Origin of the sequence: Comamonas sp. CMM02, from assembly GCF_014851485.1 — a bacterium.
In the GTDB taxonomy this organism is placed as follows: domain Bacteria; phylum Pseudomonadota; class Gammaproteobacteria; order Burkholderiales; family Burkholderiaceae_C; genus Comamonas; species Comamonas avium.
On record NZ_JACUZW010000001.1, the window covers coordinates 1 to 56277 of the forward strand.

Annotated in this window: 53 protein-coding genes, 1 tRNA gene and 1 rRNA gene (1 of these 55 only partly in view); 34 read left to right on the plus strand and 21 right to left on the minus strand. The window is 58.8% G+C overall.

Annotated elements, in window-relative coordinates:
- Positions 1 to 10: 10 nt before the first annotated feature.
- A 5S ribosomal RNA gene (gene rrf, locus IB213_RS00005) occupies positions 11 to 123 on the plus strand.
- 186 nt (positions 124 to 309) lie between these two features.
- On the opposite strand, the gene IB213_RS00010 is transcribed toward rrf, so the two are convergent.
- The 8 genes from IB213_RS00010 to IB213_RS00045 all read right to left on the minus strand — a co-directional run bounded on the left by IB213_RS00010 (position 310) and on the right by IB213_RS00045 (position 8074).
- Complete coding sequence (locus IB213_RS00010) at positions 310 to 1095, minus strand: class II glutamine amidotransferase (RefSeq protein ID WP_191722312.1); 786 nt, start codon at positions 1093 to 1095, stop codon at positions 310 to 312.
- A 77-nt stretch (positions 1096 to 1172) separates the two neighbouring features.
- Positions 1173 to 2636, minus strand: coding sequence for a DHA2 family efflux MFS transporter permease subunit (locus IB213_RS00015; protein WP_192405002.1), 1464 nt, complete (start codon positions 2634 to 2636; stop codon positions 1173 to 1175).
- A gap of 54 nt (positions 2637 to 2690) precedes the next feature.
- A complete protein-coding gene (locus tag IB213_RS00020) occupies positions 2691 to 2903 on the minus strand; it encodes a cysteine-rich CWC family protein (RefSeq protein WP_191722314.1) in 213 nt (70 codons plus the stop codon).
- Positions 2904 to 3005: 102 nt separating this feature from the next.
- Positions 3006 to 3851, minus strand: coding sequence for a ChaN family lipoprotein (locus tag IB213_RS00025; protein ID WP_192405003.1), 846 nt, complete (start codon positions 3849 to 3851; stop codon positions 3006 to 3008).
- 138 nt (positions 3852 to 3989) lie between these two features.
- On the minus strand, positions 3990 to 4667 hold the full coding sequence (locus IB213_RS00030) for a DUF799 domain-containing protein (RefSeq protein WP_191722316.1): 678 nt from the start codon (positions 4665 to 4667) through the stop codon (positions 3990 to 3992).
- Positions 4667 to 5029 (minus strand): DUF4810 domain-containing protein, encoded by a 363-nt coding sequence (locus IB213_RS00035; protein ID WP_192405004.1) that lies wholly within the window; start codon positions 5027 to 5029, stop codon positions 4667 to 4669. Before IB213_RS00035 ends, IB213_RS00030 begins: the two co-directional genes overlap by 1 nt.
- A gap of 11 nt (positions 5030 to 5040) precedes the next feature.
- On the minus strand, positions 5041 to 5712 hold the full coding sequence (locus IB213_RS00040) for a CsgG/HfaB family protein (protein ID WP_191722318.1): 672 nt from the start codon (positions 5710 to 5712) through the stop codon (positions 5041 to 5043).
- Positions 5713 to 5881: 169 nt separating this feature from the next.
- Entirely contained in the window at positions 5882 to 8074 is a 2193-nt protein-coding gene (locus IB213_RS00045) for a malate synthase G (protein ID WP_192405005.1), read from the minus strand.
- Between the two features lie 242 nt (positions 8075 to 8316).
- On the opposite strand from IB213_RS00045, the gene IB213_RS00050 reads away from it, so the two are divergent.
- From IB213_RS00050 to IB213_RS00120, 15 genes are all read left to right on the plus strand, one after another.
- On the plus strand, positions 8317 to 9249 hold the full coding sequence (locus tag IB213_RS00050) for a LysR family transcriptional regulator (protein WP_191722320.1): 933 nt from the start codon (positions 8317 to 8319) through the stop codon (positions 9247 to 9249).
- Positions 9246 to 9692, plus strand: coding sequence for a DUF2214 family protein (locus IB213_RS00055; protein ID WP_191722321.1), 447 nt, complete (start codon positions 9246 to 9248; stop codon positions 9690 to 9692). The genes IB213_RS00050 and IB213_RS00055 overlap by 4 nt, the downstream gene beginning before the upstream one ends.
- 333 nt (positions 9693 to 10025) lie before the next feature.
- On the plus strand, positions 10026 to 11735 hold the full coding sequence (argS, locus tag IB213_RS00060; protein ID WP_192405006.1) for an arginine--tRNA ligase: 1710 nt from the start codon (positions 10026 to 10028) through the stop codon (positions 11733 to 11735).
- Positions 11736 to 11767: 32 nt separating this feature from the next.
- Entirely contained in the window at positions 11768 to 12406 is a 639-nt protein-coding gene (locus tag IB213_RS00065; protein ID WP_191722323.1) for an SPOR domain-containing protein, read from the plus strand.
- A 55-nt stretch (positions 12407 to 12461) separates the two neighbouring features.
- The gene (locus IB213_RS00070; RefSeq protein ID WP_192405007.1) at positions 12462 to 13109 is read left to right on the plus strand and encodes a thiol:disulfide interchange protein DsbA/DsbL; all 648 of its coding nucleotides are present in this window, start codon (positions 12462 to 12464) and stop codon (positions 13107 to 13109) included.
- 116 nt (positions 13110 to 13225) lie between these two features.
- A complete protein-coding gene (gene lptA, locus IB213_RS00075; RefSeq protein WP_191722325.1) occupies positions 13226 to 13867 on the plus strand; it encodes a lipopolysaccharide transport periplasmic protein LptA in 642 nt (213 codons plus the stop codon).
- Positions 13867 to 14637 carry an LPS export ABC transporter ATP-binding protein gene (gene lptB / locus IB213_RS00080; RefSeq protein ID WP_192405008.1) on the plus strand — a complete coding sequence of 257 codons (771 nt, stop codon included), beginning with the start codon at positions 13867 to 13869 and terminating at the stop codon, positions 14635 to 14637. Before lptA ends, lptB begins: the two co-directional genes overlap by 1 nt.
- Before the next feature lie 54 nt (positions 14638 to 14691).
- A complete protein-coding gene (locus IB213_RS00085) occupies positions 14692 to 16269 on the plus strand; it encodes an RNA polymerase factor sigma-54 (protein WP_192405009.1) in 1578 nt (525 codons plus the stop codon).
- Between the two features lie 174 nt (positions 16270 to 16443).
- Entirely contained in the window at positions 16444 to 17388 is a 945-nt protein-coding gene (locus IB213_RS00090; RefSeq protein ID WP_191722328.1) for a sugar ABC transporter substrate-binding protein, read from the plus strand.
- An 11-nt stretch (positions 17389 to 17399) separates the two neighbouring features.
- On the plus strand, positions 17400 to 18971 hold the full coding sequence (locus IB213_RS00095) for a sugar ABC transporter ATP-binding protein (protein WP_192405010.1): 1572 nt from the start codon (positions 17400 to 17402) through the stop codon (positions 18969 to 18971).
- Positions 18972 to 18991: 20 nt separating this feature from the next.
- Positions 18992 to 19981: an ABC transporter permease gene (locus IB213_RS00100; RefSeq protein WP_192405011.1), complete on the plus strand. Its 990-nt coding sequence runs from the start codon at positions 18992 to 18994 to the stop codon at positions 19979 to 19981.
- 25 nt (positions 19982 to 20006) lie between these two features.
- The gene (gene rbsK, locus IB213_RS00105; RefSeq protein ID WP_191722331.1) at positions 20007 to 20921 is read left to right on the plus strand and encodes a ribokinase; all 915 of its coding nucleotides are present in this window, start codon (positions 20007 to 20009) and stop codon (positions 20919 to 20921) included.
- A complete protein-coding gene (rbsD, locus tag IB213_RS00110) occupies positions 20918 to 21316 on the plus strand; it encodes a D-ribose pyranase (RefSeq protein WP_192405012.1) in 399 nt (132 codons plus the stop codon). The genes rbsK and rbsD overlap by 4 nt, the downstream gene beginning before the upstream one ends.
- 120 nt (positions 21317 to 21436) lie before the next feature.
- Complete coding sequence (locus tag IB213_RS00115) at positions 21437 to 22717, plus strand: class I SAM-dependent RNA methyltransferase (RefSeq protein WP_191722333.1); 1281 nt, start codon at positions 21437 to 21439, stop codon at positions 22715 to 22717.
- Positions 22714 to 23208, plus strand: a complete 495-nt coding sequence (locus IB213_RS00120) for a putative toxin-antitoxin system toxin component, PIN family (protein WP_192405013.1) — start codon at positions 22714 to 22716, stop codon at positions 23206 to 23208. The genes IB213_RS00115 and IB213_RS00120 overlap by 4 nt, the downstream gene beginning before the upstream one ends.
- A 41-nt stretch (positions 23209 to 23249) precedes the next feature.
- Here the strand turns inward: IB213_RS00120 and fos are convergent, their stop codons facing one another.
- Positions 23250 to 23705 (minus strand): fosfomycin resistance glutathione transferase, encoded by a 456-nt coding sequence (gene fos, locus IB213_RS00125; protein ID WP_192405014.1) that lies wholly within the window; start codon positions 23703 to 23705, stop codon positions 23250 to 23252.
- 370 nt (positions 23706 to 24075) lie between these two features.
- On the opposite strand from fos, the gene IB213_RS00130 reads away from it, so the two are divergent.
- Entirely contained in the window at positions 24076 to 25185 is a 1110-nt protein-coding gene (locus tag IB213_RS00130; RefSeq protein ID WP_192405015.1) for a 3-deoxy-7-phosphoheptulonate synthase, read from the plus strand.
- An 85-nt stretch (positions 25186 to 25270) separates the two neighbouring features.
- Here the strand turns inward: IB213_RS00130 and IB213_RS00135 are convergent, their stop codons facing one another.
- Together IB213_RS00135 and IB213_RS00140 are read right to left on the minus strand one after the other, a co-directional pair.
- Positions 25271 to 25930, minus strand: a complete 660-nt coding sequence (locus IB213_RS00135; RefSeq protein WP_192405016.1) for a hemerythrin domain-containing protein — start codon at positions 25928 to 25930, stop codon at positions 25271 to 25273.
- 120 nt (positions 25931 to 26050) lie between these two features.
- Positions 26051 to 27055: an isopenicillin N synthase family oxygenase gene (locus IB213_RS00140; protein WP_225214013.1), complete on the minus strand. Its 1005-nt coding sequence runs from the start codon at positions 27053 to 27055 to the stop codon at positions 26051 to 26053.
- A 423-nt stretch (positions 27056 to 27478) separates the two neighbouring features.
- Between IB213_RS00140 and IB213_RS00145 the strand changes: the two genes are divergently transcribed.
- The 3 genes from IB213_RS00145 (at position 27479) to sugE (ending at position 29549) form a co-directional block, all read left to right on the plus strand.
- Complete coding sequence (locus IB213_RS00145) at positions 27479 to 28513, plus strand: ABC transporter substrate-binding protein (RefSeq protein WP_191722338.1); 1035 nt, start codon at positions 27479 to 27481, stop codon at positions 28511 to 28513.
- A complete protein-coding gene (locus IB213_RS00150; RefSeq protein ID WP_191722339.1) occupies positions 28510 to 29031 on the plus strand; it encodes a nucleoside deaminase in 522 nt (173 codons plus the stop codon). The genes IB213_RS00145 and IB213_RS00150 overlap by 4 nt, the downstream gene beginning before the upstream one ends.
- A gap of 197 nt (positions 29032 to 29228) precedes the next feature.
- A complete protein-coding gene (gene sugE, locus IB213_RS00155) occupies positions 29229 to 29549 on the plus strand; it encodes a quaternary ammonium compound efflux SMR transporter SugE (RefSeq protein ID WP_191722340.1) in 321 nt (106 codons plus the stop codon).
- A gap of 41 nt (positions 29550 to 29590) precedes the next feature.
- On the opposite strand, the gene IB213_RS00160 is transcribed toward sugE, so the two are convergent.
- Positions 29591 to 29911, minus strand: a complete 321-nt coding sequence (locus IB213_RS00160; protein ID WP_191722341.1) for a heavy metal-binding domain-containing protein — start codon at positions 29909 to 29911, stop codon at positions 29591 to 29593.
- 727 nt (positions 29912 to 30638) lie between these two features.
- Here IB213_RS00160 and IB213_RS00165 point away from each other — a divergent pair.
- Together IB213_RS00165 and IB213_RS00170 are read left to right on the plus strand one after the other, a co-directional pair.
- Positions 30639 to 31277, plus strand: a complete 639-nt coding sequence (locus IB213_RS00165) for a response regulator transcription factor (protein ID WP_191722342.1) — start codon at positions 30639 to 30641, stop codon at positions 31275 to 31277.
- Positions 31278 to 31435: 158 nt separating this feature from the next.
- Positions 31436 to 31750, plus strand: coding sequence for a cupin (locus tag IB213_RS00170; RefSeq protein ID WP_192405017.1), 315 nt, complete (start codon positions 31436 to 31438; stop codon positions 31748 to 31750).
- Between the two features lie 7 nt (positions 31751 to 31757).
- Here the strand turns inward: IB213_RS00170 and IB213_RS00175 are convergent, their stop codons facing one another.
- Positions 31758 to 32864 carry an acyltransferase gene (locus IB213_RS00175; protein WP_192405018.1) on the minus strand — a complete coding sequence of 369 codons (1107 nt, stop codon included), beginning with the start codon at positions 32862 to 32864 and terminating at the stop codon, positions 31758 to 31760.
- Between the two features lie 169 nt (positions 32865 to 33033).
- On the opposite strand from IB213_RS00175, the gene IB213_RS00180 reads away from it, so the two are divergent.
- Positions 33034 to 33468, plus strand: coding sequence for a VOC family protein (locus tag IB213_RS00180; protein ID WP_191722345.1), 435 nt, complete (start codon positions 33034 to 33036; stop codon positions 33466 to 33468).
- Positions 33469 to 33564: 96 nt separating this feature from the next.
- Here IB213_RS00180 and IB213_RS00185 read toward each other — a convergent pair whose 3' ends face one another.
- Positions 33565 to 34788 (minus strand): MFS transporter, encoded by a 1224-nt coding sequence (locus IB213_RS00185; protein WP_191722346.1) that lies wholly within the window; start codon positions 34786 to 34788, stop codon positions 33565 to 33567.
- Between the two features lie 83 nt (positions 34789 to 34871).
- On the opposite strand from IB213_RS00185, the gene IB213_RS00190 reads away from it, so the two are divergent.
- A complete protein-coding gene (locus IB213_RS00190; protein ID WP_191722347.1) occupies positions 34872 to 35306 on the plus strand; it encodes a helix-turn-helix domain-containing protein in 435 nt (144 codons plus the stop codon).
- A 207-nt stretch (positions 35307 to 35513) separates the two neighbouring features.
- Here the strand turns inward: IB213_RS00190 and IB213_RS00195 are convergent, their stop codons facing one another.
- A complete protein-coding gene (locus IB213_RS00195; RefSeq protein WP_225560907.1) occupies positions 35514 to 38165 on the minus strand; it encodes a PAS-domain containing protein in 2652 nt (883 codons plus the stop codon).
- Between the two features lie 216 nt (positions 38166 to 38381).
- Between IB213_RS00195 and IB213_RS00200 the strand changes: the two genes are divergently transcribed.
- Positions 38382 to 39716, plus strand: a complete 1335-nt coding sequence (locus IB213_RS00200; protein WP_304515595.1) for a dicarboxylate/amino acid:cation symporter — start codon at positions 38382 to 38384, stop codon at positions 39714 to 39716.
- Between the two features lie 134 nt (positions 39717 to 39850).
- Here IB213_RS00200 and IB213_RS00205 read toward each other — a convergent pair.
- The 4 genes from IB213_RS00205 to IB213_RS00220 form a co-directional block, all read right to left on the minus strand.
- Positions 39851 to 39927 (minus strand) — tRNA-Met (locus IB213_RS00205).
- Positions 39928 to 40260: 333 nt separating this feature from the next.
- The gene (locus tag IB213_RS00210) at positions 40261 to 41301 is read right to left on the minus strand and encodes a sensor domain-containing diguanylate cyclase (protein WP_192405019.1); all 1041 of its coding nucleotides are present in this window, start codon (positions 41299 to 41301) and stop codon (positions 40261 to 40263) included.
- A gap of 632 nt (positions 41302 to 41933) precedes the next feature.
- Positions 41934 to 42746, minus strand: coding sequence for a hypothetical protein (locus IB213_RS00215; protein WP_370551121.1), 813 nt, complete (start codon positions 42744 to 42746; stop codon positions 41934 to 41936).
- 51 nt (positions 42747 to 42797) lie between these two features.
- Positions 42798 to 44513: an FMN-binding glutamate synthase family protein gene (locus tag IB213_RS00220; protein ID WP_192405021.1), complete on the minus strand. Its 1716-nt coding sequence runs from the start codon at positions 44511 to 44513 to the stop codon at positions 42798 to 42800.
- Positions 44514 to 44707: 194 nt separating this feature from the next.
- Here IB213_RS00220 and IB213_RS00225 point away from each other — a divergent pair, with 194 nt between their 5' ends.
- Together IB213_RS00225 and IB213_RS00230 are read left to right on the plus strand one after the other, a co-directional pair.
- Complete coding sequence (locus IB213_RS00225; RefSeq protein WP_191722352.1) at positions 44708 to 45532, plus strand: UPF0149 family protein; 825 nt, start codon at positions 44708 to 44710, stop codon at positions 45530 to 45532.
- A gap of 202 nt (positions 45533 to 45734) precedes the next feature.
- Positions 45735 to 47213: a SulP family inorganic anion transporter gene (locus tag IB213_RS00230; RefSeq protein ID WP_192405022.1), complete on the plus strand. Its 1479-nt coding sequence runs from the start codon at positions 45735 to 45737 to the stop codon at positions 47211 to 47213.
- A 115-nt stretch (positions 47214 to 47328) separates the two neighbouring features.
- Here the strand turns inward: IB213_RS00230 and IB213_RS00235 are convergent, their stop codons facing one another.
- Together IB213_RS00235 and IB213_RS00240 are read right to left on the minus strand one after the other, a co-directional pair.
- Entirely contained in the window at positions 47329 to 48543 is a 1215-nt protein-coding gene (locus IB213_RS00235) for a murein L,D-transpeptidase family protein (protein WP_192405023.1), read from the minus strand.
- Positions 48544 to 48602: 59 nt separating this feature from the next.
- Positions 48603 to 49715, minus strand: coding sequence for a tetratricopeptide repeat protein (locus tag IB213_RS00240; RefSeq protein WP_370551122.1), 1113 nt, complete (start codon positions 49713 to 49715; stop codon positions 48603 to 48605).
- Positions 49716 to 50392: 677 nt separating this feature from the next.
- On the opposite strand from IB213_RS00240, the gene IB213_RS00245 reads away from it, so the two are divergent.
- The 7 genes in view from IB213_RS00245 to IB213_RS00275 are tightly spaced (at most 35 nt apart) and all read left to right on the plus strand, a layout consistent with a single transcriptional unit that may run on beyond the window.
- On the plus strand, positions 50393 to 50596 hold the full coding sequence (locus IB213_RS00245; RefSeq protein ID WP_192405025.1) for a Flp family type IVb pilin: 204 nt from the start codon (positions 50393 to 50395) through the stop codon (positions 50594 to 50596).
- A complete protein-coding gene (locus tag IB213_RS00250; protein ID WP_225560956.1) occupies positions 50596 to 51066 on the plus strand; it encodes a prepilin peptidase in 471 nt (156 codons plus the stop codon). The genes IB213_RS00245 and IB213_RS00250 overlap by 1 nt, the downstream gene beginning before the upstream one ends.
- A 1-nt stretch (position 51067) precedes the next feature.
- Entirely contained in the window at positions 51068 to 51556 is a 489-nt protein-coding gene (locus IB213_RS00255; protein ID WP_192405027.1) for a TadE/TadG family type IV pilus assembly protein, read from the plus strand.
- A 21-nt stretch (positions 51557 to 51577) separates the two neighbouring features.
- Positions 51578 to 52549 carry a Flp pilus assembly protein CpaB gene (cpaB, locus tag IB213_RS00260; protein ID WP_192405028.1) on the plus strand — a complete coding sequence of 324 codons (972 nt, stop codon included), beginning with the start codon at positions 51578 to 51580 and terminating at the stop codon, positions 52547 to 52549.
- Positions 52550 to 52584: 35 nt separating this feature from the next.
- Positions 52585 to 53892, plus strand: coding sequence for a type II and III secretion system protein family protein (locus IB213_RS00265; RefSeq protein ID WP_192405029.1), 1308 nt, complete (start codon positions 52585 to 52587; stop codon positions 53890 to 53892).
- Positions 53893 to 53903: 11 nt separating this feature from the next.
- The gene (locus tag IB213_RS00270; protein ID WP_192405030.1) at positions 53904 to 55217 is read left to right on the plus strand and encodes a hypothetical protein; all 1314 of its coding nucleotides are present in this window, start codon (positions 53904 to 53906) and stop codon (positions 55215 to 55217) included.
- On the plus strand, positions 55214 to 56277 hold the 5' portion of the coding sequence (locus tag IB213_RS00275; RefSeq protein WP_191722362.1) for a CpaF family protein. It continues 262 nt past the right edge of the window; the window shows 1064 of its 1326 coding nt (coding positions 1-1064); its start codon is at positions 55214 to 55216; the stop codon falls past the right edge of the window. The genes IB213_RS00270 and IB213_RS00275 overlap by 4 nt, the downstream gene beginning before the upstream one ends.

Sequence of the window (56277 nt, forward strand, 5' to 3'; positions counted from 1 at the left end):
GACAGTTATGCCTGATGACCATAGCAAGTTGGTCCCACGCCTTCCCATCCCGAACAGGACCGTGAAACGACTTTGCGCCGATGATAGTGCGGACTCCCGTGTGAAAGCAGGTCATCGTCAGGCCCTTGCTGTGACAAACCCCTGACCTTGGCAAGAGGCAGGGGTTTTTGTTTTAGCGGTGAGGGAAAGCGTACTTAGTGCTCAAAAGCAAAATCACAAAAAATAAGAGCGCACTGCGTGCGCTCTTATTGAAGTTCAGATAGTTATCTATCTAAAACTAAATGCAGGAGCGCGTAGAGCGCTCCTTTTTTATTTGTTTGCTTGATGCTGCCCCAAGTACAAGCGGCCATCGACAAAGACATTGACGATGCCTTGCTCGAACGCCGTCCAGCATTCGTTCTTGGTTAAAGGTGCAGTGACAATCACAGCGACTTTGTCCTCGGGCGTGGTTTCGCTGGAAAAATCTACACTCAAGTCTTCATCGGCCAGATGGGCTGCTGCAAAGGGGTGGCAGCGCTCGGTAAAGAATAGCTGGGTGGTAGCGTGCGCCCACAGTGCCTCGCCGTTGGAGAGTAGAAAATTGAAGGTGCCGTGTGGAGCGATGCGTCTGGCCAGCTCTTGCAGGGTGATCGTCAGCTCTTCAATGCTGGGCACTCCGGCGTGCGATTTCGACAGTTCTTGCATGATCCAGCAAAAGGCCAATTCACTGTCGGTGGAGCCAATGGGCTGAAAGTGCGTGTGCAGCTTGGGGGCGAAGTGTTTCAGGTCACCGTTGTGGGCAAAAACCCAGTTGCGGCCCCATAGCTCACGCACAAACGGGTGGCAGTTTTGCAGACTGACCACACCCTGGGTGGCTTTGCGAATGTGGGCGATGACGTGTTTGCTTTTGATGGGGTATTGGCGAATCAGTTGAGCGACTGGGGAGTCCACCGCACGTTCGTGGTCGACAAAGAGACGCAGTCCCTTGTCTTCAAAGAATGCGATGCCCCAGCCGTCAGTGTGATCCCCGGTATTGCCCGCGCGTTGTGCAAAGCCACTGAAGCTGAAGCGTACATCAGTGGGGGTGTTGCAGTTCATTCCTAAAAGCTGGCACATGGGCGCGGATTCCGTCTCAAGCAATCAAAGGGATATAGCCTAACGCGCCTTGTGTTGCTTGTGTGCAATGCTGCGGTTTAAGCAGCAGATTTACGGGGCGGTGAACGCAGCTGCGTGGCAGCGACGAAGGCCACTAAACACAGCAAGGTGAGCATGACAAAGCTTTCATGGAATGCCGTGATGCGGCCTTGTGCCTGCGTGATGGCAGGGTTGGCCGCTTGCACTGCCAAGCGCCACTCCAGCACGATGCCGCACAGGCCTACACCTACGGCTCCACCGAGCATCCGGATAAAGCTGATGGTGCTGGAGCCTTGGGCGATGAGTGATTTATCCAGTGGCCGCATGGCGCCCAGATTCAGGCTGGGCAAGATGAAGCCCAGTCCGATTCGACCTACGATGATGAATGCCGCAAGTACCCACAGGGCCATGTCCTGGCCTGTCCACAGCATCAACGCAAACGAAGCGGCCAGCAGCAACATGCCAATGCTCACCAGCCAGTGCGTGGGCTGGGTGTCTGCCATGCGCCCCACCAACGGAATGGTGATGGCCAGCACAATGCCCGCAGGCAGCAGCAAGTTGCCGGCGTAGCTGGCAGAAAGCCCCAGCCCCATTTGCATGAAGACGGGCAGTAAATAGGTGGAGCCAAACATGGCCGTGCCGTAGATGAAGGCCACGATGCAACCCATGACAAAGGGGCGATAGCTAAAGAGGCGTAAATCCATCAGCGGTTTTCGGTTTGTACGCAACAAATGTTTTTGCCATGCCACGAAGCCTGTCAAAGACACGACGGCAACGGCCAGCAACACGCCGGCCTGACTGTGGCTGTGATGAAAAGCGACCAGTGCGTTGAGCAAACTGAGAGAGCCTGCACTGACCAGCGCCAGACCCCACATATCAAGCTTGCCGCTGTCTTGGCCGCTGGTGTTGCCACCGGGGGCTGAGGAGGGCACATATTTCCATGCCAGCCACAGCGACAGCAAGCAAGGTGGAACCACCATGAAAAAGGTGCTGCGCCAGCCCATCCAGTCCACCAGCAAACCGCCTAGCGCTGGCGCAAGCGCGGGGGCCAGTACCACGCCCATGCCAAATACGCCACCAGCCCGCCCTTGTTCATGTGTCAAAAAGGCGTGCAGGATGATCACGGCCGGAATAGGCTGAATGAGGCCAGCGGCAATGCCCTCGGCCACACGCGAAAACAGCAGCACCTCAAACTGCTGGGCCACACCGCCAGCGATACCGCCGACGATCAGCAAACTGATTGCGCCGGCATAGGTGGCGCGATAGCCGAACCGTGCAAGCAGCCAGGGCGTGACCAGCATGGCGACGGTGGAGGCCACCATGAAGGCCGAGGTGATCCATTGCGCACGCTCTTGCCCCAAACCAAAGTACGCACTCATGGCAGGAATTGCCACATTCACACTGGTGGAGGGAATGATGGAGGCGATCGTACCCACCATCACAGCCATCAACAGCAGCCAGCGATAGCGTTCGCCGTAACGGTCTTTGAGGACGTTGGAAGGCGATGGTGCGAACAAGGGCATAGATAGTTCGGCGAATAAGTGAATACAAGAGGCCTGCAGCCTACGCGCCTGGATTCAGCTTGGCGTGCCTGTGGGAGACAGGCCTTGGCCACAGGCCGGGCATACGCACGACTGGCGGCGTTGTGCGGCTGGAATACGCTCCAGAACCTGTGGCGCGATGCGGGTTTGCATGCACCAGCAGTCTTGCGCGGGCAAGCCTGCGGCTACGGCGCATTGGTTAGCTTGACCGCACAGCGGGCAAACAGAAGTGTTGATCTCGGCAGACATGGCACGCAGTGTAAGGGGCACTCCGCCAATGGAGTGCGCCACACAGCGAGCAAAAATTTAGATGAAAAGTGCTTTTAACGCTTTCCAGCTTAGTGTGACAAGCTATTTGTTTGGTGGTGACTGGCCCCATTGAGCGCGCAAATCAGCGCAGTGGTCTTTGTCTGCCAGTGCGGGTGTGCGCACCACGAAATCACTCTCAGCGCGATCAGCTTGGGCCTTGCCACCCGCTTGGCCAATGGCGATCAGGCGTGAAATGTCTGCTGGCAGCCAGGTGGGAATGCCCATGCTGCGCAATACGTGCCCCCGCCCTGCAATCAAGAGCACGGTTTTCCCCGCCTGCACTTGCGGCGCAATGGTTTGGGCCATGCGTGCATCTTTGGCCAATTGAATGCGTGCCATGGGTGTGATTTGGTTCTCGGGTAACAAATCGCAATGACCGCTGCGAATGGCTTGGCGTTGTTGCTCCCAGGCTGCGGGGGGCAAGTGACTGTCCCAAGCGCTGTCCTGCATGACTTGGCGCATGTTTGCGCGTGGCAGGTTGCCGCCAAAGACGGGAATACCTGCGCGTACTGCGGTCATGATCGCCGGGCCATATGCTTGCCAAGGCCAGCCTTTTTCGTTCCATTGCAGTGCTGTCTGTACCTCTTGTTCGGTGGCTGTGCGTGGCAGCTTGCGGGTGTCCTGGCCTTGGTCTGCCATTTCCAGTACAACGGCGGCCAGTTGTTGGCGGGCAATCAGGTTTTGCGCGGTGGCGTGTTGCCACTGCTGGTGTTCGGGTGCATCGTGTTGCTCACCCAAAAGCAGGACTTGGGGTGGCGTCACGCGGTGCAGCACGCTGGGCCATTGGTCGGCATTGATCTCGGACTTAGATGGCAGGCTGGTGCAGCCCAGGGTGAAGCTGGCTAGGCCCGTGACAAGCAGGCTGCGAAGGAAAAAAGAGATGCGCATGGGTCGCTATGCTAGATCAGGTGTGAAGAAAACCATCTGCTTTGCGTGGGATGAGGCATTCATGGCAGTGCGGGGGGCACCAGAACCACGCATGAAAAAGGCACCCGAAGGCGCCTGATGGAAAAGCCCGAAGAGTGTTTAGTTCTTGAGGTATTTCGGAGAGCGTGGGCCGTAGAGCAAGCCATCGCGTCCGCCGACCGCCAGGAGCCGGTTGGTGGCAACGCCTGCCACAGGGTGCGAGACGTCAGAGACGGAGTTGACGATTTGCTTGATCAAGGCTGTGACCAGCATACCGACCAGGCCACCGCCAGAGTTGTTGCCACCTTCGTCGCTCGACGCGTAGGCTTGGCCGGTCCACAGCTTGGTTCCAGTACGCAGATCAACCAGCCGCGCCTCAACACTGACGACCGCGACACTGTTGATGACTTGGTAGCTGACGCCATATTTGTCGACCTTGATGTACAGCGCAGTGTCCGCACCAAAGATTTCATGCAGTTTGGCAGGCGCCACCTCATGGATGTCGCTCGCAATTTCCAGGCCGTTTTGGCGGAAAGTTTCGGTCACCAGCGTCACTGGCATTACGTAGTAGCCGGCTTCTGCCAGGGGCAGTGTGGTGTGCGATAGCACGCTGGCGGTGGCCTGCACGTCCGGGGAATCGTTTAACGGAGGCAGTACCAAGATGGACTGGGGTTTGGCCGCACGGAAGGCAGAATAGTCTTTGCCAGGTGCAGTGGTGGTGGCACAGCCTGTCAGCCAGGCCGCGGTGATGCCCAGCAAAAACCAGCGCAGCGCTAAGGGGAGGGAAAGGCGTGCCATCAGCTTTTGTTCTTCTTCATGTTGTTGATGAGGTAGTCGATGTAGGGCGTGGACTCCGGAAAGTGGGCCTTTTCCTGCGACCAGGCGCTGAGTGCTTCGTCGGTTCGACCAGAGTTCAAGTACATCAGTCCCAAGTGCGCGTAATACCCAGGAGGCAGGGCACGGCCTTTGGCGCTGGCTTCCTGGGCACCTTTTTCCAGGGCCAGTACCTGCTCTTCGGGCGATGCTTCGCTTTTCAGGTAGCTATAGACGTGATCGCTGTAGCCATTCCAGCTGTACAGCGTGGAAGGTGCGCTAGCACATGCAGCCAGCGCGCTGACCAGACCCAGCGCTACGCAGGAGCGCATCAAAAGAGAAGACATGGATGCGCTCCTTAACGATTGCCGAGTGCGCCAGCGTCTACGGCTTCGCCCAGTCGATCAACCGCTTCGCGGATGGCCAGATCCAAGACCTTGCCGTTGAGGGTGGAGTCATAGCTGGCAGTGCCGCCAAAGCCCACAATTTCTCGGTTGGACAGCTGGTACTCACCAGCACCTTGCACCGAACGCACGACTTCCGAAGTACGAATGTTGACGATGTTCAGCGTCACCTTGGCATAGGCAGTTTGTGTCTTGCCACGGCCCAACACACCAAACAGTTGCCTGTCTCCGGTTTCTTTGCGGCCAAACTCTGTCACATCGCCGGTGACAACGTAGTCGGCACCTTTGAGTTGCTGTGCGGTGCCCTGGATGGTGGCTTCTTGCTTGATTTCAGCCATGTTGTCGCGGTCCAGAACGGTGAAGCGATTGGTTTGCTGCAGGTGGCCCATCAAAATGGTTTTGGCCTGGCTGCCCAGACGGTCGACACCATCAGAGAACGCACCGCGCAAATAGCTGGAACGGTTGTCAAACTTTCCCACCGCGATGGGTGTACGGGGGCCTTGGTAGCTGCGTGTGGCCGCTTGTGTTTGCGCAACGCTCAGCGATTGGGAGCTTTCCGTGGCACAGCCAGACAGCAACAGGGGGGCGGAAATCGCCAGGGCGGAGGCAGAAACAAGCAGGCGCATGGGAGGTCAGTGGCGTTGAGACAAAGCTTGAAACTGTAACCACAAATCCCTCGTGCAACTTGCAAATGAAAGTAGTTCTCAATAAAAAAAGACACCCGGAGGTGTCTTTTGTTGTAGGTCAAGCCTGCTGCTGGCACATGTACGGCTGGCGTCAGCAGCTTGGTTGGAGTTAAGCGCCGGCCTTTACTTTCAAGCGCCATGCGTGCAGCAGTGGCTCGGTGTAGCCGGAAGGCTGCTCTTTGCCTTTGAACACCAGATCCAGTGCGGCCTGCATGGCTGCACCGTTGGGGTTGGCGGCCAGACTCTTGTAGCTGGCATCGCCGGCGTTCTGGCCGTCCACCACCTTGGCCATGCGGGCGAAAGTGTCGCGTACCTGCTGTTCGGTGACGATGCTGTGAAGCAGCCAGTTGGCAATGTGCTGGCTGGAGATACGCAGCGTGGCACGGTCTTCCATCAGGCCTACGTTGTGAATGTCCGGCACTTTGGAGCAGCCCACGCCAGCGTCCACCCAGCGCACCACGTAGCCCAGAATGCCTTGCACGTTATTGTCCAGCTCTTGCTGTTTTTCGGCGTCGGTCCACTTGGGGTCTTTGGCAACGGGAATCTGCAGCAGATCCGCCAGGATGTTGGCGCGCTCGGTGTCTGCATTGGTTTTTTCCAACTCCTTTTGCACATCGGCCACATTGACCTGGTGGTAGTGCAGTGCGTGCAGCGTGGCGCCTGTAGGTGAGGGTACCCAGGCTGTATTGGCTCCGGCCTTGGGGTGGGCAATTTTTTGCTCCAGCATGGCCTTCATCAGGTCGGGCATGGCCCACATGCCCTTGCCGATCTGGGCGCGGCCGCGCAGGCCCATGGTCAGGCCGACCAAGACGTTGCTCTTTTCGTAGGCTTGCAGCCAGGCGCTGGTCTTCATGTCGCCCTTTCGCACCATGGGGCCGGCTTGCATGGCGGTATGCATCTCGTCGCCGGTACGGTCCAGGAAACCGGTGTTGATGAACGCCACGCGCGCAGGGGCGGCGGCAATGGCGGCCTTCAGGTTGACGGAGGTGCGGCGCTCTTCGTCCATGATGCCTAGCTTGACGGTGTTTTCTTTCAGGCCCAGCACCTGTTCAACACGGCCAAACAGTTCGTTGGCAAATGCGACCTCGACAGGGCCGTGCATCTTGGGCTTGACGATGTAGACGCTGCCAGTGCGGCTGTTCTTGATGCCGTTGGCACCCAGACCTTTGAGGTCGTGGATAGCGATGGTGGTGGTGACCATGGCATCCAGAATGCCTTCGGGGATTTCTTTGCGTTGCTCGCCCCACAGAACAGCGGGGTTGGTCATCAGATGGCCCACATTGCGCAGGAACATCAGCGAGCGGCCATGCAGCTTGACGCTCTGGCCATCGGCGCCTGTGTAGCTGCGGTCACCGTTCAGGCCACGGGTCAGGGTTTTTCCGCCCTTTTCGAACGATTCGGTCAGCGTGCCCTTCAAAATGCCCAGCCAGTTGCTGTAGCCCAGCACCTTGTCTTCGGCATCCACCGCGGCAACAGAGTCTTCCAGATCCAGAATGGTGGACACGGCGGCTTCCACCACCACATCGGCTACGCCAGCGGCATCGGACTGGCCAATGGGGGTTGCGGGGTTGACGATGATGTCGATGTGCAAGCCGTGGTTCTTGAGCAGTACCGAGGTGGGTGCCGTGGCATCGCCCTGGTAACCGATGAACTTGTCAGCCTCTTTCAGCCCAGTTGCGCTGCCATCTTTCAGAGTGACTACCAGTTTGCCACCGTCGACCTTGTAGCCAGTGGAATCCTTGTGCGAGCCTGTAGCAAGTGGCGCAGCCTGATCCAGGAAGTGGCGCGCAAACTCAATCACTTTGGCGCCGCGCACGGGGTTGTAGCCCTTGCCCTTTTCAGCGCCGCCGTCTTCGCTGATGGCATCGGTGCCGTAGAGCGCGTCATACAAAGAGCCCCAACGGGCGTTCGCTGCGTTCAATGCGTAGCGGGCATTCAAAATTGGCACTACCAGCTGAGGGCCGGCCATGGTGGCCAGCTCGGCGTCGACGTTTTCGGTGGTGGCCTTGGCGTCCTTGGGTTGCTCGACCAGGTAGCCAATTTGCGTCAGAAACTGCTGGTAACCCGCCATGTTGGTGATGGGGCCGGGGTTGGCTTTGTGCCAGGTGTCCAGTTCGCTCTGCAGGCGGTCACGCTCGGCCAGCAGGGCGGCATTCTTGGGGGCCAGATCGGCCACGAGTGCATCAAAGCCCTTCCAGAACGTGGCAGCGTCAACGCCCGTGCCGGGCAGAACCTGTTCGTTGATGAAGGTATGCAGCTCGTTGGCAACTTGCAGTCCATGGACTTGGGTGCGTGCGGTCATGGTGTGGTCCCCTTGGATCATTGAAAAATCGTGGCATCTCAAAGTGATGCAGCCTCGCACACCACTGTATTGCAAAGCTAAGGGTTAATAAATCGCGCAAAAAGCTCTAAACTGATGACTTTTACGCAAAAGTGGGCAACACTGTCATCGATGCGCAACGATGCCGTGCTACATAAAAAATAGCTGCTGACGCTTGTGCAGTAAGTGCCAGCATTTAATTCGATGCATAAATCTTTGGGACTATGGACAAACTCAAAGCTTTCGAATCCTTTGTCTCTGTTGCCACCCGCGGCAGTTTGACGGCCGCCGCCAAGGCAGAAGGTGTGGCCCCGGCGATCATGGGCCGCCGTCTGGATGCGCTGGAAGCTCATCTGGGTGTCAAGCTCATGGTACGCACCACGCGGCGCATCAGCCTGACACACGAAGGCAGTGCCTTTCTGGAAGACTGCCAGCGCTTGCTGGCCGATGTATCGAATGCCGAAGCGAGTGTTTCGGCCGGTGGCATCAAGGCGACGGGGCATTTGCGTCTGACTGCTCCTGCTGGCTTTGGTCGCCGTCATGTGGCATCGCTAGTGCCGTTGTTTCATGATTTGCACCCGGATGTGACCATCTCGCTGAACCTGAGCGACCGTGTGGTGGACCTGGCGGGTGAAGGATATGACTGCGCGGTGCGCGTGGGAGATTTACCCGATTCATCGCTGATCAGCGTGCGCATGGCTGATAACCGGCGTCTGTGTGTGGCCACGCCCGCGTATTTGCAAAGCCATGGCATGCCCAAACACCCGTCTGAGCTGGCACAGCACCGCTGCCTGACGCTGTCCAGCGATGCATCACAGACCCGGGGCTGGGCCTTTCGCCTACCCAGCCGCGATGGCGGCACAGAGGTGGTGCACTTCAAACCTGCGGGGCCACTTGATTGTTCAGATGGGCAGGTACTGCATGATTGGTGCCTCGGTGGCTGGGGTATTGCATGGCGCAGCACGTGGGAAGTGGAGGCTGAAATTGCCGCAGGTCGTTTGGTGGAGGTTTTGGCTGACTTTGCTGCGCCACCCAACGGTATTTACTTGGTGTTTCCACAGCGCAAGCACATGACATTGCGCCTGCGTTTGTGGATGGACTATCTCAAGGGGCAGTATGAACGCCCCGAGTTTTGGAGCAAAGGTGTCGCACGATGACTCTCGAAGCATTTCTGGCCAGCCTGCACATAGTGGCTATTTTGACCCTGGTGGTTTTCCTGTCGAGCGAGGCCGCCTTGTGCCGCTCCGAGTGGATGAATGAGGCGGTGGTGCGCCGCCTGGCCAGGCTGGACATGATTTATGGCATCACGGCGCTGGTGCTGCTGCTCACTGGGATTGCGCGCATTGTCTGGGGTGCCAAGGGTTTGACGTGGTATGTCTCGCAGCCGCTGTTTCACGTCAAGATGACGCTGTTCTTTATCACTGCGCTGATATCGCTGCGGCCCACGTTCACGATTCGTCGTTGGCTCAAAACCCTCAATGCCACGGGTGCGCTGCCTGCTGAGGCCGCCATCAAGTCAGCACGTCAGTGGATCATGGTGCAGGCGCACATCATTCCGGTCATTGCCGTGGTTGCTGTGTATTGGGCGCGGGGCATGTGAGCGCCAAGTCGGCTCTTGTATCAGCTGTGCACAAGCCGGCAGAGGGGCTGGCCTTCACCAGGTTTAGATATGAATAAGCGCGGTCGCTATCCTTCCCCTGGCGTTGATGGGGATGCGATCGTGCAGCTGGTGTGTGGGCATAGACCAGAATTAGGGTGAATTGTTTTTTTAAAAATAATAGCGCTCTATCTAATAAAAATAAGCACCAGAAGTGTTTTCTATATAAATTTTTGACTGTGCAGGCACACTGACTGCAGCACTGGCGCGACAACGCCCATGGCATTGCTTGGCCGGTCTATCTGCACAAAGCGATGTGGCACGTAAAATCGCCCGATGCTTTCCGTCAAACAGGATTTGCTCGCGGCCCTGGCTGCTGAGCTCGAAAAATTGTCGCCCGGCGCTGGTGCGCGCGCTGCGTTTGAAAACCCCAAGGTGGCAGCCCATGGCGACCTCGCCTGTACGGCAGCCATGCAACTGGCCAAGCCCCTGAAGGCCAACCCCCGTGCTTTGGGTGAACAGCTCAAGGCCGCGCTGGAGGCCACCCAGGATTTTCAGAAATGGGTGGATGCGATCGAGATTGCGGGTCCCGGCTTTTTGAACATTCGTCTCAAACCTGCAGCCAAGCAGGAAGTTGTGCGTGAAGTGCTGGGGCAGGCGGACCAATTTGGTCACCAGACGGCCCGTGGTGAGAAGATCGTTGTGGAGTTCGTTTCTGCCAACCCCACCGGGCCGCTGCATGTGGGCCATGGTCGTCAGGCGGCAATTGGCGATGCCATCAGCAACCTGTACACCACCCAAGGCTGGAAGGTGCACCGCGAGTACTACTACAACGACGCGGGCGTACAGATCGACACGCTGACCAAGAGCACGCAATTGCGTGCCAAGGGCTTCAAGCCAGGCGACGACTGCTGGCCCACCGACAGCGAAAATCCGCTGGCCAAGAATTTCTACAACGGCGACTACATCGCTGATATTGCCCAGGCGTTCCTGAACAAGGAAACCGTGAAGGCCGATGACCGCGCGTTCACCGCCAATGGTGATGTTGAGGATTACGACAACATCCGTAACTTTGCGGTTGCCTACCTGCGCAACGAGCAGGACAAGGACTTGCTGGCCTTCAACCTAAAGTTTGATGAGTATTATCTTGAGTCCAGTCTGTACGAAAACGGCCATGTGGACGAAACCGTACAACGCCTGATTGCCAGCGGCCATACCTATGAGCTGGATGGCGCGCTGTGGCTGCGCACCACCGATTTTGGGGATGACAAGGACCGCGTGATGCGCAAGTCCGATGGCACCTATACCTACTTCCTGCCTGATGTGGCCTATCACACGCAAAAGTTCCTGCGTGGCTACGGCAAGGCCGTAAACATTCAGGGGACCGACCACCACGGCACCATTGCCCGCGTACGCGCGGGGCTGCAGGCCGTCAATGTGGGAATTCCAAAGGGCTACCCTGACTATGTACTGCACACCATGGTGCGCGTGGTCAAAGGGGGCGAAGAGGTCAAAATCAGTAAACGTGCGGGTTCGTACGTGACGCTGCGTGACCTGATTGAGTGGACGAGCAAGGATGCTGTGCGCTTTTTCCTGCTGAGCCGCAAGCCCGATACAGAGTACACCTTTGATGTGGACCTGGCCGTGGCGCAGAACAATGACAACCCGGTGTTCTATGTGCAGTACGCGCATGCCCGCATCCAGTCGGTACTGCGTAGCTGGCAGGAAAGCGGTGGCGCTGGTCTGGCCGCTTTGCAAGGCGTGGATTTGTCTGCGCTGCAGGGCTCACAGGCTCAGGCCTTGATGCTGCTGCTGGCCAAGTACCCCGAAATGCTGACGGCAGCTGCCAATGGCAACGCACCGCATGACGTCACTTTCTACCTGCGTGATTTGGCTTCCGCCTACCACAGCTACTACGACGCAGAGCGTATTCTGGTGGACGACGAGTCAGTCAAACTGGCCCGTCTGGCACTGGTCGCTGCTACGGCGCAGGTGCTGCACAATGGCTTGGCTGTGCTGGGTGTGAGCGCACCTGAGCGCATGTGAGAAATACTACAAGTAACGTGACAGGCGGTTTTATGGTTAAGCAGCAGCGAGGTGGAACGATCCTCGGTCTCATCATCGGCCTGATTTTGGGGTTAGGCATTGCGCTGGGCGTGGCGGTGTACGTCACCAAGGTGCCTGTACCTTTCCTCAATAAGGGTGACCAGCGCAATACCGAGGCCAGCGAGAGCGAGCGTAACCGTAACTGGGACCCGAATTCGCCACTGTACGGTAGCACTCCTTCGCGCAACGCGCCGCCAGCACCGGCGACAGAGCCGGGCGCTACCACCGCAGCACCGGTCATCGACCCCGTGGCACAGCCGCCTGCGGCATCAGCAGATCCGCTGGGAGATTTGGCGAAGGCGCAGGTCAAAGCGTCAGAAGCGAAGGTCGCCGCAGAAGCTAAGGCCGCCAGCGCAGCCCCTGCTGCTGCGGATGGCTTTAGTTACTTTGTGCAAGCAGGTGCATTTCGCACACAGGCCGATGCAGATGCCCAGCGTGCCAAATTGGCCATGCTTGGCTGGGAAGCGCGTATCAGCGAGCGTGAGCAAAACGGCCGCCCAGTGTTTCGCGTGCGTGTGGGGCCTTTCACCAAGCGCGGTGATGCTGAGCAGCTCAAGCAAAAGCTCGATGGTGCAGGCGTTGACTCCGCACTGGTGCGTGTGCAGCAGTGAACTTTTTGAGTTTTCTAAGCTCTGACTTCCCATATTTCCTTAAGGAGCCTTTTTGATGCAACGCCGCCAGTTCTCTTTGGCTGCAGCTACTGCTGCTACTTCCATGGCTTTTGGAGCCAACTCCGCACTGGCGCAGCAAGCTGCGCCTCAAGAGGGTAAGGAATACCTGCGCTTGTCCAAGCCAGCGCCTGTCGATGCGCCTGCTGGCAAGATCGAAGTGGTGGAGTTTTTCTGGTACAGCTGCCCCCATTGCAATGTGTTTGAACCGACGTTTGCGGCCTGGAAGCAAAAAGCACCAGCGAACGTTGTGGTGCGTCGCGTGCCTGTGGCGTTCAATGCCAGTTTTGTGCCGCAGCAAAAGCTGTATTTCGCGCTGCAGTCCATGGATAACTTTGACGCCATGCACGTGAAGGTGTTCCACGCCATCCATGTGGAGCGCAATAAGCTGGCAAAAGATGAAGATATTTTCAACTGGGTGGCCAAGCAAGGCGTGGATGTGAACAAGTTCAAGGAGGTCTACAACTCCTTTAACGTGTCCAGCCAGGTGCGCAAGGCCACGCAGCTGCAGCAGGCCTACGATGTGGAGGGCGTGCCTTCCATGGGTGTGGCTGGCCGCTACTACACCGACGGTCCTCGTGCGGGCAGCATGCCCAACGTGCTGCGTGTGGTGGAATATCTGGTGGCACAAAGCGCCAAGGCGTAATGGTCAGGGCCGGCTTTTCCAGCTCTTTGCTACATCGACAGCCCGCCTTGTGCGGGCTTTTTAATGGAAAACGAGGATGCGTGACTACAATGTGCTGCAAGAAACGTGCCCTGCCCATGACATCAAAATTCATCACCTGCCTCTTGTTGACGGCCCTTGCGGGGGCTGCAGGCGTAGCGCATGCTGAGCGTGCGGATCGCGACAAGCCCATGAACATTGAGTCGGACGCACTGCGCCACGATGAATTGACGCAGACCAGCGTATTCACCGGCAATGTGGTCATGACCAAGGGGACCATTGTGTTGCGCGGTGCGCAGCTGGATGTGCGCCAGGATGCGCAGGGCTATCAGCATGGGGTGGTGAAGGCTGAAGCGGGCAAGCGCGCCTACTTCCGTCAAAAGCGCGATACGGCTCCCGGTGCCCCCGATGAAGTGGTCGAGGGTGAAGGCGAAATCATTGAGTACAACGGCAAGACCGATGATGTGAAGCTGATTCGCCGTGGCCAGTTGCGCCGTTATACGGGCGGTAAGCTCAGTGATGACATCATGGGCAGCGTCATTACCTATAACAATCTGACAGATGTGTTCACTGTGGATGGCGAAAAGCGCACCAACGAGCCGTCGTCAGCACCAGCCGGTTCTGGCGGCCGTGTGCGTGCCATCCTGGCACCCAAGGCAGCGCCCAGTGCGAGCCCTTCTGCCCCCGTGCCTGCACAGCCCTTGCAGCCTTCTGGTAATTTGAATCTACAAGGCAAGTAATGGCTGAGAACACCCCGGACACTGTGGTCTCCAGCAAGCTGGAAGCCCGACACCTGGCCAAGTCGTATGGCAGCCGCAAGGTGGTGAAAGATGTGTCAATGACTGTGCAAAAAGGTGAAGTGGTGGGTTTGCTCGGCCCCAATGGTGCAGGCAAGACCACTTCGTTTTACATGATCGTAGGCCTGGTGCGCAGCGATGGTGGAGATGTATTCATCGATGGTCATTCCGTGGGCAGCATGCCCATTCACCAGCGCTCGCGCCTGGGCTTGTCGTACCTGCCGCAAGAAGCTTCCATCTTTCGCAAATTGAATGTGGAAGACAACGTGCGCGCGGTGCTGGAGCTGCAAAAAAATGATGCGGGCCAGTCTTTGTCCAGAGATGAGATTGAAAAACAGCTGACGTCCTTGCTGCAAGAGCTGCGCGTGGACCATCTGCGCAAATCGCCTTCGTTGGCGCTGTCTGGGGGGGAACGCCGCCGCGTGGAGATCGCCCGCGCTTTGGCCACTAACCCGCGCTTCATCTTGCTCGACGAGCCTTTTGCCGGCATCGATCCGATCGCCGTCATTGAAATTCAACGCATCATTGGTTTTTTGAAGGAACGCGGCATCGGTGTGCTGATTACCGATCACAACGTGCGTGAAACACTGGGTATCTGTGACCACGCTTTCATCATCAGTGATGGCACAGTACTGGCGCAGGGAACGCCACAGGAAATCGTCGAGAACCCGGATGTCAGACGGGTCTACCTCGGCGAACACTTCAGGATGTAGCCCTCTACGGCAGTTTTCAGGAAAAACAACAAGGGTCGAAAGAGGGGTACAGCGTTGAAGCCAGGTTTGTCACTGCGGGTCTCACAGAATTTAGCGCTGACGCCACAACTGCAGCAGTCCATCCGCCTCTTGCAGCTATCTACGCTGGAGCTTTCCCAAGAAGTCGAGCAAATGCTCGACGAGAATCCCTTTCTTGAGGTGGCCAATGAGGATGCCCCTTCTGAAGAATTTGGTGTAGCCAGCGTTGATGCAGCACCTGAATACGATGCACATGCGGCAGATGAGGCGCAATACTCCATATCGGATAGTGCAGGCGCAGCAGGCGCTGATGGACAAAAAGATCAAGATGCTTCCGCCTCTGAAAATGATCTTCCTAGCGATTGGGAAGGCGATGGCAGTGTGGACATGGCGTTCGAGGACAGCGAGTGGGGTGGCGATGCCCTGCCTCGCGGCACCCGCGATGATGACGATGCGCCCACCGCGTTGGAGCTGGCAGGCACCCATGAGTCTTTGACAGACTTTCTGCTCCAGCAGTCGCTGTCCCTGCGTTTGTCCGAGCTGGATCGGTACGCGCTGCGTTTTCTGATTGAAAACCTTAACGACGATGGGTATCTTGAAGATTCACTGGAAGAGCTGGCTCTGGGTCTGGCAGGCCCCTCGGATCTGGAGCAGTTAGAAGAACTGGTGCACCGCTTTACCGTTGCTCTGGGTTTGTTGCAATCCCTGGAGCCTGTGGGCGTGGGCGCACGTGGATTGTCAGAGTGCCTGCGCCTGCAGCTTCAGCACCTGCGCCACCAAGGTGGTGACACCGACCTGATCGATATGGCGCTGCAGTTGTGCGCGCAGCCCTTGGAGCTGCTGGCTCGGCGCGATGTTCGCAAACTCATGCAGGCCTGCGGTCTGCCTGAAGCCAAGGTGCGCGCTGCGCTGGGGGCAATTGCACGGCTAGAACCTAAGCCTGGGCGTCGCTTTGTGAATGTGGAGCGCAACGTGGTGGTGCCCGATGTCATCGTCAAGAAAGTCGCGCGCCGCGGGGCTGATGGCATGGCTCAGTTCAGTGTTCAACTCAACCCCGATGTCATGCCCCGCCTGCGTGTGCATGACATCTATGCCGGGGCACTGCGCAGCCACAAGGGCAGCGAGGGGCATGCTGGGCTGCAGCAGCGTCTGCAGGAGGCGCGCTGGTTTATCAAGAATGTGCAGCAGCGTTTTGACACCATCTTGCGGGTGTCCAAAGCGATTGTGGATAGGCAGAAGAACTTCTTTGTGCATGGCGAGCTGGCCATGCGCCCCTTGGTGCTGCGGGACATTGCCGATGAGCTGGGGCTGCATGAATCGACCATCAGCCGCGTGACCACGGCCAAATACATGTCCACCCCCCATGGCACGTATGAGCTGAAGTATTTCTTTGGCTCGGGTCTGGGCACGGAAACGGGGGGCAACGCCTCCAGTACGGCGGTGCGGGCGTTGATCAAGCAGTTCGTGTCGGCGGAGAGCACCAAAAAACCGCTGTCTGACAGCCAGATTGCCGAGATGCTCAAGGAGCAGGGCATTGAGTGCGCACGCCGCACGGTGGCCAAATACCGAGAGGCGCTGAAGATTGCGCCAGCAAATTTGCGCAAAGCGCTGTAAGCCGGGGGAGCATCCCGTTGCGCCTGTGTTGGTTTGTGCTTACTGTTTAGCTAAGCTTGCTAGCGCTCGATAGAATCGCGCGAGTTGAATCAAAATGCGCTGCCTGTGGGCGGCGCTTTTGTTTTCCCAGCTTGTGTTAACCAGTTGAGCGCGCAGCGCGCTCGGAGAACCACCATGCAGCAACGTCGTCACACCCTTTTGGCCATTGGGGCCGCCACTTTGGCCGCTTTGGGCGCTATTGCGCCTGTGGCCCATGCCGAAGAAAAGCCCAAGGTGGCGCTGGTCATGAAGTCGCTGGCCAATGAGTTTTTCCGCACCATGGAAGACGGTGCCAAGGCGCACAACAAAGAACATAAAAATTATGTGCTGGTGAGCAACGGTATCAAGAACGAAACCGATACCGCCGCGCAGATCAAGATGGTTGAGCAAATGGTGGCGCAAAAGGCGCAGGCCATCGTGATTGCGCCTGCTGACTCCAAGGCGCTGGTGCCAGTGCTGAAAAATGCAGTGGACAAGGGTGTGATTGTTGTGAATATCGACAACCGCCTGGACCCTGAAGCCCTGAAGGAAAAGAACCTGAACATTCCTTTTGTGGGACCTGACAACCGCCTGGGTGCCAAGCTGGTGGGCGAGCGTCTGGCCAAGGAGCTGAAGGCGGGTGACAAGGTCGGCATCATTGAAGGCGTCTCTACCACCACCAACGCACAGCAGCGCACTGCAGGCTTTAAAGATGCCATGGATGCTGCCAAGATGAGCATCGTGGGCGTGCAGTCCGGTAATTGGGAAATTGCCAATGGCAACACTGTTGCGGCTGGCATGATGCGAGAGAACCCAGACCTGAAGGCATTGCTGGCGGGTAATGACTCCATGGCCCTGGGCGCTGTGGCTGCGGTGCGTGCGGCAGGCAAGACGGGCAAGGTGCTGGTTGTCGGTTACGACAACATCCAGGCCATTAAACCCATGCTCAAGGATGGCCGCGTGCTGGCCACGGCAGACCAGTTTGCAGCCAAACAGGCCGCGTTTGGGATTGATGTGGCCTTGAAGGCCATCAAAGATAAAACGCCGCAGGCACAGCTTCCCGTTGAGGTGAAAACCGACGTGGTGCTGGTCACCAAGTAAGGGCGGCTTTCATGGCATTCCCAACTCCTGCAGACCGTGGCAGCGTGGTCATGCGCCTGGAAGGCATTGGCAAAGACTACGGCAGCAGCACGGTGCTGGATGGTGTGAGTCTTGACCTGCGGGCGGGTGAAGTGCTGGCACTGACCGGTGAAAACGGGGCAGGAAAAAGCACCTGCTCCAAGATCATGTGCGGCCTGGTGACTGCAACTCGTGGGCAGATGACCTTGATGGGTCAGCCTTTTGCTCCCGCCTCGCGCGCCGATGCGGAGCGGCAAGGTGTGCGCATGGTGCTGCAGGAGCTGGGGTTGGTGAATACGCTCAGCGTGGCTGAGAACTTGCTGCTGGATCGATTGCCGCACCGCTGGGGCGTGGTTGATCACCGTCGCTTGAACGAGCTGGCGCGCGAGCAACTGGCCAAAATGGGGCTCAATCACATTGATCCGCGCACCCAGGTGTCCGAGCTGGGCATTGGCATGCAGCAGATGGTGGAAATCGCCCGCAATCTGCGCGATGGCAACCGTGTGCTGGTGCTGGATGAGCCCACAGCCATGCTGACGGCCAATGAAATTGAGCATCTGTTCAAGCAAATTGATCTGATGAAGGCACAGGGCGTGGCGCTGATTTACGTCTCGCACCGTCTGGAAGAGCTGCAGCGCGTGGCCGAGCGCGCTGCCGTGCTGCGCGATGGTCGTCTGGTGGATGTCCTTCCCATGCAAGGCCTGTCGGAAGCTACCTTGGTGGAGCGCATGGTGGGCCGCCATGTGGAAACGCTGGACGACAAACCCCGGCGCAAGGCCGGCCCTGTGCTGATGCGCGCAGAGAACATGTCACGCGGTGATGTGGTCAAGGATGTGAGTCTGGAGCTGCACGCGGGCGAAGTGCTGGGTGTGGCTGGCTTGGTGGGCGCGGGCCGTACAGAGCTGATGCGGCTGCTGTACGGTGCTGACAAAGCCGATACCGGAAGTATTGAGCTGACTGGTCAGCACCCCGATCAACAGCCCCAAACAGTCACTCCCAACTGGCGCAGCCCCATGCAGGCGGTGCGCGCAGGTATTGGCCTGATTACCGAGGACCGTAAAGCACAGGGCTTGCTGTTGCCCCAGTCGATTCGCGTGAATACCTCGCTGAGCCATCTGGGCTCGGTTTCCGGTGGCGGCTGGCTCAATCGCTCACGCGAAGCACAACTGGCCAAGCAGATGGTGCAGCGCTTGCGTGTGCGCGCGGTCAATGCGGAACAGCCGGTGGGCACCTTGAGCGGCGGCAACCAGCAAAAGGTGATCTTTGCGCGCTGGCTGCACCGGGACTGCCCCGTGGTCTTGCTGGACGAGCCCACGCGTGGTGTCGATGTGGGTGCTCGCGCTGATCTGTACGCCGAGATCAACACCATGACCCACCAGGGCAAAGCAGTGATGGTGGTCTCCAGTGACCTGCGGGAGCTCATGGAGCTGTGCGACCGCATTGCCGTCATGTACCAGGGCCGCATTGTGGCTACCTTTGAGCGCGGAGCGTGGAGCCAGCAAGCCTTGCTCGCCGCGGCGTTTGGTGACGTCACTGCACAAGTGCCCGCAACGGCTGCCGCCTAAAACAATACTTACCTCACCCAATGTCTTCCTCTACTTCTATCTCCACCCCGGCTGCAGCGTGTAGCCCATGGCGCCAGGAAATTGGCACCTACCTCGGTTTGCTTGTGGTGCTGATCGCCATGGTGGCGCTGTTCAGCTCCATGTCGGACTACTTTCTCACCCAGGACACGCTGCTGTCCATTGCCAACGAAATCCCTGCGCTGGCTGTGATGGCCGTGGGCATGACTTTTATCTTGATCATTGCGGGCATTGATCTGTCGGTGGGCTCTGTGCTGGCGCTGAGCGCGGCGGCTGCGGCCGCAGCCATGCTGCAATGGGAGTGGGGAGTCTGGGGGGCTGCTGCGCTGGGCCTGATGGTGGGTGTGGTCTGTGGCGCGATCACCGGGGGTATCTCGGTGGCATGGCAACTGCCCAGCTTCATCGTCTCGTTGGGCATGCTGGAGGCGGTGCGCGGTGGTGCTTATCTGGTGACCGATTCACGCACCCAGTACGTGGGTGACGCCATGGGCGGCTTGGCCGCTCCGTGGCTGGGTGGGCTGTCGGCCTCATTTTTTATCGCCATCTGCGTGGTGATCATTGGCCAGCTGGTGCTCAGCCGCACCGTGTTTGGCCGCTACGTCGTAGGCATTGGCACCAATGAAGAGGCCATGCGTTTGGCCGGTGTCGACCCCAGACCCGTGCGCATTGCCGTGTTTGCAGCCATGGGCTTTTTGGCCGCATTGGCAGGTCTGATGCAATCGGCGCGACTGGAAGCGGCCGACCCGAATGCGGGCTCTGGCATGGAGCTGCAAGTGATTGCAGCGGTCGTGATTGGCGGCACCAGTTTGATGGGCGGGCGTGGCTCCGTGGTCACTACCTTCTTTGGGGTGTTGATCATTGCGGTGCTGGAAGCTGGGCTGGCACAAATCGGTGCCAGCGAACCCAGCAAGCGCATCATTACAGGTGCCGTGATTGTGGTGGCAGTGGTGGTCGATACCATTCGCCAGCGCCGCAGTCAGCGCAAGCATTAATCCCGGGCAGACGAGAGATTTGGTGATGACGCAATCTTCCAAGACCCGCATTGTGGTGCTGGGCAGCTTGAATATGGATGTGGTGCTGCGCCTTGCGCGCATGCCTGAGCGTGGTGAAACGGTGCATGCCCAGGGCCTGAGCTACATCCCCGGCGGCAAGGGTGGCAACCAGGCGGTGGCTTGTGCGCGCCATGGTGCCCAAGTGGCGCTGGTGGGCTGTGTGGGCCGTGATGCGCATGGCGAGGTGCTGCGTGATGCGCTGACAGCCGATGGTGTTGACGTGTCCAATGTGGCCGTGCATGACGGTGCTGCCACAGGATCGGCCGTTGTGATGGTGGAGGCCGATGGCAGCAACCGGATTGCCGTCATTGCCGGCGCCAATGCACTGGCCGACTTGCCTGCCAGCTTCAGCGAAGTGCTGGCGCAGGCCGACTATCTGGTGGTGCAGTTTGAAACTCCGCTGGAGGTGCTGGATCGTGCACTGGCCATGGCCCGGCACAGCCATTGCAAAGTGGTGCTCAACCCTTCGCCGGTCAAAGCTGTGCCCAGCCAGTGGTGGTCATGGATTGACACGCTGGTGGTCAATGAACACGAAGCCGCAGAGCTGTCTGCCATGGCGGTGACGGATGCAGCTACGGCTGTGCGCGCTGCCCAGTATTTCGTTGAGCAAGGTGTCCGGCAGGTGGTGGTCACCATGGGCAGCCAGGGTGCGGTGGCAGTCAATGCCGCAGGTCACAGCATTCACCCTGCGCCCAAGGTTGAGGTGGTGGACACGACTTCTGCGGGCGACACCTTTCTCGGCACCATGGTCACCCGTCTGGGGGAGGGCAGCACATTGGCTCAGGCGGTGCAATGGGGCATCCGCGCTGCCAGCCTGTGCATTGGCCGTGCAGGGGCGCAGCCCTCTATCCCTGAGCGTACGGAAGTTGAACAGCAATGAAAAAAACCAAACTTTTAAATGCCGCACTCTCGCACCTGATTGCGCAATTGGGGCACAACGATGTGGTGGTGGTGGGTGATGCGGGCCTGCCAGTACCGGCGGGTGTACCTTGCATTGATCTGGCGCTGATGCGCGGCTTGCCCAGCCTGGCCCAGGTGCTGGAGGCTCTGGAGAGTGAAATGCAGGTGGAGCGCATGGTGCTGGCCAAAGAAACCTTCTTTGCCAACCAAGGCGAGCTGCCCGGCTGGCTGCCCCCTGTGTGGCGTGAGTTGCCGATTGAGCAGGTGGCGCACGAGGTGTTCAAACAGCGCAATGCGCAAGCGCGTGCGGTCATCCGCACGGGCGAATGCACACCGTTTTCCAACGTGATGTTGGTGGCGGGCGTTGCTTTTTAAGCTATATTTTTTACAGCGAAACCAAAACGCAGCCCGCAAGGCTGCGTTTTTTGCTTTCAAAGCGTGTCAACCAACAGCCGTACAAGGGCAGGGTGACTCGCGTATGCTTGGTCCCCTGCTATGAATCAACTGCATCTGTTTTTGCCCTGCGCCGCCGGCGTCGAGGGTTTCTTGGCCGACGAAGTCCGCGCCATCACTGGCGTGGGCAACGGCGATGTGCTCACCGGCCGCGGCGGTGTCAGCGTGCGCGGCATGTGGCGCGATGCCATGCTGCTCAACCTGCACAGCCGTCTGGCCCAGCGCGTGCTGGTGGAGCTGTCGTACACCGAGTACCGCAATGAGAACGATCTGTACCGCGCAGCCAGTGAGGTGGCGTGGGAAATCTGGTTTTCTCCTAAAGAGACTTTCAAGATTGAAACCACGGCCCAGCACAGCCCGCTGACCAGCCTGAACTTTGCCGCGCTGCGCGTGAAAGACGCGATTGCCGACCGCTTTCGCGCCAAGCGCAACGGCGTGCGTCCCAGCGTGGAAACCAACCACCCCGATGTGCGCGTGCACATGCACCTGACTACGGACAGCTGCACGCTGTACATGGACACCACGGGTGAGGCGCTGTTCAAGCGTGGCTGGCGTGAAGACAAGGGCGATGCGCCTTTGAAGGAAACGCTGGCCGCCGCCATGATTGCCGCCACCGGCTGGAACCCGCACGGCGCCAACCCGCAGCCGCTGTATGACCCCTGCTGCGGCTCGGGCACGGTGCTGATTGAGGCTGCGCAGATTGCGCGCAAGATTCCTGCGGGCATCCTGCGCCGCTTTGCGTTTGAAAAGCTGGTGCCTTTTCAGCGCCATGTCTGGGAGCAAATTCTGGACGAGGCCGAAGCGCAGATTCTGGATGAAAGCCCTGTGCCTATTTTTGGCTCGGACATTTCGCACCGCATGGTGGACTTTGCCCAGCGCAACGCCGAGCGTGCGGGTGTGGCAGACACCATCAGCCTGCGCGGTGGTGATGCACTGCAGCGCATGCCCCCGTGCGAGCAGCCCGGCATGATGCTGCTTAACCCCCCCTATGGCGAGCGTATTGCTGCAGCGGGTTCTGCCGGGCGCAACGCCGCAGAGCGCATGGGCGTGATGGAGCGTGCAGGCCGCGAGACCGCGCAGACCGAAGATGGTGGCGAATTCTTCAGCCAGCTGGCCAGCCACTGGAAGAAGAACTACAGCGGCTGGACGGGCTGGATGCTGACCCCCGACCTGAAGCTGCCCGGCAAGATGCGCCTGAAAGAGTCGCGCCGCACACCCATGTGGAACGGCCCGATCGAGTGCCGTCTGTTCTGCTTTGAGATGATCAAGGGTGCGGTCAAACCACGCAAGTCTGAAGGTGGTGCCGAGAGCGAGTCGGCATGAAAATCGTGTTGAAGTGGCCTGCATGCAATGCGGGCTATGAAGGCCTGTGGCCGCGTCCCATGGTGCTGGACACCAATGTGGTGCTGGACATGCTGATTTTTGACGATCCGCATATCCCTCCTATTCGCCAGTTGCTTGCGCAAGGCGAGGTGCGCTGGATTGCTGACGAAGCCCAGCGCATTGAGCTGGATCGTGTGCTGCACTACAGCCAGATTGCCCCGCGTGTATCGTTCTACGGCAAAACGCCTGAAGGTGTGATGGCGGCGTTTGATGCTGCTGTGGAATATGTGGCGGCAGCGCCCAAGATTCGTTTTACCTGCACCGACCCCGACGATCAGCATTTTCTGGACCTGGCCAGCCAGCACCAGGCGCTGCTGGTCAGCAAAGACAGGGCGGTGCTCAAACAGCGCAAGCGCGTGGCGCAGAACTACGGTGCCACCATTGGCAATATCTTGGTGCTGGAACCTGCGGATAACGCTCTGGCGGCGTGAGGTGGCGCAGGCTGCTGCGCTGATACATCAAGTGCTGCAAGCTATGTTTTTATAGACGCATTACTTGTGTGGCAGGCCTGCACATCGCCAAAGCGCATGCCTGCATAGGGCGCAGCTTTGCATTGGGCAATGCGCGAAGCCAGAGAACCCACGTGGACTTCTAGCTGGTGGCCATCAGGGTCGAGAAAGTAGAACGAATCGCCTTCGCTGCGGTTGTTCTTCCAGGCGATCACGCCATGCTTTTGAGCGTGCACAACGAAGTCTGCAAAGTGCTGCTGCTCAATTCCAAACGCGTAATGGGTGTAGTCACGCGCAGCGGAGTGGGCGCTGTTGCGCGCTGGGTCCAGCGACAGGCAGAGCCAGAAATCCCCGACGCTGAGGTACGCCCCCGTGTCCCATTGCGCGTGGCACGTGCAGGCCAGCACATCCCTGTAAAACTGCACGCTGCGCTGCAGGTCGCAAACGGCCAAGGTGAGGTGGTTGAGTCCTGTCAGCATACCAAGGCAGTGAGTGGGTCGGGCGCACAGTATCGGTGACGCGGCGTCCTGTGCATCTTGTTGTGTGCAGAGAGGCCGCCATAAATCGCTGATGCAGCGAACTGGAATGTGCCGCTGACGCTCAAGCCAGCAGAGCCGGTGATGCGTGATGGAGGATGCAGCAAATCTGTGTGCTGTCTTTGCACGGGGCTGACTGCCACCGGCAGCGGCTCAGGGGCAATTGCATGTGCATGGGAGAGCAAGCGCTAGGGGGCTTCAAGCCTAAGCCGTATCAGCGCCATCTGCTATGGTTTTTTAAGAATGCGCATGCCGGCCTATCCCGCCAGACTTTGCCGTGGCGACTTTGGAGCGGCCGGGCGACAATAGAGGGATGATTTCCCACACGCCCACCTTGAACAAATCCGTCGCACAGCCCACTTTGGACACCACCCGCATTGATGACACGCGCATCAAAGCGGTGCGTCCGCTGATCACGCCTGCACTGCTGCAGGAATGGCTGCCCGCAACCGAACAGGCCCTGGCGCTGGTGGAAAGCAGCCGTCAGGCCATCTCGCGCGTGCTCCATGGGCAAGATGACCGTCTGATTGTGGTGGTGGGCCCTTGCTCGATCCACGACCATGAGCAGGCCATGGAATATGCGCACCAGCTCAAGGTGCAGGCCGATGCGCTGTCGCAAGACCTGCTGGTGGTGATGCGCGTGTACTTTGAAAAACCACGCACCACGGTGGGCTGGAAGGGCTATATCAACGACCCGCATCGCGATGACAGTTTTGCCATCAACGACGGTCTGGAGCTGGCGCGCAAGCTGCTGCTGGATGTGGTCGGCTTGGGCCTGCCCGTGGGCACAGAGTTTTTGGATCTGCTCTCGCCGCAGTACATCAGCGATCTGGTTACCTGGGGCGCGATTGGTGCGCGCACCACGGAGAGCCAGAGCCATCGCCAGCTGACCAGCGGGCTGTCCTGCCCCGTGGGCTTCAAAAACGGTACTGATGGCGGCGTGAAAGTGGCATGCGATGCCATCCTGGCTGCGCAAGCCCCCCATGCCTTCATGGGCATGACCAAGATGGGGCAGGCAGCGATTTTTGAGACACGCGGCAACGATGACTGCCACGTCATCTTGCGCGGTGGCAAGCAGCCCAATTACAGCGCCGCCGATGTGCAGGCCGTGAGCGAAGTGCTGGAAAAAACCGGCCTGCGCCCGCAGGTCATGATTGATTTCTCGCACGCCAACAGCAGCAAGCAGCACCGCCGCCAGATTGATGTGGGTGCCGACGTGGCCACACAAATTGCTGCGGGAGATGCGCGCATCACCGGCGTGATGATTGAAAGCCATCTGCATGAAGGCCGCCAGGACATTGTGGAAGGGCAAACGCTGCAACACGGCGTTTCGCTCACCGATGCGTGCATCAGCATGGAGCAGACCATTCCGGTACTGCAGCAACTGGCCGATGCTGTGCGCCAGCGTCGTTTAAAGAAATAATAGCTAGTAACGCAAGCTACAAGCCACTTTTAGATATAAAACATACTGAAAGTGGCTTGGGTAAAGCGCTAATAGCTATCAAAGATTAGTCTTTGAGTTTGATCTTCTTGTCGATCTTGGTGGTGGCTTTTTCTTCTTGCTTGCGGCGGTTGAACACCTGCTTCATGTAGCGCAAGTCACTGGCCGACAGGTGCTTTTGCGCGGCCACAAACTGCTCTTGCTCCTCTTCACGGATGTGGTGCAGGTATTCATCGCGCAGGGCCGTAAAACGGCGCAGCCATGCGGGTGAAGCCATGTCGCGCGCAGCCAGATCGGCCAGCATTTCATCGATCTCTTTGTGCTCACTGACGGCGTGGCGGGCATCGTCGGTGGTTTTGGGGTTGCGCATCACGCTGGACCACAGCGCCTGCTCTTCGGCAGCTGCGTGGCTTTTAAGCTCCAGCGTCAATTCCTTGAACAGCATCTGGCGCTCTGTGGATTTTCCAGACGTCTGGGCCACCATGGCCAGCAGCGCCCGGTGGCGGTCGTGGTCTTGCACCAGGCGACCAAAAATGTCGGCATCGCCCCGGAATTTGGTGGCGGGCGTGCTGCCTATGCGTGCGGCCACATCGGGCGCCACCGCCTTGGCTTTGGCGATGGCGGTACGTTTGGCCTGCACTGGCTGGGTAGATGGCTTGCGTGCCGATGAGGTGGGCGTGCGCGCAGCGCTTTTGACGGTGCGCGCTCGTGAGGCTGTCGTGGGCATTGTGTTCACTTCTCCAAAGTACGGCGGTGCTGTCGCCTGTACTTAGGTTGTAGCGAAAGATGCTGCCAGGACATGGTCAGAGCGGGGGGCTGTGACCTGTAGGAGTGGGCACCATAAAACTCAGTACTTGTTAGAGAAGTTGGCGCTGATGCGCTGCTTCAAATACTCGGCGGCGGTCACGTCCGGGTACTTGCCGCTGGGGCTGGTGATGACTACGTCTTCATTGGCCTGGCAAAAGAACGCCAGGCTGTAGCGTGCGCCCTGGTATTCGCCCGGTGCTGGGTTTTTGACGCGGTGAAAATTGGAGGGCAGCTGGTCATCGCTCCAGCGCATCAACATATCGCCGATGTTGCAGGTGATGACGCCTTCTGCGGGCTCCACCGGTGTCCAGGCGCGGCCTTGCATCTCCTTGCCGGGCAGCACCTGCAAGCCGCCTTGGCCGGGGCGCTGAAACAGCAGGGTCAGGCAGTCGTAATCGGTGTGCGCGCCGGCACGCCAGCTGCCGGCAGGGGTGTCTGCAGCCTGGGCAAAGTAGTGCAACATGCGCAGCGTGCTCTGGTAGTGAGGGCTGCTGGGGTCGTGGGCGCGGGTGAAGAAATCGCTGTTCAGTTGCAGCTTGTCGGCAAAGCAGGACAGCACCTGCATGCCTACAGCCCAGCACTGGGCCTCAAACGCCAGTGCTGCTGCCTGAAAGCCGGGCAGTTCGGCCTCTGATGGCCACAAGCCTTGCATGCGCGGGCGCGTGATCTGGTAGGACTCTTTTTGGTCTGCCGTGCGCGTGGACGGGCGGATCTGCGTCATGCTTTCCCAGCCCGCGTTGCGAGACAGCGGCCACTGCGCCTTGCTGGTGCTGGGCAGTGCAAAAAAGGATTCAGACAGCGCAAACGCTTGGCGCACGGCTTGCTCGGTAATACCGTGGTTGTAGACCTGAAAGAAACCAATTTCTGTGGCCGCACTCCACAGCTGCTCGGTGATTTCGGCCTTGCGCTCGGCAAAGTTGGACAGGTCGATGCGGCGGATTTCGCGTTGCACCGTGGTGCCTTCGCTGCCCATCAATGATTCCTTGCGCAACTCTTCCAGCGCATAGTCAGAGGTGGTGGTGTTGGGGGGTGTCGTCATCAGCATGGCGGGACTTTCTGTGGCAGGAGGGGGTGATGCCCTGAAAGCCTGTGCTGGCACACAAGTGGTGCATCAGCGCAGGTCTTCAGACCTGTGGCGCACCGTTGGAGGTGCGCCCGCTGAGCAATTTCCGGCGCTGAAACTCCTGGCGGGCTGCAGTGCTGAACGCTTCTACTCGTGCAGGCTTGTACCAAGCCAGATTCGTGCCAGCTGCGTGGCTGCTGATGTTTACGCTGGCGCAAAACACGCTGGCACAGGATGTGCTTGAACGCTGTTTGAGTAGAAGCGTTCAGCGCATGCATGGTTGCTGCCATGCCGCCCGGAAATTGCTCACCCCCCAAAGTTGCAAGACGGCTGGGACGGGGTGGCATACGCTGCACATCCTCGTTTGCGCTGGCTTGCTGCCACCACCGATGAAGGAGTTTTGCCATGCAACGCCGCCACTTTTTACGCACTGCGACCTGTCTGTCTTCTGCCGCCGCGCTGCTGCCTGCCAGCAGCTGGGCACAAACGGGCAAGAAAGCGCTGGTTCCTGTGAAGTTCACGCTGGACTTCAAAGTCACCAGTCAGACATCGCCTTTCTTCCTGGCGGCCTCCAGGGGCTACTACGCCGAAGAAGGGCTGGATGTGCAGATTGATGTGGGCGCAGGCTCGGTTGCGTCGATCACGCGGGTGGCCTCAGGGGCATATGACATGGGGCTGGGCGACATCAGCTCATTGATCGAGGCGCACGCCAGCGGCACCATGCCCGTGCAGGCCGTCTACCAATACTACAACCGCGCACCCTTCACCATCATTGGTCGCAAGGACAAGGGCATCACCAGCAGCCTTGACAGCCTCAAAGGCAAGAAAGTGGCGGCGGCTGCCGTCGAGGCGACACGCCGCTGCTGGCCCATGGTGGCCGATCAGCAAAAGCTGGCAGAGCCTTTCTTTGACTGGGTGACCACCGATTTCAGCGCGCGCGACAACGTGGTGGTGCGTGGCGATGTCGATGCCGCCACCTATTTTCACGACTCGGCCATCTCGCTGTTCATGCGCATGCCGCCAGAGCAACTGAGCGTGCTGTCCTATGCCGACGCCGGTGTGCACCTGTATGGCAATGCCGTGCTGGCCAGCAGCAAAATGCTGGCAGAAAAGCCCGAAGTGGTGCGTGCATTTTTGCGCGCCACCCAGCGTGCGCTGGTAGAGACGCTGGCCAACCCCGATGCCGCGCTGGCTGCCGTGCGCACCCGCGAGCCGCTGCTGCGCGCAGATCAGGAAAGCGCCCGCTGGGCCATCACGCGCACCTATCTGGCGAATGCGGAAACCGCCCGCGTCGGCCTGGGGCATATTGATGCGGCCGTGTTGACCCGGCAAATTGCGCAGGTGGGCAAGACCTTTGCGCTCAAGCAATTGCCGGCCACTGAGCAGATATGGAATACGGCCTTTTTGCCAGCAGCGGTCAAGCACGGTGGTGCGGCATGAGCGCCGCTGAAAAGCCCTTTGCAGGTTTCCTGCCCGAGCAGACTGTCAGCGAGCGTGATGGCGTCTATCTGCGTCAGGCCATTGGCCTGTCGCGCACGGCGCGCGAGCGGGGCAACCGGCCCTTTGGCTCGCTCATCGTGGCGCGCGACGGCACGGTGCTGGGGCAGGGCTGGAACAGCAACAGCGAGTTGCGCGACTGCACCGCGCACGCGGAAGTGCAGGCCATTCGCGATGCCAGTCAGCGCCATGGCCGCGAAGCCCTGGAGACCGCCACCCTCTACGCATCGGGCGAGCCATGTGTGATGTGTGCGGGTGCCATCTTCTGGGCCAATCTGCGCCGGGTGGTGTACGGTATTGATGACCAGCGGCTGCGCATCTTTCGGGGCGAGCGGCTGGACCAGCGTGATGTGGAGCTGTCGTGCCGCGATGTGTTTCGTGCAGCGCCGTTTGACATCGAATGTGTGGGCCCGGCGTTGATCGATGAAGCCAGCCAGCCGCACGTGGGCGCGTGGAAATGAAAACTTCTTTGCACACTGTGGTGTAGCAACCACCCAGGCGCGATAGCACCATTGAGGGCGTGAGCACCTCCACTGGGGTGCTCTGCCTACAATCGCAACATCTTCAGCAGTGCAACACTGCCTAGCCAGGGACGACCTTGGTGAGCTTTGACCATCACGGGACGGCCCGCACCTTCATGCAATGCAAGGAGCTTCGTATGGCTTGGCTTTATCTCGTGGTGGCGGGTTTGTTGGAAGTTTTGTGGGCCTTCACCATGAAGCAGTCCCATGGTTTTTCCAGACTCACCCCCAGCATCATTACCCTCATCGCCATGATTGCCAGCTTTGGTCTGCTGTCCATGGCCATGCGCACCCTGCCCTTGGGTACGGCCTATACGATCTGGACAGGCATTGGCGCGGTGGGTGCGTTTGTGGTGGGCATTACGGTGCTGGGCGAGCAAATTACACCCATGCGCATTGCAGCAGCGGCACTCATCGTGAGCGGGCTGGTGCTGATGAAGCTGTCGTCCGCTGATTAATGCGGGCTTGATGGCGCGAGCGTTGCAGTGGTGCTGGCGGGTCAGTGAATGATCACGGCAGTGCCGCTGGCTGACACCATCAGCATGCTGTTGGCAGCGCCCAAAATCTCATAAGTTAACGCCACGCCCACCACGGCGTTCGCCCCAATTTGAATAGCATGCGCCTGCAGCTCTGACAGTGCCACCTCGCGGGCCTTTTGCAGCTCACGTTCGTTGGAGCCCGCCCGGCCACCTGTCAGGTAGCGGATGCCGGCAAACATGTCCTTGAATACATCGGTGCCCAAGATGACCTCGCCTGCCACCACGCCGCAGTACTTGCTGATGGTCTTGCCTTCTACGCTATGGGTGGTGGTGACAATCATGGAGCGCCTTTGTCTAACAGGGTGAATGCATGCTGCGTGCACGGCCGGTGCCCGGGCTGTAGGACTGCCGCGCTAACGCAGCCGCCGCCCTCCCACACCCCGACGAACGCGCCTTGCGGATGTGCATTGCGGATGTGCATTGCCGCGCCAGTCGTTGAAGCAGGGTGCCGTTGCAGTCCAGGGCGCTGCTGCGGCCCTGAAGTCACCCGTGCTGCCAGCGATCCCGTCGGACTCATGCAAAACCCCCGTGGCAACCACCCGGTGCAAAGCGCAATGTGCGGGTCTGGGCACTGCGCCTGTCGCAGTTAGAGGGGGCGTCCTGGGTGGGGCATCGTTGCGTCAAAGCCATAAAACCCGAAGGGCTGTGCAAAAAATAAGCATGTGGTTTATACTTACGGCTACGGGTTATCACTTAGTGGTTATTCCGTAGTTGTGGACAGTTGAGATGCTTGTCCACAGCCACTTAGAAAGGCATCTCGTACACAGAAAGAACTGTCATGCGCCAAGCCATCAACTCCCTGATCGAATTCATCCAAGAAGCACGTGCTGCCCACCTGGAAATCGCTAGCCAGTAATCAGGCGTCGATCACAGCCATGCGGGCTGTTAAAACTGCGCAATAGGAAGTGCCCTCCAGCAATGGCTGAAGGGCATTTTTGTTTGGAGCGTGTCATTGCCTTTGCGTTATCGGCAAAGCAGCCATGCCTGCGGCGTGGCAGACTGCGCGACATGTCAGAACCCACCCTGCTGGTCGCCGATGACCACCCCCTTTTTCGTGCCGCCGTGCTGCACGTGCTGCGCGAGCGCTTTGCGCAGTACCAGACCCTGGAAGCCGCCAGTGCAAGCACGGTCAGCAGCTCTTTGCAGGAACACCCTGAGGTGGAGCTGGTACTGCTGGACCTGACCATGCCCGGTGCGCGGGGCTTTTCTACCTTGCTGCATGTGCGCGGGGAGTACCCCGAGATACCCGTGGTCATCATCTCCTCGAATGACCACCCGCGCGTCATCCGCCGTGCGCAGCAGTTTGGTGCAGCGGGTTTCATTCCCAAATCGAGCCCTGCAGAAGACATTGGCAACGCCATTGACGCGGTGCTTGAGGGCGGCAGCTGGTTTCCGCCGATGGCGGCAGAGCGCTCTGAGGCCGATGCCGAACTGGCTGCGCGTCTGGCGCAGCTCACTCCCCAGCAGTTTCGCGTGCTGCTGTGTTTGGCGGATGGACTGCTCAACAAGCAAATCGCCCATGAGCTGGGTTTGGCCGAGAACACCGTGAAAGTGCATGTGACGGCAATTTTGAAAAAGCTTGAGTGCTACTCACGTACGCAGGCTGCCGTGCTGGTCAAGAGCCTTGAGAACGACGCAGATATTTGAAGCGCCGTGTTTATCGACTCTGGTGTGATGGATAGGGCGCAGGCAGACCTTGTTTTGCATGCCGCTGCAGCGCTGACGCATATCAGGCACTGCATTGCTGCGTGAGCGCCGCACAACGGTGGCTGGGGCGGGGAAAAACCATGCCGTACAGTGCATGCATGCGAAAAATCACAGCCAAGGCATTTACTGGCACGCGAGCTTGGGAGGCGTTGGCGATTGAGACAATCACCGGCAATACCACCGTCCGTTTGCACTGGACAGATCAGCCCTACCAGTGGCACATCAACGATGGCCCCGAAGTCTTTGTCGTCCTGGATGGCGTGGTGCACATGCATACGCGCAGCGATGGTCAAGAACGCGTGCACCGGCTGGAGGTGGGCGATATCTTTCATGCACAAAGCGGCGATGAACATGTGGCCCACCCTCAGGGGGTGGCCCGTATTTTGGTGGTGGAGCGCGAGGGCAGCGTTTAAACGCTACTTATACCAGCTGGAACAATGCCGCCAGCAGGCCGGTAGAAAGCGCGCCTACGTGCCAGTGGCGCAGGCGTTGCCATGTGGCGCTGGGGCGCTCGGTCCACTCGTACAGCACTGCACCGGCGGCAATCGATAAGGCCACCGCCATCAGCATGCCAAGGCTGTTTGCGGCCACGCTGTCGGGCCAGGAGGCGGAGACCTCAGCGCTGACCAGCAGACACATGGGAAAGTGAATCAAAAAGATGGAGTACGAGCGCTGACCAATCCATGTCAGCGGTGCCCATTGCCACGTGCGCAGTGTTTCTGGCCAGCGCAGATTGCCGCTGATGGCCAGTACCAATGCACTAGCCACAGCCAGCGCAATTCGGTCACGCCACTGCACATTCAGGGCGATCAGCCCCAGTGCAGCAATGGTCACCACCCACAAGGTGCGTTGCGCGCTATGTTCGCTGTGGGTGGCCCACCAGGCCATCATGCCCAGCCCGTAAGCGCCTAAAAAGTACAGCGCCCACATATCCAGTTCAGGGTTCAGGTTCCACACCCACAAAGAGGCGGCCGTGGCGGCTGTGATTGCGGCTTGGCCCCAGCTCTTCCATGCAGACTGCTTGCGGCTGAGCCACAGCCCCAGCAGGCACAGCACGTACAACTGAAAATCAATGGCGACATACCAGACCCCGGCCGAAATGGATTCCCAGCCACCAATGCTGTGCAGCAGCAGCAGGTGCGCCATCACGCTGGCCCAGGTGGGTGTCTGTGACACGGATTCATGGTCAAACCCCAACCCGTGCACCGTTTCATTTACCACCATCGCCACCACCAGTGCTGCGCTGTATGGCAGGCTCAAACGGATAAAACGCTTGCTGATCACTGGCCAGAGCTGGTCATGCCTGCCCACGCCCTGTGGCGCCAGCGCAGCGGCTGCAAAGTAGCCACCAATCACCAGGAAAATTTGCACGGCCATGCGGCCATATTCATCCAGCCATGCCAGAACGCCGGGCAGCGCAGGACGCAGAACATCTGACATCGGGCCATAAAACGCCAGGTGGTGGCAAACAATCAGCAAGCAAGCGATGGCTTTGATTTGATCAAACCAGGAATTTCGGGTGTTCACGTGGCGCAGACTGGCTCGGTGGAAGTACAAGGCAGAAAAGCGGACACGCCTTCCCTTTGTCTGACATAACGTGCGAGCGTGCTCAATGGCTGACACCTGGAGAAATTGTGCTTTCCCGCTGAGCCGGGTGTACGTACATTGGGCATGAACTTCACCCAAGGAGACGATGATGCAAATTTGTGAAACTTACCGTGGCCGCTTGATTGACCACCTGCAAATTGTGGTGCCCGATTTGCCGCGTGCGCAGCGTTTTTACACAGCAGTGCTGGAGAGTCTGGGCATACCTGTCAGCGGCACGGGAGATGGATTTTTTTGGGCCGATGAACTGTTCGTTTCCACTGCAGACGGCACTGTTGCACAAGGCCATGTGACAGGTCGGCACCATCTGGCATTTCAGGCACAAAACCGTGCCATGGTGGATGCGTTCTATCAAGCCGCCCTGGCGCATGGCGGGTCTGACAACGGGGCTCCGGGCGAGCGTTCCTACCATCCGGGCTATTACGCGGCTTTTGTACTGGACCCCGACGGCAACAACATCGAAGCCGTCTATCACGGTGAAGCACGGCGCAGTGCGCCCGCCGTGCATATTGAATTTGAGGCTTGAGCAAGCATTTGCTGGATGCGCAGATGAGCAGATGAGCATGAAGATGGCTCACCTGGCATCTTCGCGTACGTAAATGCTCAATGGTGGGTCATCGAGCTATCCATTCGTTGACTGTCCGTAGCGGCGGGTCATCCACCACCACAGCAGTGCAGCGCAACTAACCGCGGCACCCAATGCGCATACGCCCAGCCAGCCATGGTGTGCGTACATGGCAGTGGCGCCCAGTGCGCCAGCACCGCTGCCCGCGGCATAAAACAGCATGTACAGGCCCACCAGCCGGCTGGGGGCGCTGCTCGATTGCTGAAAAATCAGGTGCTGGTTGACCACATGCAGGGCTTGACCACCCATGTCCAGCAAGACAATGCCCAGCATCAGCGCCATCACAGACTGGGGCATATACGCCAGCGGCCACCACGCCAGCAGCAGTACCAGCAAAGCTGCCAGCGTGGTGCGCTGGCTCCAGCCACGATCGGCCCAGTGCCCGGCGCGTGTGGCTGCCAGGGCCCCCACCACACCGACCAGTCCAAACGCGCCGATGGCGGTGTGCGAATAAGACCACGGTGCTGCAGACAAGGGCAGCACCAACGCACTCCAGAAAATATTGAATGCGGCAAACATGCACAGTGCCAGCATGCCGCGCACCTGCAGTACCCGGTTGCTGCGCAGCAACTGCCACATCGACGCCAGCAGTTGTTGGTAGCTGAGGGTGGGCTGGGCATGTACGCTAGTGACCGGCAACTGCCGCCACAGCAGCACTGCCAGCACCAGCATGCCGGCAGCAGACACCATGTAAACGCCGCGCCAGCCAGCCATGTCGCTCACAGCGCCCGAAAACACCCGGGCCAGCAGCAATCCAGCAAACACACCGCTTTGTACGACTCCCACCACCCGGCCACGCTCTGCAGGAGCTGCAATGGCTGCGGCATAGGCGATCAGTCCCTGGGTCATCGCGGTGCCCATCAGCCCGATAGCCAGCATCCCGACCATCAGGCCTGTGGCTGACGACGCCAAGGCTACGCCCCCTAATGCCAGCACCAAGCCTGCCATTTGCGCCAGCATCAAGCGGCGTCGCTCAATCTGATCGCCCAGCGGTACCAGCAGCACCAAGGACAGCAAGCAGCCCAGCTGGGTGGCGGTCACCACCCCGCCGACTGCCCCATGGCTAATGTCAAATGCGGCGGCCAGGGCATCCAGCAAGGGCTGCGCAAAATACACGTTGGCCACACTGCAGCCTGCTGCCAGCGCCAGCAGCCAGATGGGGGCTAGCGCTGGCGTTTGTGTGGAAGGTGGCGCAGCGCCGCACAAATGAGAGGAAGGCATGAATGCAGTTTGGTTTCAAATTAAAACTAGTCGCAGCATACGCGGATTGGTTTTAGAATGCAACCAGATTGGAGTCTGAGCTGATGACTGTTCCTGCTGTCGATGACACCTGCCCTGTGGGCCGCGCTGCCAACTTGATGGGAGACCGCTGGTCGTTGCTCATCGTGCGCGATGTGATGGATGGCCTGCACCGCTTTGGCGATTTGCAGCGCAATCTGGGCGTTGCGCGCAACATACTCACTGACCGCCTCAAGCGCCTTGTAGATGCCGGGGTGCTGGCCACCGAGCCTGTGGCGGGTGGTTCGGCCTACCAGCAATATGTGCTCACGCCAAAAGGGGCGCAGCTGTTTCCGCTCATCGTGGCTTTGCGCCAGTGGGGCGAGCAGCATTTGTTTGCTGCCGATGAGCCACATTCCGTATTGATTGACACCGCCACGGGTGACGTGATCGCGCCCATGCACGCCACCAATAGGCAAGGTCAAGTGCTGCAGGCATCGGGCACGGCAGTGCAGCGATAGTGGTGGTGGTGGTGGTGGCTGGGTGCCTGTGGCGCATGTGTACCTGCAGGCAAGGCGGGTCTATGGACCCCATGCCTGAAAGGCTGCGTCAAGACCCCTATTTCTGCAATCGGGGCCACCGCAAGATCAGTGCTTACTGGCGATGAATTGCAATAAATCCAGCTATTGGCGATTTCTCAGTCAGCGTTAGATCCACTTTTTGAACCATCAATCCTCGCGGATACGCAGCAGTGTCTGGCTCATCAGCGCGCGCAGCGCTGGCGGTCTGACGGGTTTGGCCAAGAAGCCCCAGCCCCGCTCGGCGGCCTGGCGGCGCAGTGATGCATCGCGCTCAGCAGTCACCAAAATCACCGGAGGCATCTGCCCCCACTGCTCACACAGCTGTGCATAAATGTCTGGCCCATACAGGTTTTTGCCCAGGTGCACGTCCAGCAGCACCAGTTGCGGTACATCGTGGGCGTTGGCAATAAGCAGTGCATCGTGCGGGCCTCCGGCGTAGGGGACCTCGCAGCCCCAGCGCTCCAGCAGGGCGCGGGTGGCAGCACAGGTCTGCGGGTCATCGTCGATGTACCAGGCTACGCCGCCTTGCAAGGGGGCATCGTTTTGGCTATGCGTGACAGTGCTGGGGCGCACGGCAGGCTGCAGGGTTTGGGCGTTGCCCAGCGGCACCTGGACCCAGAACACACTGCCTTTGCCGAGGGTAGAGCGCAGCCCAATCTCGTGGCCCAGCAGCTTGCCCAGACGCTCCACAATCGCCAGTCCCAGGCCTGTGCCGCGATCATCGGCGTGGCCTTCGTCAAGACGGCGAAACTCTTCAAAAATCTCGCGCTGCAGGCTCTCTGGAATGCCTGGTCCCTGGTCATGCACTTCGATGCGGACATGGTTGCCCGCACGGCGGCAACCGATCAGGATGCGCCCCTGTCTCGTGTAACGAATGGCGTTAGAGACAAAATTTTGCAAAATACGACGCAGCAGCGCTTCGTCACTGCGCACGATGAGGTGGCTGGAGCGGGTGCGCAGCTTCAGCCCCTCGCTTTCGGCCAGCATGCCAAAGTTGTTGTGCACCACATGCAAGAGGGAGTCGAGTGCAAAGTCCCGCACGTGCACCTCAAGCTGGCCGGACTCCATGCGGGCAATGTCCAGCAGGCTGTTCAAGATGGCGTCTTGCGAGGCCAGTGCGGCGTCAATGCTGTCAGCCACGTGGCGGCCCGCATCGTCATGCACGTGGCTGGGCAGCAGGCTGGTGAACATGCGTGCTGCGTTCAGGGGTTGCAGCAGATCGTGCACGGCAGCGTTCACAAAGCGGGTTTTGTAGCGGTTGGCCTCTTCGGCCTCGCGTTTGGCCTGGGTGAGGTCATGCGTTCGCTCCTCTACACGCCGCTCCAGTGCATCGGCCAAAGAGCGCAATTCTCGGGCTGCATTTTTGTAGCTGGTGATGTCTGCATAGCTGGTGACAAAACCACCATCGGGCAGTGGGTTGCCACGAATTTCCAGCACCGTTCCATCACCTTTTTCGCTCTCGTGCAAATGGGGCTTGCCACTGCGCAGATGACCCAGGCGGCGCTGGATGGCCTCTTCCATCGGTGCGGTGCCCAGCAGACCACGCTTGGCGTTAAAGCGCAGAAGGTCTTCAATCGGCTGGCCCACGCGCACCATTTCAGGAGGGTAGCGAAAGAGGGCAAGGTAGCGGGAGTTCCATGCCACCAGGTTCAAGTTGGCATCGATGATGACAACCCCTTGGGGCAGGTGCTCCAGGCTGCGCGACAAGCCTGTGTCGGCCTGCTGTGCAGCTTGCACAATGCCGTCCTGGGCGGTGCGCAACTCTTGCGCGTGTTGCTGCAGCACGGTCTCCAGCTCCTGGCGGCTGCGCAGGCGCAGGCGTGTGATGCGCTGGCGCTGGCGCACAAACAGCACCAGCAATCCGCCTGCCAGCCACAGGCCTCCTGCTGCGCCGGCAGCCCACCAGCTGGTGGTGGCGCTGGTGCTGGTGTCGTGCAGCAAATGCATCTGCCACTGTCCGTGCAGCAGCCCCACGCTTTGCAGCAGCATATGACGGGGCAGGTCAGGGTCTTGCACATCCACCAAGCGGCTGCCATTGTTCAGTTGCTTGCGCAGTCGCAAGTGCAGGGGCGTCAGCTGCTCGTCCTGGTACTGGCGGGTTGCCGCCAGCTGGATCTGTGCTGCGTGTGTCAATGGGCGCAACAAGCGGTAGCGCCACGGCTCACGGCTGGTCAGAAAGATGACGCCATAGTTGTCGGAGACGAACACGATGTCAGCGGCATTGGGCCATTGGCGTTCCAGCTCTTGAAGTGCAATCTTGATTGCAATAAGTCCAATGGCGCTGCCGGTGTCGTCGTAAATTGCTTGCGATAAAAAATAACCGGGCACGGCAGTGGTGGTGCCAATGCCGTAAAAGCGTCCACTGCCATTGGCCAGCGCTTGCTGCACATAGGGGCGGTAGCTGTAGTTTTCCCCCACATTGCTTTGCGGGGCATGCCAGTTGCTGGCGGCAATCGCAATGCCTTGCTTGTTGATGAGTGTGAGTGTCGAGGAGCGAGTGGCGCCGTTGGCCCGCTCCAGCTTGCGGTTGAGGTAGTCCACATCCTTGGCGGTCAAGGGGCGCTGCAGGGCCTGGCGCAATTCGGTGTCAAGCGAAAGCACCTCGGGCAGGGTGCGAAAACGGTCCACCCGCTGGGTCAGCACCTGGGCGCGCACTTCCAGCTGGCGTTGAAAAATTTCACTCTCGTTGAGCAGTGCATGTCGCCATGTCAGCCAGCCCACAACCAGCATGCTCAGCAGCATGCCAGCAATCAGGGGAGCGAAAGGCCACAGCTGGCGGCGGCGAAGGCGTGAAAACATGGCGCAAGTGTGCCTGTGCTGGCAGCTGTTTGGCCAGTTGCAGGCTGTTGATGCAGTCGAAATGGGTTCGTATTTCTACGTATTTTTAGGCACTTTTGCCGCGAAAAACGGGCATCTAATACCAATAGGTTATCGGCGTAAACGCGGGCCAGCAGTACAAACCCCCTCAGTTGCACCGCCAAGGTGCATTTTGTTTGCACTTTCGGAACCCGTAGCATGCACCCCATCCAATCTGAAGCCATAAGCACTATGCGTTTGCCGTTCTACCGCCAGCTGTATGTGCAGGTGGTGGTTGCCATCGTTGTCGGTGTTTTGCTGGGCCATTTCTCACCGGAATACGGCGCAGCCATGAAGCCCTTTGGCGATGCGTTCATCAAGCTGATCAAGATGATCATTGCTCCGGTGATCTTCCTGACCATCGTGACCGGCATTGCGGGCATGACGCAGTTGAGCACCGTGGGCCGCGTTTTTGGCAAGGCCATGGCGTATTTCCTGACCTTCTCTACGCTGGCGCTGGTTGTCGGCATGGTGGTGGCAAACGTCTGGCAGCCCGGCGCTGGCATGCACATCAACGTGGCCGATCTGGATCAAAAAGCCGTACAGGGCTTTGTGGCCAAGACGCACGACATGACGCTGACCGGCTTTGTCATGGACATCATTCCCAAGACACTGATCAGCCCATTTGTGGGTGACAACATCTTGCAGGTGCTGCTGGTGGCGGTGCTGTTTGGGGTGGCGCTGGCCATGGTGGGTGATGCTGGCAAGCCTGTGCTGAACTTCTTTGAAGCGCTGGCCAAGCCCGTCTTCAAGCTGGTGGCGATTGTGATGAAGGCCGCTCCTATTGGCGCTTTCGGGGCCATGGCGTTCACCATTGGCAAGTTTGGTCTGTCCTCGCTGGTGAATCTGGCAGAGCTGGTCGCCGCTTTCTACCTGACGTCTTTCATCTTTGTGACCGTGGTGCTGGGTGTTGTCGCGCGCCTGTGCGGCTTCTCGGTATTCAAGCTGTGTCGCTACCTGAAGGAAGAGCTGCTTTTGGTGCTGGGTACTTCGTCGTCTGAATCGGCGTTGCCCAGCTTGATGCAAAAGATGGAAAAAGCCGGCTGCAAGAAGTCGGTGGTCGGTCTGGTGGTTCCTACCGGTTACTCCTTCAATCTGGATGGCACCAACATTTACATGACACTGGCTGCGCTGTTCATTGCCCAGGCCTGTGATGTGGAGCTGACGCTGGGTCACCAAATCATGCTGCTGCTGGTGGCCATGCTGTCGTCCAAGGGCGCGGCGGGTGTAACGGGCGCGGGCTTCATTACGCTGGCTGCAACGCTGGCTGTGGTGCCTGAAGTGCCAGTGGCCGGGATGGCGCTGATTTTGGGTGTGGACCGTTTCATGTCTGAGTGCCGCTCGATCACCAACTTCATCGGGAACGCGGTTGCGACCGTGGTGGTCTCTCGCTGGGAAAATGGCGTGGACATGAAGCGCCTGAACTCGGTGCTGGATGGCGAGCCTGTTGCTGAACTGGATCCCGTGCCCGTCGCTGTAGCGGCCAAGGCCTGAGTACTTTTGCAGATGCCATCAGCGGGCCGTGAATGTGTTCGCTGACCAAGGGGTGCTGAGGCACCCCTTTTGCATGGGGCTACAGTACAGGCGTAAAAAAAATCCCTGACCAAACATGATCAGGGATTTTTTATTGGTTGCGAGGGCCGGATTTGAACCAACGACCTTTGGGTTATGAGCCCAACGAGCTACCAGACTGCTCCACCTCGCGGTAATTTGTGCAAGACCACTGTCTTTGGAGACAAGGTATCAAGTGCGAAGCCCGAATAATACCACCGGTAATAAACCCTTGATTTTTTATTCTTTAAATAAATAAAGATATCGGCATTCCGCAGAGCATCAGGGGCCAAGTGCGTCAAGACGGTCAAATGCCATCGCCACAGCTGGTTGCAAGGATGCACAGTAGGTGGGCGTCGTGGCCTTGCAGCCCTGCGGGAAAGCTCGGTCATGAATGGCTCCAGACAAAGCCACTATCCGCTGCGTCAGCCAGTTCGGCGGGTGTTATGGAGTGCGCAAGAAGGCTGCACAACGGTGATGGAGCGCATCACCGCTGCCGCCAGCTCTGCGCAGCAGTAGTGAGGACGGGGCCGGGCGCTGTGGCATCGCCTGCAAAAAAGGCTGGGCGGCTGAGCTCGATATTTTGGGAGACAACGCGGTTGCGCCCCTGTTTTTTGGCCAGATAAAGCTGCTGGTCCACCGCTTCAATGAAGTCAATGCTCTGCGTGCCTGACTGCGGCACGATGGTGCCCACGCCAATGCTCGCAGTCACACGTTGCCCATGGGGTGAGCCGGGATGCGGGATCGGGTGCTCCTTGAGCTGGCGCATGAAGCGCTCTGCCACCTGGTGCGCAATGTGCGCAGGAACCTCCGGAAGCAGCACCACAAATTCTTCGCCACCAAAGCGTGCAACCAAGTCAGATGGGCCATCCAGTGTCTGTGCCAGCATTTGCGCAATGTCGATCAGGCACTGGTCACCACGGACGTGGCCGTAGTAGTCGTTGTATTGCTTGAAAAAGTCGATGTCCAGCACCATCAAGGACAGCGGATGCTGCGTTTGCATCGCACGCTCCCAGTACTGCGCCATCGCATCGTCAAAGCGACGGCGGTTGGCAATATTGGTCAGCCCGTCCTTGTATGACATGACTTCCAGCTCTCTTTGCAGGCTCAGCAGCTTCTCTTCGGTGATCTTGCGTTCGCTGATGTCAAACATAAAGCCGATCAAGGCCTCGGTCTCACCCTGTGCATTGCGCAGGACGTGCACGGTGTCGCGCATCCAGACGTAGCGCTGATCGGCCGTGAGCGCCCGGTAGTCGGCTTCGTGGTCAACGCCTGCGATGGACAGCTCCACGCAGTGCTTGACCACTTGCTCCCGGTCTTCGGGATGAATGCGGTCTGCCCAATCTTGCACGGTGACCCAAGTGCCCACACTCCAGCCAAGCAGTGCTTCGATTTGCGGCCCCACATAGACATAGCGTTTGGTGGCCCAGTCGATCTTCCAGGGAATGGCCTTGGTCGATTCCAGCAACGTGCGGTACACGCCATCGTTGTCGTGGGGGAGATGGAGCAATTGTGTCTCTGTGAACATATGTGTCGTCCTCTGGCAGCGCGTTGTCCCAGCATGTGGGGGGCGGCTGTGCTGTGTAGGCAGGGTGTTTTCATAGACGGGAAACTGGCCTTGTCTTCACGCAGCAAAGCTGGCATCTGCATGCAGTCTTGATGCACATCACTCCGGAGTGCCAGCTGGGCGCGGAGGTTGTGGTGCAGGTCAATGCATGGTGTTTTATGTGTGCTAGGCGGAGGTGGAATGTACAGGGCCAAGTCTGGTTACATTCATTAACCTGATGAGCGGGAAACGCCTGTCCGCTACCAGTAGCGTGTCACTGATGCGATCAACGGGTTCTTTTCATTGAAACCAATGAAAAATATATAAAAATCAAAGGTTTGCACTTTGCTGCAAACCTTTGTTAACTGGCTATTTGGTGTGTACTTTAAAGGTGACAGATGCACTAAAAGGACGCCGTACCGCTCATGCGTCGTTGCGATGCTGGGCACAGGTGGCATGGAGCGGCAAACCAGCATGGTGGTTGCCGTCGTCGCTGGCATGCATGGCTATGCACTGAGTGTGGATAGCCGCAGGCTTTAAACAGCGCAGCGCATGGCGCTGGTTGTGCATGCAATAGAGCAGCCCAAAGAGGGGGCTGGCCACGACGGGCGGTTTTAAACGTCTGCGCGCAGCAGCTCAAACGCCATGCGGATGCGCTGGCCGTCACGGCCCAATTTGCGGTCGGTGGGCAAACGGCCGGCCCATGCCATGCGTGCAATCGATTGCTGCAGGACCTCACGGGCTTCGGGCTGCAATGTCTGCACCCAGGCTTGCCAGTGCTTGCGCGCTTCAGGCATGGCGTGGGCTTGCTCCAGAATCCATGCGGTGGAGTGGACGTAGCACAGGGCATCACGCACTTGGCACACGGGAAGGGGCAGGTGTGCGGTGGGGTCGTCTTCAAAGTCAATATAGCCAATGACGCCGTCGGGGCAGCGCACCAGATTGCGCGCAAAAGCCTGGCTGAGTGTGGTGCCCGCCTTGTGCACTTTGGCAATGGCTTGCAGGCCTTGCTTCCACAGCGCCAGTACGGCATTTGCTCCACGGGGGATGGCTTCTTGCAGCTCATTGCCCAGACTGGGGGTAGCTTGACCCGCAGCGCCCAGATGGCGCATGACAAAACCATCTTCATTGGTAGCCAGCACTTGCGGGGCGCGCAGCCCCCGTGCAGAAAAATCGCGCAGGCGGCGCACTTCGGTGGCCACTGCCACACGGCCACCAGGATTGGGTACGGGGCTGAGCACCGGCATTTTGAAAACTCTGGCCAGTGCTGCCAGCACGCGATAGCGCCAGCGCGGGTTGAGCGCACCAGCTCGCTTGACCCACAGGGTCTCACCTTCTTGGTCATAGCGCATGACGCTGTGCGGCTGGCTCAGTACATGGGCGCGAAGGAATGCGTCGTAATCAATCGGGGTGTGGGAAGCAGGCACAGGCAGCACGTCGGGTCAAAGCAAGCGGGCCCCAGGGACGCGGCCCTGTGGTCAATTCAGGGATTGTGCCTTGTTCATTGGCTGCGTTGCAGAGGGCTTGAGTGGCGGAGCAGAGATTTGGAAAGTCTGGGCTGTAGCACGGCCCCAGTACATTTTGAAGACGTTGTGCTGCTCGTCCAGCGGCCCCAGCAATGCCCCAGGCTCGACCCGCAAGATGGTGTTGGCCAGCTGGTGTACCTGTGAGTCATTGGTGCGGCGCACGATGTGGTGGGCGGTGATGTCGCCCGGGTGGCGCAGGCCCGCCGCTTGCACCAGCTCTTTCAGTGCGTGCATGGTGCTGCGGTGAAAGTTGGCCACGCGTGTGCCCTTGTCAGGCACGACCAGGGCTTTTTGGCGCAGCGCATCTTGCGTGGTAACGCCGGTGGGGCAGTGGCCGGTATGGCAGGTCTGTGCCTGGATGCATCCCAAGGCCATCATGAACCCACGCCCTGCGTTGCACCAGTTGGCACCCAGCGCCATCATGCGGGCAATGTCAAACGCTGTAATCACTTTGGCGGCCGCACCAATTTGCACGCGGTGGCGCAGGTTAACGCCCACCAGGGTGTTGTGCACCAGCAGCAATCCTTCTTGCAGCGGCACCCCGACGTGGTCGGTGAACTCAACGGGTGCAGCCCCAGTGCCGCCTTCGGCACCGTCCACCACGATGAAGTCGGGGGTGATGTCGGTTTCCATCATGGCTTTGACCATGGCAAACCACTCCCAGGGGTGGCCCACGCACAGCTTGATGCCTACGGGCTTGCCACCCGATAGCTGGCGCAGCTTGGTGATGAACTGGAGCATTTCGATGGGAGTGTGAAAAGCGCTGTGGCTGGAGGGGCTGATGCAGTCAACGCCAACCGGAATGCCGCGTGCAGCTGCGATTTCCGGGGTCACCTTGGCCCCCAGCAGCATGCCGCCATGTCCGGGCTTTGCGCCTTGGCTGAGCTTGAGCTCAATCATCTTGACCTGTGGGTCGGCTGCGTTGGCGGCAAAACGCTCTTCGCTGAACGTGCCATCTGGGTTGCGGCAGCCAAAGTAGCCTGAGGCCACTTGCCAGATCAAATCACCGCCGTGCACGCGGTGGTGCTGGCTGATGGACCCTTCCCCCGTATCGTGTGCAAAGCCGCCAGTGCGTGCCCCCAGGTTCAGTGCCAGCACGGCATTGGCAGACAAAGCACCAAAGCTCATGGCTGAAATATTGAATACGCTGGCGTGGTAGGGACGGGTGCAGACGTCTTTGCCGCTGAGCGGCTGCTCAGGCGTTCCTCCAATCCATACGCGAAAGTCCTGGCTGTCCAGTTTGCTGGGGGCCATGGAATGGTTGATCCATTCGTAGCCTGGAATGGAGACATACAGCAGCGTGCCAAAAGGGCGGCTGTCAGGCTCGCCCTTGCTGCGCTGGTACACCAGGGAGCGCTGTGCACGCGAAAAGGGCAAGGCCTCGTGATCGCCTTCGATGAAGTACTGGCGCATTTCGGGGCGGATAAATTCCAGCAAGAAACGCATGTGCCCGATGACCGGGTAATTACGCAAGATGGCATGCCGCTTCTGGCGCAGATCCGCAAAGCCAATCACGGTCAGCGCCGTTGCAATCACCGGCACCAGCCACCACCAGTGGCCCCAGGCCAGCGCGGCGATCAAGCCCAGCACACTGCTGGCCATGCACAGCGCCAGTACGGTGTAACGAACGGGAAACAGACCCCGTGAACGATAAGGTCCATGCAGCATGCAGACAACTCCTGTGTAACAGGCACGGGCTTGGCCTGCGGGCTACACTGCCCGCTATCGGCCATACATGCGTTGCGCATGCAGTCCCGCCCCCTTTGCATTGATTGTGCGAATGACAGCGCCATCACCATGCAGGAGACCGCCGAATTCGCACATGGGCTTGTGCCCGCCAACCACCTGAATATAGATACACCATGGAAAACAACCAAACTGACGCCCCAGAAGTCGAAGCTGCGCTGAGCACGGAAATGCTCGAAGAGCTGGACAACATGCTGGAAGAAATGCGCGAACGCGCAGAAGAAATCCCGCAGTGGGAGTTCTGCGACGGCTTTCTGACGGCCGTCATCTGCACACGCCGCGACATTGCGGCCGCCGAATGGCTGCCCATGCTGCTGGGCGACGGCGAAACGCTGGAAGTGGCGCAAGGCCAGCCATTGCCCAAGATTGAAGCGTTCAAAGATGCGGCCCAGCAAGCGCGCTTTCTGGAGCTGGCGCAGCTGCGCATGGACGAAGTACGCGGCCAGCTGGATACTGAAATCAAGTCGCTGGAAGACCAGGCCGCTTTCCAGCCTGAAGTGATGGACACCCGTGGCGCACTGCTGATGCTGCCCGAGGCCGAACGCGCCGAGCTGGAAGACGAAGAGATTCCTTCGCTGGGCCAGGTCTGGGCGCTGGGCTTCATGTTTGTGGTGGAAAACTGGGCCGAGGAGTGGGCTGCACCGCGCGACAAGGAAGCTGCACAGTGGCTGGATGCGGCCATGGAGTTTCTGGTCAACCTGACAGAAGACGACGACGGCGAAGCCACTTTGAACCTGTACGACGAAACCGGCCCCGCATCGACCAGTCAAGAGCGTCTGGACGCGTTTGGTGAAACCGTATGGGCCGTGTATGACCTGCGCCAGCTGTGGCGCAGCATGGGCCCCCGCGTGGAGTCCATCGTCAAGGGTGAGCAGCCCGGCCGCAACGATGCCTGCACCTGTGGCAGCGGCAAGAAATTCAAGAAGTGCTGCGGCGCTTGATGCATTGACCGAATGCCCGTATTTTTTGAGGGCGTGAGGCCTTCTTGAAAATAGGAGCTTCTATCGCTTGCACTGTATAGTTTTCAGATATCTTTCTATCTGAAAACAAGGTGTAGTAAGCGATAGAAGCTCCTTTTTTATTTCTGTGCGGTGCGCCAGCCAGGCCCTACCATCACGCTCCAGTACGTTTTCTCTGCGTTGTATGTCCTTGCCTTTGATAGCCCGCCTGCGCGCGGAATGGGCGCCCAGCATTCCGCGTGAATTGCTGGCCGGTGCCGTTGCCACGTTTGCATTGATTCCTGAGGTGATTGCCTTCTCGTTTGTAGCGGGGGTGGATCCGTCGGTGGGCCTGTTCGCCTCGTTTGTCATCAGCATCGTGATTGCCTTTTTTGGTGGACGCCCGGCCATGGTGTCAGCGGCGGCGGGCTCGGTTGCGCTGGTGGCGGCGCCCTTGGTGGCTTCACACGGCATTCAGTACCTGTTTGCTGCGGGCTTGCTGGCGGGGGCCATGCAGATCGTGTTTGGGCTGTGCAAGATGGGCGTGCTGATGCGCTTTGTCTCCAGCTCCGTGCGCACGGGGTTTGTGAACGCGCTGGCCATCTTGATATTTGCCGCGCAATTGCCGCACCTGCACAACGCCAACGTGCCCACCTGGGCCATGCTGGCGCTGGGCTTGCTCATCATTTATGGCTTGCCCTGGCTGGGGCAGCTTTTGCAAGTGAAGGCGCTCACAGCCATTCCCTCCCCGCTGATCTGTGTGGTGGTGCTCACGCTGCTGGCCTCTGCGCTGGGCTTGCCTGTGGCGACGGTGGCCGATCTGGGCAAGCTGCCCGATGCCCTGCCGCTGTTTGGCCTGCCGCAGGTGCCCGCCAGCTGGGACACGCTGCGCATCATCGTGCTGCCTGCCCTGGCGATTGCCATGGTGGGTTTGCTGGAGTCGGTGCTGACTGCTGCCGTGGTGGATGAAATGACCAACACCCCCAGCGACAAGAACCGCGAGTGCACGGGCCTGGGCATGGCCAATATGGCCTCCAGCGTGTTCGGTGGCATTGCAGGCTGCGGCATGATTGGGCAGGCTGTGGGCAATGTGAAATACGGCGGTCGCGGTCGCTTGTCTACGCTGTTTGCCGGGGTGTTTCTGCTGATCTTGATGGTGGTGCTCAAGCCCTGGGTGTCGCAGGTGCCGGTGATGGCGCTGGTGGCCATCATGGTGATGGTGTCGGCCTCTACCTTTGACTGGAAATCGCTACGCAACATGGTGCGCTACCCGCGCCTGTCCAGCGGGGTGATGCTGGTCACCGTCGTCATCACGATTGCCACGCACAATCTGGCCGCAGGCGTGATTGCGGGGGTGCTGCTGTCGGGCGTGTTCTTTGCCGTCAAGGTGTCCAACATGCTGCAGGTCACCTATGAAGAGGACGCAGCAACGGGTTTGCGCACATGGCGCATCAGCGGGCAGGTATTTTTTGCTTCTGCCGATGCTCTGGTCGAGCGCTTTGATGTGCGGGCGGTGGCCGGCCGGCCCGTGCGCATTGATGTCAGCGGGGCGCACTTTTGGGACATTACGGCCATTGGCGCGCTGGACAAAGTGGTCGAGCGTCTGGAGCAGCACGGCTGCACCGTGGAGCTGACTGGCATGGACGCTCAGAGCCTGCGTCTGGTGCAGCGCATGAAGACGTGATGGCCACCGCTTTAACTGCACAGCAGCAAGCCCTGTAACTGCAGGTTTGCAGAGCCATTGCCCCATAAAAAAAGCCCGTTGATGCGGGCTTTTTTTATGGGGAACGTGTGACCAGTCAGCTCAGCACATCTTCCGAAAATATCTGCCAGCGGCCTGCGTTCTTGCGCCAGTACTGGCGTACGGTGGGGCTGCTGTTGCCCTTGGCGATATGCAGGTTGACGATGCGAATCTCACCGGCATCTTCTTGCCAGTTGTAGACCGACATTTCATCCACAGCCAGCTTGGACAGCGGGCCAACGGCAGACAGGCGGCTGCGGCGTTTTTCCAGAAGATCGGCGCCGCCCGCCATTTCAGCGCTGTAAAGGCTGTTAAGGCGCTGGGTATCGCCTTGGCGCCAGGCTGTTTGCCAGTGCTCAATTTCCAGCATGAAGCTGTCTTTCTTGCGCTGCTGTATGGTCCATTGCGGCGTGACCCAGTTGAGCTTGTCGGCAATCAAGACCGGAGTGCGACGGTCAATCGATGCCATCAAAAACGCAATGTCCGGGTTGGAGAGCACCACACAGCCGTCGCTGGCTTGGGGCACCCGGGCAAACTGGTCAGACGGTACGCCATGCAGCCAGATGCCGCTGCCAGTGCGGCCCTGAACGCGATCCCAGTCATTGGGGTAGTTCACGGTCAGTGCGCCTTTGCCGTACAGCTCAGGCAGACGTTCTCCAGGAATCTGGCGGCCCACAAAATAGACCCCTAAGGGCGTGCGCTGATCGCCTTCGGCGCGTTTGTCCACGCCGTTGCGTCCTACCGTTACGTAGAAGTTGCCCAGCAGCGTCATCCCCTGCGGGCCGTTAGCAAACACGTACAGGCGCGAGCGGCTGGCATCCACGGCAATGGCATGGCGCACGTTCGGGCCGAGATGCAGAAAATTGCTCGGAATCATGCCCGGAGGGGGCAGGTCCATCGAGGCTTGACGGCGGCGTTGCAGCTCGTTTTTGAGGCCTTGGTAAAACTCAGATGGTGCAATGCTTTGGTCGGCCACGCCCATGTTGCGCTTGCTGGGGCTGGCTTGAGATTGCGCAAGCTGCTCACCCATGGGGGCGGCACCTGTGCGCAAACGCAGCAAATCGGCATACAGCAGCTGTGCGGCCCGAAAGTTGGGTACTTCCTCGGTCAGCTCTGTCACGGCACGAAACGCCTCGTTGATCTCACGGCGCTCAATCTGCGCCAGGATTTCAACCAGACGTTTTTCTGCACGCGCCAGTTCCTGGCTGGAATGGGTATTGGCCGATGCCACCCCGCCCCAGCTCAGGCAACTGGTCACAACAGCAAGACCCAAGAGTGTGTGCAGCCGGTGGCTGCGCAGCCACGCTGAAAAATGGTTCAGATTGCAGGGCATTAGCGGCCAGTTTCTTCTCGGGTGATGCGCCACTTGTCGCCTTCGCGCTGCAGACGGAGGGTTTTACGTGTGGTTGCTTTGTAGCCGCCGGATGCGTAGTACTGGCGGAAGCTGGCCGTGGCCCGCTCACCTTGCACCGAAGTCTTGAGGTCATTGACCGTCACAGTGATGGCGGGCTTGCCAACAATGCGCTCTTTGCGCTCGATCTTCCAGGCCGCCAAAGTAGAACCCTGGGGCTCAAAGCGACTGCTGTAGGCGTTGTAGTACGCCTGCATGTTTTGCTGTTCCCATGCGTTGGCCCATGCCAAGACAGACTTTTCAACGGCCGCAATCGCCTGGCTGTCTGCTGCGTCTTTGGTGGCCGCTGGACGGGCCGCGACGGCCGCAGTTGCCTTGGTGGTTTGAACTTCAGGTGCAGCTGGAGCCGCAGCCGATACAGAAGCTGCCGGAGCTGGAGTGGATGCAGGGGCTGGAGTTGATGCAGGGGCTGGAGCTGATGCAGGGGCTGGAGCTGATGCAGGGGCTGGAGCTGATGCAGGGGCTGGAGCCGGCGCAGGAGCTGGAGTGGATACAGGCGCTGGCACCGACGCAGCAGCTGGGGCTGTAGCCGGTGCCGATGCAGGCGCTGCCGTGGCAGCCGCTATCACGACGGGCGCGCCCTGTCCGGGGAAAATTTGCTTGATCAGTGCCAGCTTGGGCTGAATGGCCTTGCGATTGTTGTCCAGCTGCAAGGCTTTGGCGTAGGCGTCACTGGCCATGCGCGCGTACAAGTCACCCAGGTTTTCATGGGCTGTCGCGTAGCTGGGATTGGTGCGAATCGCCTGCTCCAGCACTTGGGTGGCTTTGCGTTCTTCGCCTTTGGCTGCGTACAGCACCGCAAGGTTGTTGTAGGGCTCTGGCAGTCCCGGGTACTCCTGCGTAAGCGCCGTGAAAATTTGAATGGCCTGGTCAAACTTTTGCTGCTCGGCCGCGATCACGCCCTGCAAAAAGCGCATTTGCACGTCGTTGCTGTTTTTCTTGAGGTGGCTTTGAACGCGTTGCGCAGCTTCGTTGACTTTGCCACGCTCGAGCAACTGGTTGACCTCGGCCACAGCCGTTTGTGACGCCTGCACCAAACCACTGCCAAATGCTGTAGCACAGATCAGCCCTGCAGTTGTTACAGGTCGTAGCCAACGACTGAACGCGTGAGGCTTGCTGAGCAAGGAAAGCACTGAGGCCAGGAACATAGATGCACTTTCAACGACTAGGAAATTTGATTCTTCGCTTTTTCATCTGTAAGCCAGTTGCTTACAAAGTGCGAATTTTATGGGCAATTGTGAATGTTGCCGTTGGAGGGGCGATGCGGTGCACATGAGTTGGCGCAGTGAGTGTGTCCAAATGTGCGACTTTGTGCACGTGCTGGGGACGTTGCTCAGGCCTTGAAAGTGGCACTTGAAAACAGTCTGGATAGGGCTGAGCAGCCTGAATTTACCGCTGGTTTTTCAGGTCACTGTTGCACAAAGGCCTTTGCCGTAGGTGATTGCTTCAAACGCTGAAAGTGTTTTTCCGGCAAGGGGTGTCAGAAAATTTCTTTAAATCATTAGTCAATATCAATCAGGAATAGCCTGTCGATTTGTGACTGTTGCTGAAACTGTTGTAACTAATTGATTTTATTGTGCTTCATGTTTGTTTGTCCGTAACTTTCTATTGGCTGCGTTGCTTTAATAGCTTTGAACAACTTCCGCAGCGAAAAGTGTTTTCTTAGTATTTGGTCACCAAGTGTTTCATTAATTTTTTTCAGGAGACTGCAATGAGACTGAATTTTTCAAATTTTTTGCGCGATGAAGAAGGTGCCACAGCCATTGAATATGGGTTGATTGCAGCCCTGATTGCCGTGGTTGCCATGGTTGCCATGGGCAATGTGGGCACCAGTTTAGAGACAATATTTAGTTCAATCGCTACCAAGCTTGGGTTTACTGCTCCTAGCGGTGGTGGTGGGAGCGGTGGTTCTTGATGGTGGGTGTCGTATTGCTTCTCCTTCTTTGCCATATTGCATTTCTGGATGTGGCAAAGAGGAGAATTCTTAATTTCTCTGTAGCTAGTGTTTTTGTTCTGGGTGGTTTGAATCTGATATTCAAAGACGTGAGCTGGATGGTGGCGGACTGGCGAGTAGCGGCTTTCTCTTGCTTGGTTGTTTTTGGTTTCTTTTTCTTGTTCTACGCCTTCGGAATCATGGGCGGCGGAGACGTCAAGCTGGCTGCAGCACTGGCCTTTTGTCTGGGGCTGGAACAGTTCTTTTGGATATGGGTGGTGAGCGTTGTCTTTGCCGTTGCGTACGGGCTTGTGTGGAAATTGCTCACAACAATTGAATTGACGTATGGGCGGGTTCCATTCAGTTTTTCGAAGCACGGCGTGCATCGATTTGTTCCTTACGGTGCCTTGCTGTGTGTTTCAGTTTTTATTGTGATTTATAGCGGTGCTTGATATGAGAAAAAATCACAAGAAAAAATACGGACGTCATTCGAGTAGTGGAGTTTCTGCTGTCGAATTCGCTTTGATTTTTCCTGTGCTTTTTTTAATGCTCTATGGCCTTTTGACCTATTCAATTATTTTTGCCATTCAACATTCTTTATCTTTGGCTGCAGCAGAAGGCGGGCGTGCTGCAGTGCGTTTTTCACAAACTCAGGATGTGCTGGCCACAAGAATCAATGCGGCTTGTGAAGCTGCAAAAAATTCATTGCTGTGGCTGGAACAAATAGGGGTGGCCAACAACTGCACTTCAGGTTCAGGCAATAGCGTTCGTATTAATGTTCTTGAAAAAAATTGCCCCGCAGGGGCAGTCAATGCCAACCGGCATTGCCTTGAGATTTCCGTGTCATACGCCTATCGCACGCACCCGGTCATTCCCGTCTTGTTGCCGGTTCCCGCCAATCTGACGGGCCAGTCCTTTACACAGATTGCACTGGCGTATTGACATAAAAAACCAGGAGTGGCCATGAGTAGGTTGACTAAATTTGCAGCGATTGCCTTGTTGCTCGCAGGTGCCTTGCTCGCCGTTATGGCTTTGCTCAATACGCAGCAAAGCAGCCAGTCAGAGGCGTTGCCCGCGCCTCAGGCTGCATTGCCCCAGGTTGCGGTCGTCGTGACAGCTCGAGATGTGCCCGCGGGGCAGGTTTTAACGGCGGCTGATGTCTCGGTGCAGAACATGGCGCAAATGCCTGCGAACGGTTTTGGCAATGCGTCCATGGTGGTGGGGCGCAGCACCTCTGTAGAGCTTGCTCAGGGCACTCCGGTGGCAGCACACAGTTTGCTGGATGGTTTGGCTGGAATGCTGATGGTGGGCGAGCGGGCCGTGTCCATCAAAGTGGATGAGGCATCTGCCGTTGGGCACAAGCTGCAGCCCGGAGACTGGGTCGACGTTTTTGCGGTGTTCCGCCGCGATAGCCAGGAGGTGGACACAACCCAGGCCCGCATGTTGCTGCCGCGTAAAAAGGTACTGGCTTACGGTGCGCAGTTGCAAACACTCCCCCAGGGCGATGGAAAGAAGAAAGAAGAGGCGAAGTCTGCAGACCGGCAGAACCCGCCGCTGGCGCGCACCGCTGTGATTGCGGTCCCCGTGGAGGAAGTCAACCGCCTGTTGCTGGCAGAGCAGCAGGGGCAGGTGTTGCTGGCGTTGCGCAGTCCGCTCGATCAACACGAGCCCTCGTCTGACAAATTGAAACACATTGCCGGACTTGGCGTGGTGGCGCCATTGCATCAGGATGTAAGCAAGGAGTCGGCAGCGCTGGATGCCAGCCTGACTGCTTTGACGATGGCGGATTTGGCCAAGGACACCGCGGCCAAAGCCACGCTCTCGGTCAAGCAAGCTCAGCCAGCCAGCGTGAGGCGAACCCATGTACGAGCTGCGCCGGGTGGTGCCAATGTGGAAGTGATTAAAGGTGTACGCAAAGAGACTTTGAAGTATTGAGAACCGCTGATCCGTGTGCGCCAAAAGGAATGCTGATGAATCAAAAGAACTGGGAGACGTACCTGCTGATGCCGATGCTGCTGTGGTCTTTGAGCAGCAGCACCCATGCACAGGTGATGCAGGAGCGCGAGGTGGTGATGGGCGTGCAGCAGCACCTGGACTTTCCACAGGGCATTCAGCGCATTGCCATTGCTGACGATGCGGTGGTGAATGTGGCGGTAGAGCGCGCGCAGGGGGCCGGGAACCCGGCCAGGCTGTTGCTCACACCGCTGAAGCCGGGTACGACTTCATTGATGGTGTGGGGGATCAAAGAAGACAAGCCACGCTCATGGCTGCTCAACGTCAGCCCCTCCGTGCAAATGCGCCGCAGCAAGTATGAAGAGCTGACGGAGATGGCGCTTCGGGAGGCGGCGCTCAAACCGGCTGCGGGTGCCGCCGGTGCCGCAATCAATGCCAGCGAAGTGGTGCACAAGAGCAATGTGGTACAGGTGGACGTGAAGGTGGTGGAGCTCAATAAAAACCGCCTGCAGCAAGCGGGGCTTAATATTTTCAGCACCGCAGCGAACAGCCAGGGTTTTAGTTTCGGGCTGCTTTCGCCAGGCGTTGCGGGCAATCCTAATTTTGCCGGTGGTGCTTTGCAGGGCATCACAGCCTCACCTTTTTCGCAGGCTTTTGGGCTGTTGATGAATTTTGGCAAGGCCAATATCGGCGTGAATCTGGGGATGCTGGAGGGCAGCGGCATGGCGCGCGTACTGGCTGAGCCATCTTTGCTGGCGATCTCCGGTCAAAGTGCCAACTTTTTGGCGGGCGGAGAAGTGCCAATTCCTGTGGCACAGGGCAATGGTGCCATCAATATTGAATACAAATCGTATGGCGTGGGGTTAACGGTTTCTCCCACCGTGCTGGATAACCAGCGGATTGTCTTGAAGGTGGCCCCTGAGTCGAGCGAGCTCGATTATGCAAATGCCGTCACGTTGCAAAGCGTCTCGGTTCCAGCGCTGACGGTGCGCAAAGCTGACACAACGGTCGAGCTGGGCGATGGTGAAAGCTTTGTGATTGGCGGACTGGTCAGCCAAAGCACGAACAGCAGCATCAATCGAGTGCCTTTCCTCAGCGAAATTCCGATCTTGGGGATGATGTTCAAACGCCAGGAGTTTTCGCGCAAAGAGCGAGAACTGGTGATCGTGGTGACACCGCGTTTGGTAAGGCCCATCGCTGCCAACACGTCTTTGGCTGCACACATGCCAGGTGCGGCACAGGCTCAGCAAGCCACTTCCAACTTTTGGTCAAAGTATGTGGGCCCCACAGGCGGCAGTGACCAAGTTCCTGGTTTTTCACAGTAGGCGCAATGGCTATGGGCGCACCTCTTCCATCTAGCAGCGTGCTCACCAGTGGCACGCCCCCTCCGGTTGCGCGCCGTGTCTTGGTCGCGTCGCAGGACCCTTCGGATGCGCAGTGGCTGCAGATGCGGCTGGGGCAGGCACTGCAGATTGAGCACTGCCTGGTCAGTGTTGAAGCCGTTGTGGAGGTGATGGCGCAATCCGTGTCTGCGGTGGTCGTGATGTTTGATGCGCGCTCAGATTTAACGCAGCCTTCGCAAGTGGTGCAGTGGCTGCGCAAATACAAAACAGAGGTCTCGGTGCTGGGTATGGGCTATGCCAACAGTGCGGCTGTACCCCTGGCCGCCTTGCGCGCGGGAGTGAAAGACTTTCTGGACATCAGTGCCACCGACGTTGAAGACATCCGCAAGCCTGTGTGGGAGGCTTGCATGCGCGGCAACGTGGAGCGTGCAGACGTCTCTCGTGGCAAGGTGCTGGCCTTGGTTGGCGCACGCGCGGGCATGGGTGTGACCACTTTGGCCGTCCATCTGTCTGCAGCGTTGGCAGCTTTGCACGATGCAGCCCCAGCCACTCCAGGCTATGAGGCCGCTTCTGAAGACCTGGGGATTGGGCTGCTTGATCTGGGCTTTCCACTGCGTGATGGGCAGATGCTGCTAGGCCTCAATGGCCGCTTTCACATGGTGGATGCCGTGCAAGGGGTCAATCGCCTGGACAAGGCCATGCTCGAGGCCACCTTGCCGCGCCACATCAGTGGCACTACGGTGCTCTCCTGGCCATCGCAATCGCACGTTCTGCGCGAGGTCTCGCCGTTATCTACGTCTTCGATCATCCAGCGGATGCGGGGCTTCTTTGCCTGGCAAGTGGTGGATGTGGGTGGCTTTCCGTCGCCAGACATTGTGCAAGAAGTGGTGCAGGCGGCAGACCATGTGTGGGTGGTTTGCGATCAGTCTGTCGGCGGCATTGTGTCGCTGTCAGAGCTGCTCAAGAACCTGCGCTCCAACGCCGCAGTCAAGAGCATTGATGGACTGGTGGTGAACCGCGTGTACAAGACCCAGGGGCTGCCTCCCGCAGATATAGCCAAACGCTTGGCGTTGCCCTTGCTGCATGTTTTGCCGCATCGTGAAGAAGCCCTGCTCAAATCCAGCAGTTCAGGCCTGCTGCTGTCCGAGAGCGTGCCCTCGGACCCCTATGTGCAAGACATCAAAAAGATGGCGGTGAGCCTGGTTGAAGCGAATGCCTCATCGCACCGGGCTGACGGGAACTCTGCGCAGATGAAGTCTGGCAAGGGTTGGCTGAGCTGGGTGTCAGGCAAAGGGGGCTCCGCATGATTCACTTGACGTTCCAGGAGTGTTCACCCGGGTTTGAAGGCTCACGTGAGTACCTCTCCATCAAAGCCAAAGCGCATGAATATTTACTGTCGCGTGTTGAAGATGTGGGGATGGAGTTTTCGCAATGGGGAGAGCAGCGGGTCAAAAATTTTGTAGACAGTGAAGTTGATCGATTTGTGCAGCAGCAGCGCGTGCCCATCAATTCGCATGAGGCGCAGCACATTGCACAAGAGCTGTTCAAAGAGATCAATGGACTGGGGCCACTGGATGACCTGATGGGCGATCAATCGGTGGAAGACATCTTGATCAACGGGCACAGGCAGGTTTTTGTGTCGCGCAACGGAGTGATGCAGTCGCAAGTGCTGCATTTTGCCGATGATGCGCATTTGTTGCGCATCATTCAGCGCGTCATCGCCCCATTGGGGCGGCGTCTGGATGAGTCCACGCCCATGGTGGATGCACGCTTGCCCGGTGGCGGGCGATTGAATGCAGTCATTGCGCCATTGGCTCTGGATGGCCCTCTGGTATCTATCCGCAAGTTCCGCAAAGATCCTTATGGCATGGCCGATCTGGTACGCCTGGGTTCGCTGAGCGAGGACATGGCGCAACTGCTCGAGCATGCGGTGCGCAACCGCTGCAATGTACTGATCAGCGGTGGCACCAGCTCAGGCAAGACATCGATGCTCAATGCATTGGCAAGCTACGTACCGGCCACGGAGCGCGTTGTCACCATCGAGGACACGGCGGAGCTGAGCCTGAAACACCCCCACGTTGCACGCATGGAAAGTCGTCCTTCGGGGCTGGATGGACACGGTGAAATCAATACCAGAGACCTGATGCGCAACAGCTTGCGCATGCGCCCCGACCGCATCATTGTCGGTGAGGTGCGCGGGGCTGAAGTGATGGAAATGCTGCAGGCCATGAACACCGGGCACGATGGCTCCATGGCGACAGTCCATGCCAGCTCCCCCAGGGAGTGCCTGTACAGATTGGAAATGCTGGCTGGTTTTGCCGGCTTTGCCGGCAGTGAGCTGAGCCTGCGCAGACAGATCGCTTCTGC

Bases quoted from the DNA above. Each gene is read 5' to 3' on its own strand.
- lptA (WP_191722325.1), top strand. From the start codon at position 13,226: ATGACATCAAAATTCATCACCTGCCTCTTGTTGACGGCCCTTGCGGGG.
- IB213_RS00160 (WP_191722341.1), bottom strand. From the start codon at position 29,911: ATGATTGTCACCACCACCCATAGCGTAGAAGGCAAGACCATCAGCAAG.
- IB213_RS00255 (WP_192405027.1), top strand. From the start codon at position 51,068: ATGAGAAAAAATCACAAGAAAAAATACGGACGTCATTCGAGTAGTGGA.
- IB213_RS00130 (WP_192405015.1), top strand. From the start codon at position 24,076: ATGATTTCCCACACGCCCACCTTGAACAAATCCGTCGCACAGCCCACT.
- IB213_RS00010 (WP_191722312.1), bottom strand. From the start codon at position 1,095: ATGTGCCAGCTTTTAGGAATGAACTGCAACACCCCCACTGATGTACGC.
- IB213_RS00115 (WP_191722333.1), top strand. From the start codon at position 21,437: ATGAATCAACTGCATCTGTTTTTGCCCTGCGCCGCCGGCGTCGAGGGT.
- IB213_RS00070 (WP_192405007.1), top strand. From the start codon at position 12,462: ATGCAACGCCGCCAGTTCTCTTTGGCTGCAGCTACTGCTGCTACTTCC.
- argS (WP_192405006.1), top strand. From the start codon at position 10,026: ATGCTTTCCGTCAAACAGGATTTGCTCGCGGCCCTGGCTGCTGAGCTC.
- IB213_RS00220 (WP_192405021.1), bottom strand. From the start codon at position 44,513: ATGCTGCATGGACCTTATCGTTCACGGGGTCTGTTTCCCGTTCGTTAC.
- IB213_RS00135 (WP_192405016.1), bottom strand. From the start codon at position 25,930: ATGCCCACGACAGCCTCACGAGCGCGCACCGTCAAAAGCGCTGCGCGC.
- IB213_RS00055 (WP_191722321.1), top strand. From the start codon at position 9,246: ATGACTCTCGAAGCATTTCTGGCCAGCCTGCACATAGTGGCTATTTTG.
- lptB (WP_192405008.1), top strand. From the start codon at position 13,867: ATGGCTGAGAACACCCCGGACACTGTGGTCTCCAGCAAGCTGGAAGCC.
- IB213_RS00185 (WP_191722346.1), bottom strand. From the start codon at position 34,788: ATGCCTTCCTCTCATTTGTGCGGCGCTGCGCCACCTTCCACACAAACG.
- IB213_RS00035 (WP_192405004.1), bottom strand. From the start codon at position 5,029: ATGTCTTCTCTTTTGATGCGCTCCTGCGTAGCGCTGGGTCTGGTCAGC.
- IB213_RS00250 (WP_225560956.1), top strand. From the start codon at position 50,596: ATGGTGGGTGTCGTATTGCTTCTCCTTCTTTGCCATATTGCATTTCTG.
- IB213_RS00140 (WP_225214013.1), bottom strand. From the start codon at position 27,055: ATGCTGATGACGACACCCCCCAACACCACCACCTCTGACTATGCGCTG.
- sugE (WP_191722340.1), top strand. From the start codon at position 29,229: ATGGCTTGGCTTTATCTCGTGGTGGCGGGTTTGTTGGAAGTTTTGTGG.
- IB213_RS00170 (WP_192405017.1), top strand. From the start codon at position 31,436: ATGCGAAAAATCACAGCCAAGGCATTTACTGGCACGCGAGCTTGGGAG.
- IB213_RS00270 (WP_192405030.1), top strand. From the start codon at position 53,904: ATGGGCGCACCTCTTCCATCTAGCAGCGTGCTCACCAGTGGCACGCCC.
- IB213_RS00120 (WP_192405013.1), top strand. From the start codon at position 22,714: ATGAAAATCGTGTTGAAGTGGCCTGCATGCAATGCGGGCTATGAAGGC.
- IB213_RS00195 (WP_225560907.1), bottom strand. From the start codon at position 38,165: ATGTTTTCACGCCTTCGCCGCCGCCAGCTGTGGCCTTTCGCTCCCCTG.
- IB213_RS00165 (WP_191722342.1), top strand. From the start codon at position 30,639: ATGTCAGAACCCACCCTGCTGGTCGCCGATGACCACCCCCTTTTTCGT.
- IB213_RS00040 (WP_191722318.1), bottom strand. From the start codon at position 5,712: ATGCGCCTGCTTGTTTCTGCCTCCGCCCTGGCGATTTCCGCCCCCCTG.
- IB213_RS00100 (WP_192405011.1), top strand. From the start codon at position 18,992: ATGTCTTCCTCTACTTCTATCTCCACCCCGGCTGCAGCGTGTAGCCCA.
- cpaB (WP_192405028.1), top strand. From the start codon at position 51,578: ATGAGTAGGTTGACTAAATTTGCAGCGATTGCCTTGTTGCTCGCAGGT.
- IB213_RS00145 (WP_191722338.1), top strand. From the start codon at position 27,479: ATGCAACGCCGCCACTTTTTACGCACTGCGACCTGTCTGTCTTCTGCC.
- IB213_RS00095 (WP_192405010.1), top strand. From the start codon at position 17,400: ATGGCATTCCCAACTCCTGCAGACCGTGGCAGCGTGGTCATGCGCCTG.
- fos (WP_192405014.1), bottom strand. From the start codon at position 23,705: ATGCTGACAGGACTCAACCACCTCACCTTGGCCGTTTGCGACCTGCAG.
- IB213_RS00030 (WP_191722316.1), bottom strand. From the start codon at position 4,667: ATGGCACGCCTTTCCCTCCCCTTAGCGCTGCGCTGGTTTTTGCTGGGC.
- IB213_RS00245 (WP_192405025.1), top strand. From the start codon at position 50,393: ATGAGACTGAATTTTTCAAATTTTTTGCGCGATGAAGAAGGTGCCACA.
- IB213_RS00025 (WP_192405003.1), bottom strand. From the start codon at position 3,851: ATGCGCATCTCTTTTTTCCTTCGCAGCCTGCTTGTCACGGGCCTAGCC.
- IB213_RS00150 (WP_191722339.1), top strand. From the start codon at position 28,510: ATGAGCGCCGCTGAAAAGCCCTTTGCAGGTTTCCTGCCCGAGCAGACT.
- IB213_RS00230 (WP_192405022.1), top strand. From the start codon at position 45,735: ATGTCCTTGCCTTTGATAGCCCGCCTGCGCGCGGAATGGGCGCCCAGC.
- rbsK (WP_191722331.1), top strand. From the start codon at position 20,007: ATGACGCAATCTTCCAAGACCCGCATTGTGGTGCTGGGCAGCTTGAAT.
- rbsD (WP_192405012.1), top strand. From the start codon at position 20,918: ATGAAAAAAACCAAACTTTTAAATGCCGCACTCTCGCACCTGATTGCG.
- IB213_RS00065 (WP_191722323.1), top strand. From the start codon at position 11,768: ATGGTTAAGCAGCAGCGAGGTGGAACGATCCTCGGTCTCATCATCGGC.
- IB213_RS00050 (WP_191722320.1), top strand. From the start codon at position 8,317: ATGGACAAACTCAAAGCTTTCGAATCCTTTGTCTCTGTTGCCACCCGC.
- IB213_RS00020 (WP_191722314.1), bottom strand. From the start codon at position 2,903: ATGTCTGCCGAGATCAACACTTCTGTTTGCCCGCTGTGCGGTCAAGCT.
- IB213_RS00015 (WP_192405002.1), bottom strand. From the start codon at position 2,636: ATGCCCTTGTTCGCACCATCGCCTTCCAACGTCCTCAAAGACCGTTAC.
- IB213_RS00045 (WP_192405005.1), bottom strand. From the start codon at position 8,074: ATGACCGCACGCACCCAAGTCCATGGACTGCAAGTTGCCAACGAGCTG.
- IB213_RS00190 (WP_191722347.1), top strand. From the start codon at position 34,872: ATGACTGTTCCTGCTGTCGATGACACCTGCCCTGTGGGCCGCGCTGCC.
- IB213_RS00210 (WP_192405019.1), bottom strand. From the start codon at position 41,301: ATGTTCACAGAGACACAATTGCTCCATCTCCCCCACGACAACGATGGC.
- IB213_RS00225 (WP_191722352.1), top strand. From the start codon at position 44,708: ATGGAAAACAACCAAACTGACGCCCCAGAAGTCGAAGCTGCGCTGAGC.
- IB213_RS00090 (WP_191722328.1), top strand. From the start codon at position 16,444: ATGCAGCAACGTCGTCACACCCTTTTGGCCATTGGGGCCGCCACTTTG.
- IB213_RS00265 (WP_192405029.1), top strand. From the start codon at position 52,585: ATGAATCAAAAGAACTGGGAGACGTACCTGCTGATGCCGATGCTGCTG.
- IB213_RS00180 (WP_191722345.1), top strand. From the start codon at position 33,034: ATGCAAATTTGTGAAACTTACCGTGGCCGCTTGATTGACCACCTGCAA.
- IB213_RS00200 (WP_304515595.1), top strand. From the start codon at position 38,382: ATGCACCCCATCCAATCTGAAGCCATAAGCACTATGCGTTTGCCGTTC.